This is a genomic window from Rothia halotolerans (assembly GCF_004136635.1).
GTDB classification, from domain to species: domain Bacteria; phylum Actinomycetota; class Actinomycetes; order Actinomycetales; family Micrococcaceae; genus Rothia; species Rothia halotolerans.
Genome location: NZ_NOIU01000002.1, coordinates 910,279 through 967,719 on the forward strand (window position 1 = coordinate 910,279; position 57,441 = coordinate 967,719).

Below are 57,441 nucleotides of genomic sequence, written 5' to 3' on the forward strand. Positions count from 1 at the left end.
GAAGTTGCGGGCCACGCGGGTGATCATCTCCTGGATGAGCACGGTCTTGCCCACGCCGGCGCCGCCGAACAGGCCGATCTTGCCGCCCGAGATGTACGGGGTCAGCAGGTCGATGACCTTGATGCCGGTCTCCAGCATCTGGGTCGAGCCCTCGAGCTGGGCGAAGTTCGGCGCCTTGCGGTGGATCGGCCAGAAGTCGCTGGCCTGGATCTCGGAGTCGTCGATGTCGAGCGAGTTGCCCAGCACGTTGAAGATGTGGCCCTTGACGCCGTCGCCCACCGGGACGGAGATCGAGGCGCCGGTGTCCTGCACCGGGGTGCCGCGCACCAGGCCGTCGGTCTGCTGGAGCGAGATGGCCCGGACCAGGTTGTCACCGAGGTGCAGCGCGGTCTCGAAGGTGATCTTCTGCGTCTTGTTGCCGAGGGTCAGCTCGGCGGTGAGCGCGTTGTAGATGTCGGGGATCTGGTTGGCCGGGAACTCGACGTCGACCACAGGGCCGATGACGCGGGCGATCCGCCCGACGCCGCCCTGAGCCGGCGCGGAGGCCGAGTCGGTGATGGTGGCAGTCATTTTCGCTTACCTCTTATGGAAAGTGAACGTACAGGTGGTTTAGGAGGCGAGGGAATCCGCGCCTGCGACGATCTCGCTGAGCTCCTGAGTGATCTCCGCCTGGCGGGCGGTGTTCATCAGGCGGGTGTACTTCTTGACCAGCTCGTCCGCGTTGTCGCCCGCGGACTTCATGGCGCGCTGGCGGGAGGCCAGCTCGCTCGCCGCCGCCTGGAGCAGGCAGGCGTAGATCCGGGTCGCGACGTACCGGGGCAGCAGCGCGTCCAGCACGTCCTCGGCACTCGGCTCGAACTCGAAGAGCGCCTCGTTCTCGTAGTCGGCGGACTCCAGCTCCGTGCCGGGCAGGATCTCCTCGCCCAGGTCGCGGGCCTCGACGACCTGCAGAGGGAGCATGCGCAGGATCTTGGGCTCCTGGGAGACCATCGAGAGGAACTCGGTGTAGACGACGTGCATGTCGTCCACCCCGCCCTCCTCGTAGGGGACCTCGAAGCGGCCGAGGAGCGCGTCGCGGATGCTGGTCGCGGTCTCCACATCCGGGTTGTCCGTGTTGCCGGTCCACAGCTGCTCGTAGGGCCGGTCCCGGAACTCGAAGTACTGCTGGGCCTTGCGGCCGACCAGGAAGAGCTCGACCTCGCGGCCCTCCCGGCGCAGCCGCTCGATCAGGCCCTCGGCCTTCTTGAGCACGTTGGCCGAGTAGGACCCAGCCAGGCCCCGGTCGCTGGTGACCACCAGGACGGCCGAGCGGCGGGACTCGCCGCCGCGGTTGATCAGCGGGTGGCTGATCGAGGTCTGCGAGGCCACCGCGGTGACCGCGCGGGTCAGCGCGTTGGCGTAGGGGCCAGCGGCGTTGGAGCGCTGGCGGGCGCGGTTGATGCGAGAGGTCGCGATCATCTCCATCGCCTTGAAGATCTTCTTCATCGACGACGTCGACTTGATCTTCTGGCGGTAGACCCTGATCTGGGCTCCCATAGAGCTTCCTTTCAGCCCGTCCGGTGCGCGGCCCCGCCTGGGGGCCGCGCGCCGTCAGGTCTTATCGCGTGACGATCTCTTCCTGGGCGACCTCGGACGCCTCGACGGGAGCGTGCTCCTCGCTGCCGGGGCGCACCTCGGCTCCGCCGGAGCGGAAGTCGCGCTTGACCTCGGCGACCGCCGACTTCAGCGCGTCCACCGTGGAGTCCTCGAGCTTGCCCGAGGCATCCAGGTCCGTCAGGACGCTGGTGTTGCGGCGCAGGTGGTCGATGAACTGCTGCTCGAAGTCGAGCACGTCCGAGACCTCGAGGTCGTCGAGGTGGCCGTTGGTGCCGGCCCAGATGGAGACGACCTGGTGCGCGACCGGGTACGGGGTGTACTGCGGTTGGCGCAGCAGCTCCGTGAGGCGGGCGCCGCGGGTCAGCTGCCGGCGGGAGGTCTCGTCCAAGTCGGACGCGAACATCGCGAAGGCCTGCATCGAGCGGTACTGGGCCAGCTCGAGCTTCAGGGTGCCGGAGACCTTCTTCATGGACTTCTGCTGGGCGGCGCCGCCCACGCGGGAGACCGAGACGCCGACGTCCACGGCGGGACGCTGGTTGGCGTTGAAGAGGTCCGACTGCAGGAAGATCTGGCCGTCGGTGATGGAGATGACGTTGGTCGGGATGAACGCCGAGACGTCGTTGGCCTTCGTCTCGATGATCGGCAGGCCGGTCATCGAGCCCGCGCCCAGCTCGTCGGAGAGCTTGGCGCAGCGCTCCAGCAGGCGGGAGTGCAGGTAGAAGACGTCGCCGGGGTACGCCTCGCGTCCCGGCGGGCGACGCAGCAGCAGCGACACGGCGCGGTAGGCCTCGGCCTGCTTCGACAGGTCGTCGAAGACGATCAGGACGTGCTTGCCGCCGTACATCCAGTGCTGGCCGATGGCCGAGCCGGCGTAGGGCGCCAGGTACTTGAAGCCCGCGGCGTCGGAGGCCGGGGAGGCCACGATCGTGGTGTACTCCAGCGCGCCGTTCTCCTCGAGGGTCTGACGCACCGAGGCGATGGTCGAGGCCTTCTGGCCGACCGCGACGTAGATGCAGCGGACCTGCTTGTTGACGTCGCCGGACTCCCAGTTCTCGCGCTGGTTCAGGATCGCGTCGATACCGAGCGCGGTCTTGCCCGTCTGGCGGTCGCCGATGACCAGCTGGCGCTGGCCGCGGCCGATCGGGATCATGGCGTCGATGGCCTTCATGCCGGTCTGCAGCGGCTCGTGCACGGACTTGCGCATCGTGACGCCGGGCGCCTGCAGCTCGAGGGCGCGGCGGCCCTCTGACTCGATCGGGCCCAGGTCGTCGATGGGCTGACCCAGCGGGTCGACCACGCGGCCCATGAAGGCGTCGCCGACCGGGACGGACAGGACCTCACCGGTGCGGTGGACCTCCTGCCCCTCCTCGATGCCGGTGAAGTCACCCAGGATGATGACGCCGATGTCGCGGGTGTCCAGGCTCTGCGCGAGGCCGAGGGTGCCGTCCTCGAAGCGCAGCAGCTCGTTCGCCATGACCGAGGGGAGCCCCTCGACCCGGGCGATGCCGTCGCCTGCCGTGCTGACGCGACCGACCTCGACGCGCTGGGTGTCCCCCGGCTCGTACGAAGCCGCGAACTCGTTCAGCGCATTGCGGACATCGTCGGCGTTGATGGTCAAATCGGCCATCTTGTGTCCCTGCTCTCCTATATTGTGGCTCCCGGATTGCTGGGAGCCGGATGTACGTGTGTGGGTGGATCGCACCGTGGATCCTCGCGGCCTCACGGGCCATCCAGCTGTATCTGACTGAATCGCCGTCGGTCGGGGCGTCCTTACGATGCGGTCATCGTGCGGCCGAGGTCCGAGATCCGGGCCAGGACCGATCCGTCGATCACCTCGTCGCCGACCTGGACCTTGATGCCCCCGATGATCTCGGGGTCAACGGTGAGGTCGAGGGCGAGGTCCTTGCCGTAGATGGACGAGAGGGTCCGCTGGAGCCTCTCCCGACGCTGCTCGTCGAGCGGGGCGCTGACGGTCACCTGGGCGATGGAGCGCTTCTGGAGCGCCGCGAGGACGCCGGCGAAACGCTCCGCCAGCATCGCCGGCAGCGCGCCCCGGGGGTGCTCCACCGCCTGGTTCACCAGCTCCTGGCCCTCCGGGGTCCGGAGCGCCACGACCTCGCTGACCAGCCGCTTCTTGGCCTGGGCCGTGGCCCGCTGGTCGGTCAGGGCGTTCTGCAGCCTCGCATCCGCCTCGACGACGCCGGTGAAGCGCAGGAGGTCCTCGATCACGGCGGTGACCGCCTCCTGACCGCCCCGGCGCTCGGCCGCGGCCGCGGAGGCCAGGACCGCGAGGTGCTCCAGGGCGTCGGCGAGGTCCCGCTCCCCCGACCAGCGCGAGCCGGCCGCGATGATCGCGAGCTCGCGGACCGCCGGGTACACCTTGCCCTCGAGGACGCTGGCGGCGATGCCACGCCGCTGCTCGGCCTCGCGGGAGGGGTCCGTCAGTCCGCGCCGCAGCGAGCCGTTCTGGTCCAGAAGGTTCGCGACGGCGAAGAGCTCGTTGCTCGTGGTGGTGCTGGCGTCGGCCGCGAACCGCTGCTCGAAGACCTGCGCCAGGGCATCCTGGGATTCAGTCGATACTCCTGCCATTACCTGCTAGCACCTGCATTCCGCTGCTGGGATGCTTCGAGGTCCGACAGGAAGCGGTCCACCACGCGCTGGGAGCGCTGATCGTCGTCGAGGGCCTCGCCGACGATCTTCCCCGCCAGCTCGGTCGCCAGGGTGCCGACCTCGGTGCGCAGGGAGACCAGGGCCGCCGAACGCTCGGCGTCGATGGTCTTCTGGGCGTTCTCCGTGATGCGAGCGGCCTCCGAGGAGGCGCGCTCCTTGAACTCGGCCAGGATCTTCTCACCCTCACCGCGGGCTTCCTCGCGGATCTTCTGGGCCTCGAGACGCGCCGACTCCAGCTGCTGGTTGTACTCGTCGCGAGCAGCAGCGGCTTCGGCCTGGGCCTTCTCCGCCTTCGCCAGTCCACCCTCGATGGCCTCCTTGCGATCCTGGTAGATCTTCTCGAAGGTCGGAGCGATGAACTTGATGACGACGTAGAGGAGGATCACGAACCCGAGAGCGGTGATCAGAATTTCCCAGCCGTTGGGGATGAGGGGACTAGCGCCCTCTTCCGCTGCCATCAGATGAGACATAAAGGAGATTCCTGTTCTCTAGTTCTGTCTGGGGTGCGCAGCCGGGAGGCTACTGAATGAAGGCGAGAACCAGACCCAGGATGGCGAGGGCCTCGACGACCGCGAAGCCCAGGAAGAGCATCGGCTGAAGGACGCGCTGGGACTCGGGCTGGCGGGCCACGGAGGTCATGTACGCGGCGAAGATGATGCCGACGCCGATGCCGCCGCCGATGGCTGCGAGACCGTAACCGATGGCGCTGAGCGAACCGGAGATATCCATGAAGGGTTTCCTTTCGTGTTGCCCTGTAGGGCGGTTGAGTGCCTGACGGCGTGTCTGGGGTCGTGGGCCCGTGCCGGGGACGGCGCCGGGACCCGTTCCAGGTTTCCCCGGAAAACTAGTGGGCCTCAGCCACGGCGCCCTGGAGGTACACCGCGAAGAGGAGAGTGAAGACGTAGGCCTGGATGACCTGGATCAGCAGCTCGAGGAAGAAGAGGAAAATGCCGAAGATGCCGGAGAAGATCGAGACGCCGTAGCCGATGCCGCCCATATCGGCGATGAGGAAGCCGGTGAGGCTCGCAGCGACCATGATGGCCAGGTGCCCGGCGAACATGGTGGCGAACAGACGCAGCGCGTGGGTGACCGGCCGCACGATCAGGTTGGAGAAGAACTCGATCGGGATCAGGATGATGTAGAAGAACCACGGGACGCCCGAGGGCATCGTCATCGACTTCATGAAGCCGCCGAGCCCCTTGCGCTTGATCCCCACGCCGACCCAGAAGACGTAGGCGAACGCGGCGAGGAAGTAGGCCGCGCCGACGTGGGAGAAGCTGGGCAGCTGCAGGACGGGGATGGAGCCCCAGAGGTTGTTCACCAGGATGAAGTAGAAGCAGGTGAACAGCACCGGGACGAACGGCTTGAACTCGTGGACGCCGATCAGGTCCTTGGCCAGCGAGTTGCGGATGAAGCCGTAGCCCATCTCGCCGGCGAACTGCCAGCGGCCCGGGACCATCGCACGACGCCGCGCGGCGAACAGGAAGAGCGCGGCGACCACGATCACCGACACCAGGACGAGGAGCATCTGCTTGCCGAAGGCGAAGCTGCCGATCTCGAAGAAGGGGGGGAGGTGCATGTCCTCGACCGTGGGCGGCGTGAAGGCCGCTACAACGAGCCCGGTTTCCAGCAAGGCAAGTCCTTTCCAAAGGATTGTGATGCGTCCGCGAGGCGGGCTGGGGCCCGGGCCTCGGTCAGGTTTTTACGTATCCGCGCGGGCGGGAGGACCTGCGAAGTGGTCAGTCGTCCCGTTGCCGCATGTGGAGATACACCAGGTAGAACCCGGCGAAGGCCCCTATGCCAGCACCGAGCCACACGATCCATCGCGTTCCCAGCAAACGATCCATCCCAAAGCCTATCAAACTCCAGAACACTAGGCCGATCGCGATGTACAGCAGTGTCATCAGGGCCCCGGCGAGCCCGCCCTGCTGGACCAGCTCCCCCGCGCTGCGGAGGTCGCCGCTGGTGGGCTGGGAGGCCTTGCGCGCGCGACGAGGACGCTCGCCGTCGCGGCTCTGGTGCGTCTTGGCTGCCATCGTCTAAGATCCCGTGGTCTCGGCGTCGGGCGGTGAGGGGCGGTCCGAGGGGACCCGGTCCCCGGCGGATGCGCCGCCCTCTCCAAAATACAGGATTCGCAGGCGGCTCACCGCCCACACCTCCGTGACGAGCATCACCACGACGCCGCCCACCGCCCCCGCCACGAGCCATCCCGCGTTCCCCGGGGCCGGCCCGGGGAGCAGCGCCAGCGCCACCGCGCACAGCACGACCTTGACCACGTAGCCGAGCATCAGGGCCGGTGCCGGATCCGCCCGGCGGCGGAACGGCGGCAGGGCCACGATCCCCCAGGAGATCAGCGTCGAGCCGAGGACCACCCCGGCCCCGAGCGCCGCCGTCCCCGCCGCTGAGGCCCCGCCGAGCGCCCAGCCCAGCAGCGCGACGAGCAGCAGCCACACGGCCAGGTTCCCGCTCGAGGCGAGGCTGATGTCCTGCAGGGGACGGCCCGAGCGGCGGTCCCGGCGCAGCCAGAAGGGCGCCCTCATGCCGCGGCTCCCCTCTTGGTCAGGGCCCCCACCAGCCGCGGGGAGGCCAGGTAGAGCACCACGATGCACAGCACCAGCGCCCCCATCCCCGCCACGCCGCCGCTCTCGAAGGGCAAGGAGAGCACGGAGACGACGGTGACGCCCAGCGTCGCGAGCGTGACGACGGCGGCGGACCCGAGGTGCCCCAGGCCGACGTCGGTCAGCCGCTGGTACACGTGCTGCCGGTGCGGCCGGTACCACGCCTCGCCGCGGTAGATCCGCTTCAGCAGCGTCGAGCCGGTGTCCGCGAGGTAGATGATGAGCGGCGAGAGCAGGTACTCGACGTAGACGTCCGAGAGGAAGGCCCCCACCGCGCAGCAGGCGATCGCCCCGCCGAGGAAGTAGGAGCCGGTGTCCCCCAGGAAGACCCGCCGCCCGGCGAGGTTCCAGGGCAGGAAGGCCAGGTACGCCGCCCCGATGGCCGCCCCGCAGACCGTCAGCCACGGGATGTCGGTGGCCCACCCCGCGTAGGTGTAGGCCCCGCCCACCACGAGCCCGTGCAGGCCCGAGATGCCGTTGAGGCCGTCCATGAAGTTCACGACGTTGATGTAGCCCGCGATCGCCACCGCCCCCACCGGGACCCACCACAGGGCGGTGCCGAGGAAGAGGGTCAGCAGGCCGGCGACGACGACGCCGATCCCCAGCTGGCACAGCGCGCGCCAGCGCACCGCCAGCCCGGAGTAGTCCTCGACCCAGCCCAGCGCGCCGGAGGCGAGCATGCCCAGCAGGACCGTCAGCAGGATCGAGCGGTCGACCGGGATCAGCGAGAGCGCGAAGGCCGCCGCCACGGCGATGACCGTCGCGGCCGCCGTCGCCAGCCCCATGCCGCGCACGGTCGGCCGGGTGTGCGAGGACCTCTCCCCCGGCACGTCCACGACGCCCAGCCGCCGCAGCAGCGGCAGGACCGCCGCCGGCAGGGCCAGCCCCAGCACGAGGGCGACGCCGGCCGGCAGCGCCGCCGTTATCGGCTCCACGAGGGGGCTCACGCCGCGCCCCCGCGGGCCTCGCCGGGCTCCTCGCCCGGGCGCTCGGGGGCGGCCTCGTCCAGCGGGGACACCACCGGCAGTTCGCGGCTCGGCGGCATCCCGCCGCGGGCCTTCCACTCCCGCCGGTCCAGGTGGTTCGGGTCCAGCTGGGGCGAGGGGGTGTGGGAGATCTGCGGATGGCCGCGGTGCGTGCCGCGCTCCCCCTCGCCGATCAGGTCCTCGTGGATCTTCTCCCCCGGCCGCAGCCCGGTGATCTCGATCTCGACGTCGCTGCGCCCGCTCATCCGGATCAGGTGCTGGGCGATGTCGTAGATCCGCACCGGCCGTCCCATGTCCAGGATGAGCACCTCCCCCGGGTCCCCGATCGCTCCCGCCTGGATCACCAGCTGGCAGGCCTCCGGGATGGTCATGAAGTAGCGGGTGGCCTCGGGATGGGTCACGGTCACCGGGCCGCCGCGCCGGATCTGCTCCGTGAACAGCGGGAGCATCGAGCCCCGGGAGCCGAAGACGTTGCCGAAGCGGACGGAGTTGTACCGCCCGGAGGCGTGGTGGCCCATCCAGGCGGTCATCTTCTCGGCCATCCGCTTGGAGTGGCCGAGCACCGTGGTGGGGTTGGCGGCCTTGTCGGTGGAGATGTTGACGAAGACCTCGACGTCGGCCTCCGCCGCCGCGCACAGCACGTTGCGCGTGCCCAGCACGTTGGTCTTCCACGCCTCGTCGGGGTACTGCTCCAGCAGGGAGACGTGCTTGAGGGCGGCGGCGTGGAAGACGACCTGGGGGCGTCGGCTGGCGAAGACCTCCCGCACGGCCTCCGGGTCGCGGATGTCGGCCAGGACGGTGTCCGGGCCGTCCAGCAGCCCCCGCCCGGTGATGGACAGCTGGGTGGCCTGCACGGCCGACTCGTCGCGGTCCAGCATGATCAGCTCGGCCGGCGCGAAGTGCTCGATCTGCCGGCACAGCTCGGAGCCGATGGACCCGCCCGCGCCGGTGACCAGCACGCGCTTGCCGGTGAGGTAGCGGGCGATGCCCTCGACGTTGATGTCCACGGCCCGGTAGCCCACGATGTCCTCGAGGCTGACGTCCCGCAGGTCCAGCGAGCCCCCCTGGGTGTTGCCGAACATGTCCTTGAGCGGGGGCGCCGTCAGGATCCGGACCTCCATCCCCTCGAGCTCGGCGTTGATGCGCTCGACCAGGGAGGGGTCGACGTCGGCCATCGCGATGATGACCACCTTGGCGTTGTTGCGCCGCACCACCTGCCGCAGGGAGGAGAGGTTCCCCGAGACCGGGACCGAGTTGATGCGCAGGTGCTTCTTGGCGGGATCGTCGTCGACCAGGGCCACCGGCAGGTACGGGGAGTGCTTGTCCTGCAGCATCTGGGCGATCAGGGTGTTGGCCAGGAAGCCGGCGCCGTAGATCACCGCGTGGGGCGCGTGCTCGCTCGGCTTGGACTTGGACTCGACGTACATGCGCTTGAGGTAGCGGGCCGCCGCCATGAACAGCAGCGCGAAGGGGAAGGCGATCAGCCCGATGGAGCGCGGCACGCGCAGGGTCACTCCCACGAACAGCAGCACGACCTGCACCACGAGGGTCACCGTCACCGTGACCAGCAGCAGCGCCTTGGCCTCGTCGAAGCTGCCGAAGCTGTACCGCCCGCGGTAGAGCGCGAACAGCCCGCCGATGACCAGCTGGGAGGCGATAGCGACCAGGCAGACGATCACCATGCCCGACAGGTGCACCAGGCCGAAGTCCATCTCGTAGCGGAGGAACAGGCTGAGCACCAGGGCCACGACCCAGGAGGAGGAGTCCAGGAACATCTGGGTCCAGAGCCAGGCCCGGGGGCGGGCGTAGCCGTTGGCGGCCGTCGCGGCCGCATTCGTCTCGCGGCTCATGCGCGCCCGTCCCCCTTGCGCTCCTCGGAGTGCAGGGCTCCGACCTCGGCGGGGCCGCCGGCGCCTCGTGAGCCCACGAAGCGGCGATAGGCCTCGACCCGGCCCGCGGTGGGCACCAGGCGGTACAGCCCGCGCACCATCACGTTGCGCGCCCAGCGGGAGCGGCTGAGGTAGCCGGTCTCGCGCAGGTGCCGCTGGAGGCTCAGCTCGCGGCGCAGCGCGCCCAGCCCCCCGCGCCGGCGCCAGGCGCCGCCGCCCGCCCGGTAGACCACCAGCGGCTCGGCGAGGTTGCCGACCCGCCGGCCGGCGCGCATCATCCGGATCCACAGGTCGTAGTCCTCGGCGCCGGGGATCTCCTGGTAGCCGCCGACGCCGCGCACCGCGTCCGCGCGGAAGACCACGCTCGGGTGGCAGATGGGGTTCCGGCCGAGGGCCACCTCCCGGATCCGGCTCGGCTCGGTCTCGACGCGGCGCACAGCCTGGACCGTCTCCAGCGCCTCGTCCGCCTCGTACATCGCGGAGCCCACGACGTCGAGGGCTCCCCCGGCCACCATCGGGACCTGGCGCTCGAAGCGGACGGGCAGGGAGACGTCGTCGGCGTCGGCGCGCGCGACCACGGGCAGGGTGCAGCGCTCGAGGCCGGCGTTGAGCGCGGCCGGCAGCCCGCGGTGGACGGGGAAGCGCAGCACGGTCAGCTCGAGCGAGCGCGTGCGCGCCTCGCGCTCCAGCGCGGCGATCTCCTCCTCGAGCTCGGGGCCCACCGGCCCGTCCAGGACCAGCACCGCCTCGGTGGGCGGCAGGGTCTGCTCCCACGTGCTCGAGGCGAAGGCGGCCCGCAGGTGCTCGGGACGGTCGCGGGAGTAGACGGGCATCAGCAGGCTGAAGGCGGGGCGCTCGGGGCGGGGGACGGCGTCGGGCCCGCCGGTCTCCCCGGGCACGGCGTGGGCGGAGAGGTCGTAGGAGCCCGCCAGGACCTCCTCGTTGGAGCGCGGCGGGCGCAGGGCCTCGCGCAGCCCGCGGGACAGGCCGCCGCGCAGCTCGGGGGTGAGGCCGTTGCGGCGCACGGTGCGCCACCACAGCCGGCCGGTCGCGCCGGCGTAGAGCAGCTTCTCCCACGGGGCCAGCGAGCGGCTGCGGGTGAAGACCCACAGCTTGTTGCGCACGTCGTAGTAGAACCGGGGGCCGGGTGCGGCGTCGGTGGTCCCGAAGGTCCTGGTGTGGTGCGCGACGACCGACTCCGGCGCCGCGAGCGCGTCCCGGTGGCGCGCGAGCCGGGTCGAGTACTCGAAGTCGTCGTTCCAGATGAAGTAGTCGGCCAGCGGCAGTCCCGCCCGACGCATCGCCGCCCCGTCCATCAGCAGCGAGACGAAGGAGCCGCTGCGGATGCTCCGGGCCCCCACTGCGGCGGCCATCCGGCGGCGCCGCGCACCCGCCCCGATCCGCTCGATCATGGAGTTCATCGGGTGCTCGCGGCCGTCGGTCCACACCACGCGGCTGGCCACGAAGGCGGGGCGCTCCGCCGGATCCTCGGCGTAGCCCTCCCAGGCGGCGAGGGAGGCCTGCAGCGTCCGCTCGAGCGGCTCGGTGTCGTCGTCCATGACCCACACCAGGTCCGCGCCGTGCACGTGCAGCGCCCGGTCGATGCCGGCCGTGAACCCGCCGGCGCCGCCGAGGTTCTCCGCCAGGCGCACGACGTCGAGCGGCAGCGGGTAGTCCAGCCCGCGGAGGAACTCCCCGGTGCCGTCCGTCGAGGCGTTGTCCACCAGGACGACGCTGTCCGGCGTCGACGCCCCCGCGGCGATGCCGGACAGGGTCTTCTCGAGCAGCCCGACCCGGTTGTAGGTGACCACGACGGCCACCACTCGGGGCCGCGGCTGCGCGCCGCGGTCACTGGCGCGGATGGATCGCACGTATTCCTCTCCCATCACGTCGACGCGCCCGCGCGGATGCACCCGGCGCGGGTCCTGCAACGGTATCGCGTGATCTCATCAGTAAGGTTGTAGGGAAGGGCGTCCCGACGACGCCCCACGAACGGCACAAGACAGTCTAACGCGGGGGCCCTGTGGATTCCCGGTGCGTCCGCGGAGGATCCGGTTCACGAAAGCGAGGAAGCATGAGCCAGCACACCTGGCGAGTCCTGGGGGCCACCGGCTTCACGGGCTCCGCCATCATGACTCGTCTGCAGCAGGAGGACATCAGCGCGGCCCCGGTCGCCGCACCGCGGCTGGCGACGTCGGCGGACTCCGCCGGCCAGGTCATCGCCGAGGCCCGCCGCCTCCAGTCCGTCATCGACTACCTCGCCGACTCCTTCGCCGGCGCGGAGGTCGTGGTCAACGCGGCGGGGCTCTCCGCGCCGGACCAGCAGGACCTCGGCTCCCTCATCGGCGCCAACGCGCTGCTGCCGGCCGTCGTCGCCGTCGCGGCCCAGCGCACCGGCGTCCAGCGCGTCATCCACCTGAGCTCCGCCGCGGTCCAGGGCTCCCGCCCGGTCCTCGACGCGAGCGAGGCCACCTCGCCGTTCTCCGCCTACTCCTTCTCCAAGGCGCTCGGCGAGGACTGCCTCCTGCGCCTGCGCGAGCTCATCACCGCGACCGCCGAGGCCGGCGCCGCACCGGGCTCCGCCGCGTCGTCCTTCCCCGCGGCCCCGAGCACCAACCCGGTCACGGTCCACCCCCATCACGCCGCACAGCTGTGCATCGTGCGGGCGACCTCGGTGCAGGGCTCGGGCCGGAACACCACGGCCCAGCTCGCGCGCGTCTCCTCCTCGTTCCTGGCCTCGGTCGCCGGGCGCGGGGACCGCCCGACGCCGGTGACCTCCGTGCATGCGCTGGCGGAGTTCGTGGTGCGGGTCGGTACGCTGGACGAGCAGCTGCCGCCGATCGTCCTGCAGCCCTGGGAGGGCGCGACCACGGCCTCCGTCATCCGCGACGCCGGCCGCCGCCAGCCGCGCCACCTGCCTGACCTGCTGGCCCGGGGCGTCGTGGCCTCCGGCTACGGCGTCTCCTCCGCGCTGAACGAGCGCTTCCACGGGGCGGTCCGCCGGCTGGAGCTCATGCTCTTCGGCCAGGGGCAGGACGACTCCTGGGTCGAGCAGCGCGGGCTGTTCCCGGAGCGGCGCGTGGGCTCGGTGCTCCGCCAGGCCCACCAGGCCGCCGGCGCCAAGGGCTGATCCGGGGCCGGGCGGGGGTCGGGCGGGCCGGCTCAGCGGGGAAGGCCGGGCGGCCGGGCGGACCGGCCCGGCCGAAGGCAGGGTGGAGGGAAAGCCCGCCCCGCCGGAAGGCGGGAGCGGAGGGCTCCCGCCCCGCTCAGTCCTCGGTCTCGGCCCGCCCCGGCTCCGGTTCCTCGGGCTCCCCTCCCGCGGCCTCCGCGGCCGAGGATCCGAAGACCAGCTGACGGGCCGCCTCGGTCCCCAGCGGCCGGGTCGGGGCCTCCTCGGCATGCGCCGGGCGCCGCGCCGGACGGTCCTCCTCGCGCTCCGGGCGGGAGCGCAGCTGATCCACGGCCGGGCGCGCCGAGCCCGCGGCGGTCCCGGCGACCCCCGCCGCGGCCCCGCCAGCGGCGGAGGCGGCGCCGCCCGCCACGAGGTCCTCATCGGTCTCCGCGGCACGCGGCGCCGAGCCCGCGGAGCGCTCGCGCTGGAGCTCCTCGCGGGTCACGACGTCGGGCGCCACCTCCCGCAGCCGCTCCACGCCGATCGCCCCCAGCCGCACGACGACGAGGCGGTCCCCCGTCGCGTCCACGATGGTCGAGGGCGCGACGTCGGCGCTCTCGGTCCCCTCGGCGCGCCCGGCCGGGCGGCGGCCGTCGTCGAGGATGGCCTCCACCCGCTCGCCGAGCTGCTCGAAGGCCTCCCCGGCGTCGGTCGCGGCGGCCCGGCCGGTGCGATTGGCGCTGGAGACGGCCAGCGGCCCGGTGCGGCGCAGCAGCTCCCGGGCCAGCTCGTCGTCGGGCACGCGCAGCGCCACGGTCCCGGCGGTCTCGCCGAGGTCCCAGTTCAGGGAGGGCTGGGCGTAGACGATGATGGTCAGCGCGCCCGGCCAGAACGTCTCGGCCAGCGCCCGGGCCTGCTCGCCCACCTCGTCCGCCAGGCCCGGCAGGACCGCGGGGTCGGCGATCAGCACCGGGGGCGGCATGCGGCGCGAGCGGCCCTTGGCCGCCAGCAGCTGCCGCACCCCGCCGCGGGAGAACGCGTCGGCGGCGATGCCGTAGACGGTGTCGGTCGGCATCACCACGGTGCGGCCCGCGGCCAGCGCCGCGGTGGCCGCCTCGAGGGCCGCCTCGCGCTCGTCGGGGGTGCTGACGGAATAGACGGTTGCGGTCACGGTTCGGCGTCCTTGGTCTCGTGCTGGTGGCGCCCGCCGGGTCGGCTGGACCTCGGGGCGCCGGGTTGCCGCCCTCCAGCGTATCCCTTCGTGGCCCGTTCCCGCCCGGTCAGGTCCAGGAGGGTCTCGACGCCGGCGAAGCCCTCGGCCTCGAAGAGCCCCGTCACGGCCTCGGCCTGCACCTCGGCGTGCTCCATGACCAGCAGGCCGCCGGAGACGAGCAGGCGGGCGGCGCGGTGCACGAAGGCGGCGGGGATCAGCAGCCCGTCCGGCGACCCGCCGTACAGGGCCGTCCCCGGGTCGTGCAGCGCGACCTCGGGGTCCCTGGGCACCATGTCCTCGGGGATGTAGGGCGGATTGGTCACGACAGCGTCCACCGCGCCCTCCAGCTCGGGCAGCGCCGCCGCGGCGTCGCCGGCCACGATCTCCGCGCTCGGCTCCCCCGCCCCGGCCCGGGCCGCGGCGTTGCGGCGGGCCCACGCGAGGGCGGCCTCGCTGAGCTCGACGCCGATCACCCGCGCGGCGGGGTTCTCCTGGGCGGCCGCCAGCGCCAGCGCGCCCGAGCCGGTCGCGAGGTCCACCACCGTGGGCCGGGGGCCGGGGCGGGTGGGGAGAAAGGCGTTGAGCTCGTCGACCAGCAGCTCCGTCTCGGGCCGGGGGACGAACACGCCGGGGCCGACGTCGAGCGTCAGGTTCCGGAAGTGCGCGCGGCCGGTGAGGTGCTGCAGGGGGATGCGCTCGGCGCGGGCCCGCACCAGCTCCGCGTAGCCGGCCGGCGTCGCCCAGGAGCCGGTGACCATGCGCGCGGCGAGCTCGCCGCGGCTCACCTCCTCGCCCATCACGCGGGAGAGCAGGTGCGCGGCGAGCAGCTCGGCGTCGGCCCTCGGGGTGGCGACGCCGGCCCGGGCCAGCAGCGCCGCAGCCTCCCGCACGGCCGCACCGAGATCCTCGGGGGCCCCGGCGGATCCCTCGGTCACCGGGTCAGGAGCCCTGGCCGAGGGCGGCCAGGCGGTGCTCCTCGTCCATCGAGATGGCGGACTGGATCACCGGCTCGAGCTCCCCGCCCATCACGTGGTCCAGGTTGTAGGCCTTGTACCCCGTCCGGTGGTCCGCGATCCGGTTCTCGGGGAAGTTGTACGTGCGGATGCGCTCCGAGCGGTCCATGGTCTTGACCTGGGACTTGCGGTGCTCGGCCGCCTCGGCGTCGAGCTGCTCCTGCTGGTGGGCCAGCAGGCGGGCGCGCAGCACGCGCATCGCGGCCTCGCGGTTCTGCAGCTGCGACTTCTCGTTCTGCATCGCGACGACGATGCCGGTGGGCAGGTGCGTGATGCGCACGGCGGAGTCGGTGGTGTTGACCGACTGGCCGCCCGGGCCGGAGGAGCGGTAGACGTCGATCTTCAGGTCGTTCTGGCTGATCGTGACCTCCTCGGGCTCGTCGACCTCGGGGAAGACGAGCACGCCCGCGGCGGAGGTGTGGATGCGCCCCTGGGACTCGGTCACGGGAACGCGCTGGACGCGGTGGACCCCGCCCTCGTACTTCAGGTGGGCCCATACGCCCTCGGCCGGGTCGTTGGAGGAGCCCTTGATCGCGACCTGGACGTCCTTGTACCCGCCCAGGTCGGAGTCGTTGGAGGAGATGATCTCGGTCTTCCAGCCCTTGGTCTCGGCGTAGCGGGTGTACATCCGCAGCAGGTCGCCGGCGAACAGGGCGGACTCGTCGCCGCCCTCCCCCGCCTTGACCTCGAGGATCACGTTCCGGCCGTCGTCGGGGTCGCGCGGGATCAGCAGGCGGCGCAGGTGCTCCTGCGCCTGCTCGAGCTGCCCCTCGAGCTCGGCGGCCTCGGCGGCGAACTCGGGGTCCTCCCCGGCCATCTCGCGGGCGGCCTCCAGGTCGTCCTCCAGCCCGCGGAGCCGGCGGTGCGCCTCCACGATCCTGTTGAGCTCGGAGTAGCGGCGTCCCAGCTTGCGGGCCTTGCCCGGGTCGGCGTGGACCGCCGGGTCGGCCAGCTGGTTCTGCAGCTCCGCGTGCTCGTCCAGCATGGACTGAATGGATTCGAACATTGATTCCTCGATCATTGGGTCAGTCGTTGCGGCCTCCAGTATCCCACGTGCCCGCGCAGGCCTCGGCGCGGGGCCTCCCGACGGCGCCGGGCGCGGCCCTCGGGAAATCCCGAGGGCCGCGCCCGGTCGCCGGCGGGGACTCGCGGACTAGTCGTCCGACTTGGCTCCCAGCGTGGTCTTCTGGACCTGCAGCAGGAACTGCACGTTAGTCGGGGTGTCCCTCAGCTTGGAGGTGAGCACCTCGAGCGCCTGCTGCTGGTCGAGGCCGGCGAGCACGCGGCGCAGGCGCCACATGATCTTGATCTCCTCGGGCGAGAGCAGGTTCTCCTCGCGGCGGGTGCTGGACTCCTTGACGTCCACCGCCGGGAAGATGCGCTTGTCCGCCAGGTTGCGGGACAGCCGCAGCTCCATGTTGCCGGTGCCCTTGAACTCCTCGAAGATGACCTCGTCCATCTTGGACCCGGTCTCCACCAGCGCGGTCGCGAGGATGGTCAGCGAGCCGCCCTCCTCGATGTTCCGCGCCGCGCCGAAGAAGCGCTTGGGCGGGTACAGGGCCGCGGAGTCGACGCCGCCGGTGAGGATGCGCCCGGAGGCGGGGGCGGAGAGGTTGTAGGCGCGGCCCAGGCGGGTCATGGAGTCCAGCAGCACGACGACGTCGTGCCCCAGCTCCACCAGGCGCTTGGCGCGCTCGATCGCGAGCTCGGCGACCGTGGTGTGATCGTCGGCCGGACGGTCGAAGGTCGAGGCGATGACCTCGCCCTTGACCGTGCGCTGCATGTCCGTGACCTCCTCGGGGCGCTCGTCGACCAGCACCATCATGAGGTGGACCTCGGGGTTGTTGGTCGTGATCGCGTTGGCGATCGACTGGAGCATGAGGGTCTTGCCCGCCTTCGGCGGGGAGACGATCAGGCCGCGCTGGCCCTTGCCGATGGGGGCGATCAGGTCCACCACGCGCGGGCCGATCTTCTTCTGCTCCGTCTCCAGGCGCAGACGCTCGGTCGGGTACAGCGGGGTGAGCTTGTTGAACTCGACGCGGTGGGACAGCTCATCGGTCTTCTGGCCGTTGACGCTGGTCAGCTGCACCAGGGCGTTGAACTTCTGGCGGGAGTTGCTCTGGTTCTCCCCCTCGCGCGGGGCGCGGATGGCGCCGACGACGGCGTCGCCCTTGCGCAGGCGGTGCTTCTTGACCTGGGCGAGCGAGACGTAGACGTCGTTGGGGCCGGGCAGGTAGCCGGAGGTGCGGACGAAGGCGTAGTTGTCCAGCACGTCCAGGATGCCGGCGACGGGCAGCAGGACGTCGTCCTCGGTCACCTCGGTGTCGTCGACCTCGGGGCCGCTGCTGCGCCCGCCGCGGCGGCGGTCGCGGCGGTCGTTGCGGTTGCGGTTCCGGCGGTTGCGGCCGCCGCGGCTGTCGTCGTCCGGGCCGTTGTTGCCGCGGTTGTCGTTGCCCCGGCCCTCGCCGCGGCTGTCGTTGCGGCCCTCGCCGCCCCGGTTGTCGTTGCCGCGCTCATTCTTCCGGCCGTTCCGGCCGCCGCGGTCGTTGCCGCCCTTGCCGTCCCGGTCGGCGTTCTTGGCATCGCGGTCGTTGCCGCCCTTGCCCTCGCGGTCGCCGCCCTTGCTCTCCTTGGCGCCCTCGGGCTGCTCCTTGGAGTCCTTCTGGCCGGAGTCCTTCTGCTCCTTGGGCTTGCCGCCGTTGCGGCCCCGGCGGGAGCCGCGCTCCTGCTGGGAGGGCTTCTCCTCGGAGGAGGCCTCCTCGGCGCCCTTGGCCTCGGCCTTCGGCTCCTCGGAGCCCTGGGCCGCCTCGGCGGCCGGAGCGGACTCGGGGGACGAGGCGGCCGAGGTCGCCCGGCGGCGGGAGCGGGTCTTCGGAGCGGGCTGCTCGCCCTCGCCGGAGGCCTTCTGCTGGCCGGAGCCGGCGTCCTTCTCGGCGGGAGCCTGGGCCTGCTGCGCGGCCTTGGCCTCGCGGTCGGCCACGGCCGAGCCGCGCTGGTGGGCGGCGATGGCCTCGACGAGCGCCGACTTGCGCATGCGGCGGGCGCCGGTGATCCCCAGCTGCGAGGCCAGGGCCTGCAGCTGCGCCAGCTTCAGGGCGCTCAGACCGCCCGGGGACTTCTGGCCGCCGGTCTTCTCCGACGCGGCGTCGCTCTGCTGTCCTGATGCCTCGGTCTTCTCACGAGGCTGTTCCGCCGGAGACGTCTCCGCACGGTCCGTACCCGTCAACAGGTCGGTAGTTTCGGTCACGAAGGATCCTTCCCCCTCGACATGGCTTGGCGAGATGCGCTGCAAGCCGAAATATTTGATGGTCTGCGCCCGCCGCCGGGACGAGGCTCGGCGGGGGTGCGATCACAGCATCTGAAGCATCCTGTGATGGAAAGCTGCGCATGGAACCCGGACGTCCTCGCCGTCCGTCCCCGATGCGACGGGAACGGGGCACACGGGGCCGCTGGACGAACGCGCCGTCCTCACCCGGGAGGATGAGGGGCGAGCACCGCAACGGCGCACCCCGGAGCATGGCGGGGGAATTCGGTTCCAAGACTGCATCCCCCAGAACGGGAGATCGATGATGCCCACCCCGGGAAGGTTCCTATGACGGAAGGATGCCGAGGCGGAGAGTCGGGGAACTTCAGGAAAGCTCGCCGGACCCCACTGACTCGACTATAACACCCTCGGAGTCCACGGTCAGCTCCTCGACCGCCCATGTGACGGTCCTCCCCTCGAAGCTGCTGGCCGCCTCGCCCTCGAAGGCCCTGATCTCCTCGGCTGCCAGCGCCGCCCGCTCGGGGCTCTCCGCCAGCACCAGGACCGTGGGACCGGCCCCGGAGATGATCGCCGGCAGGCCGCGGCCGCGCAGGCGCGCCAGCAGGCCGGCGCTGGGGGCCATGGCCCCGGCGCGGTACTGCTGGTGCAGCAGGTCGGCCGTCCCGGCGAAGAGCTCGCCCGGCTCGGCCGTGGCGGCGTGCACCAGCAGCGCGGCGCGCCCGGCGTTGGCCGCGGCGTCGCGATGCGGCACGGACTCGGGGATCAGCCCCCGAGCCAGACGCGTGGGCACCTCGTAGTCGGGGACCGCGACGACGGGGCGGACGTCCCGGTGCACGCTGACCGGCACCGAGCGGCAGCCCTCCTCCGCCGCATAGGAGATCACCAGGCCGCCGAGCAGCGAGGGGGCCACGTTGTCCGGGTGGCCCTCCATCTGGGAGCAGATCTGCAGCACCGCGTTCTCGGTGAGCTGAAGCTCCCGCGGCAGCAGCGCGTTCGCCGCGGTCACGCCCGCGACGATCGCCGAGGCCGAGGAGCCCATCCCGCGCGAGTGCGGGATCCGGTTCTCGGCCACCACATGCAGCCCCGGCAGCTCGTGGAGGCCGACCGCGCGCCAGGCGGTGCGCATGGCGCGGATCACCAGGTGATCGGCGCTGCGCGGTACCTCCTCGCTGCCCTCCCCGGACAGGTCGAAGCCGAGCCCCGACTCGACGCGGGTGACCGTGAGCCGGTCGTACCGCCCGAGCGCCAGGCCCAGGCAGTCGTAGCCCGGGCCCACGTTGCCGGAGGACGCCGGCACCGTGACTCGCACGGAGCGTCCCACCGGGATGATCTCCGGTCCGTGGAGCGCCTCAGGCATCCCGTCGACCAGGCTCCCCTCCCCCGCGGCCGCGCCGCCGTCCGCCGCGCCGCTCATCCGGCCGAGGTGAGGCCGAGGGCGTCGGCGACCGAGACGACGTCGAACTCGACCTTGGTAGGATCGATGTCGGCCCCGTCGGCGCCCTTGAGCGCCCACTGGGGGTCCTTGAGGCCGTGGCCGGTCACCGTGATGACGATGGTCGCGCCCTCGGGGGCCTCCCCCGCACGGTGCTTCTTGAGCAGGCCCGCGACGCCGGCCGCCGAGGCGGGCTCGACGAACACGCCCTCCCTGGCCGAGAGCCAGCGGTGCGCCTCGAGGATCTCCTCGTCGGTCACGGAGTCGATGAGCCCACCGGACTCGTCACGGGCGGCCTCCGCCTGCTGCCACGAGGCGGGGTTGCCGATGCGGATCGCGGTCGCGATGGTCTCGGGCTCGGTGACCGGGTGCCCCAGGACGATCGGGGCCGAGCCCGCCGCCTGGAAGCCCCACATCTTCGGGCGCTTGGTGGACACGGCCGGCAGCACGGAGCCGTCCTGGGCCGTGTACTCCTCCGAGTACTCCTTGTAGCCCTTCCAGTAGGCCGTGATGTTGCCGGCGTTGCCCACCGGCAGGAGGTGGTAGTCCGGCGCGTCGCCGAGGGTGTCGACGACCTCGAAGGAGCCGGTCTTCTGCCCCTCGATGCGGTTGGGGTTGACCGAGTTGACCAGGAAGACGGGGTAGTTCTCGGCGAGCTTCCGGGCCACCTCGAGGCAGTTGTCGAAGTTCCCGTTGACCTGCAGCAGCTCAGCGCCGTGGGCGATGGCCTGGGAGAGCTTGCCCATCGCGATCTTCCCCTCGGGCACCAGCACGGCGCAGGTGAGCCCGGCCTGGGTCGCGTAGGCGGCGGCCGAGGCCGAGGTGTTGCCGGTCGAGGCGCACACCACGGCCTTGGCCCCGGCCTCCTTGGCCGCGGTGATCGCCATGGTCATGCCGCGGTCCTTGAAGGAGCCGGTCGGGTTCATGCCCTCGAACTTGATGTAGACCGTGTTGCCGGTGTGCGCCGAGAGCTGGGGGGCGTGGATCAGCGGGGTGCCGCCCTCGCCGAGCGTCACCACCTCCGTCCGGTCCGTGACCGGCAGGCGGTCCCTGTACTCGTTGATGACGCCGCGCCATACGTGTGCCAATGCGTTCAGTCCTTAGGTCGTGCTGGGGGTCGAGGGGTCAGTTTTCGACGCGGATGATGGAGGTCACCCGGTCCACCGTCGGCAGCGCCGAGATCTCGGCGAGAGTGCCCTCCAGGCGCTCGTCGGTGGTCCGGTGCGTCACGATCCGGATGGTCGTCTCCGGCTCGCCCTCCGCGTGCTCGGGATGCTTGGTCTGGTGCATGGTCTGGATCGAGATGCCGTGGTCGGCGAAGACCTGGGCGATCCTGGCCAGCACGCCGAGCTTGTCCTTGACGTGCAGCCCCACGGTGTAGCGGGAGACCACGTGGGAGAGGGAGGTGGGCGGGAGCTCGCGGTGGGAGAAGTCGGGCACGGCCGGCCCGCCGAGCACCATCCGGCGGCTCAGCGTCACGAAGTCGCCCATCACCGCCGAGGCGGTGGGGGCCCCGCCCGCGCCGGGCCCGTAGAACATGAGCTCGCCGGCGTCGCGGGACTCCACGAAGACCGCGTTGTAGGCCTCCCGGACGCTGGCCAGGGGGTGCTTGCGGGAGATCAGGGTCGGGTGGACGCGGATGTTCACGCCCTCGCCGTCGAGCTCGCAGACCGCGAGGAGCTTGATGACGTAGCCGTCCGCCTTGGCCGCGGCGACGTCGTCGGCGGAGACGTCCCGGATGCCCTCGCAGTGCACGTCGTCGATCGAGAACTCGGAGTGGAAGGCCAGGGAGGCGACGATCGCGGCCTTGGCGGCGGCGTCGTGGCCCTCGACGTCGGCGGTCGGGTCCGCCTCCGCGTAGCCCAGGCGCTGCGCCTCGGCCAGGGCGTCGTCGAACTGCGCGCCCGTGGAGTCCATCGCGTCCAGGATGTAGTTGGTCGTGCCGTTCATGATGCCCAGCACGCGGATGATCCGGTCCCCGGCCAGCGAGTCGCGCAGCGGGCGCAGGATCGGGATCGCGCCGGCGACGGCGGCCTCGTAGGACAGCTGCACGCCCGAGGCGTTGGCCGCGCTCTGCAGCTCGGTGCCGTGCTTGGCCAGCAGCGCCTTGTTGCCGGTGACCACGGCCGCGCCGCCCGCCAGCGCCCGCAGGATCCGGGTGCGGGCGGGCTCGATGCCGCCGGTCAGCTCGATCACGACGTCGGCCGCGTCGATGAGCGCCTCGGCGTCGGTGGTGTACAGCGAGGGGTCCACCGAGGTCTCGCGCGGCGCCGAGGTGTCCCGGACGGCGATGCCGATGAGCTCCGGGCGGGCCCCGATCCGCGAGGCCAGCTCGTCGGCGTCGTCGGTGAGGATCCTCGCCACCTGCGAGCCCACGGTGCCGGCTCCGAGCAGGGCGACCTTGAACGAACGATCGGTCATGTAATCTCCTTGGTCCTCCCGCGGGCCCTCACAGGCCCGCGTCGCGGGCCAGCAGGTCGTCCTCCGTCTCGCCGCGCACGATGACCCGGGGGGCCTGGGCGGCGGACGTCGCGACGACGGCCGGCCTCGGAAGGTAGTTGTAGTTGCTCGCCAGCGACCAGCAGTAGGCGCCGGTCGCCGCGACCGCCAGGACGTCCCCGGCGCGCAGGTCGGCTGGCAGGTAGCAGTGGTGCACCACGATGTCCCCCGACTCGCAGTGCTTGCCGACCACGCGGCACAGCACCTGCTCCCCGGCGGGTGAGCGCCCGGCCAGGGTCACCGTGTACTGCGAACCGTACAGTACGGGACGGGCGTTGTCCGACATGCCCCCGTCCACGGAGACGTAGCGGCGGACCTGGGTCCGGCCGTGCTCGTCCTCCACCGCGACGTCCTTGATGGTGCCGACGGTGTACAGCGTCGCCCCCGCCGGCCCGGTGATGGCGCGCCCGGGCTCGATGGACAGGTGGGGGACCTCCATCCCCGCCTCGGCGCAGGCCGCCGCGATGGTCCCGGCCAGGGCCTCGGCGATCTCGGAGGCCGGCCGCGGCCGCTCCCCCGCGACGTAGCCGATCCCGTAGCCGCCGCCGAGGTCCACCTCGGGCAGGGGCGCCTCGGCGCGGCGGGAGAGCTCGGCCATGAACGCCAGCACCCGCCGGGCGGCGAGCTCGAAGCCCTCGGGGCCGAAGATCTGCGAGCCGATGTGGCAGTGCACGCCGCGCAGGTCCACGTGCGGCAGCGCCGCGGCGGCGAGCCCGGCGAGCATCGCGGCGGAGTCCGCCGCCGTCGGGGCGACCTCGACCCGCAGGGCCTCGCCCAGCTGCCCCTCGGCCAGGCGGGCGGTGCCCTCGGCGAGCGAGAGGCCGAACTTCTGGTCCTCGTGGGCGGTGGCGATGAAGTCGTGGGTCTCCGCGTGCACGCCCGGGGTCACCCGGATCATGACCGGCGCGCTCACGCCCAGCTCCCCGGCGACCCGGTCGATCAGCAGCAGCTCCGGCACCGAGTCCGCCACGATGCGCCCGACGCCGTGCTGAAGCGCCCGCCGGACCTCCGCCTCGGACTTGTTGTTCCCGTGCAGGGCGATCCGGGCCGGCGGCAACCCGGCCGCGAGCGCGAGCCGCAGCTCCCCGCCCGAGGCGGTGTCCAGGTTCAGTCCCTCCTCCTCGGCCCAGCGGACCACGGCCGAGCACAGGAAGGCCTTGCCGGCGTAGTAGACGGAGACCTCTGCCCCCTGCGCCGCGAAGGCCTCCCGGAAGGACTCCCTGAAGGCGCGCGCCCGGGAGCGGAAGGTGTCCTCGGAGTACGCGTACAGCGGCGTGCCGAACTCGCGGACGAGCTCGGAGACGCGGCGGCCGTCGATCGCGAGCTCGCCGTCCTCCTCGCGGCGGAACGAGTCGGTCCAGACGGCCGGGTCCAGTGCGGCCGGCTCGGCCGGGACGCTCAGCCACTCGGGGACCAGGGGTGCGGCGGTGGTGTCCATCTACATCCTCTCGGGGGCGTTCACGCCCAGCAGTCGCAGGCCGTTGGCGATCACCTGCGTCACGGCGTCGTTCAGGGCCAGTCGGGTGCGGTGGGTGTCGGTCACGGCCTCCTCGCCCTTGGGGGCGACGCGGCAGGAGTCGTACCAGCGGTGGTATGCGCCGGCGAGGGTCTCCAGGTAGCGGGCCACGCGGTGCGGCTCGCGGAACCCGGCGGCCTCGGAGACGACGCCGGTGAACTGGCCCAGGGCGGCGAGCAGCTCCTCGTCGGCGGGGCTGTCCAGCAGCTCGGCGGAGAAGCTCTCCGCGGAGCGCTCGACGCCGGCGTCGCGGGCGTTGCGGGCCACCGCGCAGGTGCGGGCGTGGGCGTACTGGACGTAGAAGACCGGGTTCTCGTTGGAGCGCCTGGTCAGCAGGTCCAGGTCGATGTCGATGTTGGAGTCCACCGAGAACCGGGTCAGCGAGTAGCGCGCGGCGTCGACGCCGACCGCCTCGACCAGGTCCTCCAGCGTCACCACGGTGCCGGCGCGCTTGGACATGCGCACGGGCTTCCCGTCCTTGACCAGGTTGACCATCTGGCCGATCATCACCTCCACGGCGTCGGCGTCCCCGCCGATGGCCGCCGCGGCCGCCTTGAGCCGGGCGATGTACCCGTGGTGGTCGGCGCCGAGCATGTAGATCGCGAGGTCGGCGCCGCGGCGCATCTTGTCCTCGATGTAGGCGATGTCCCCGGCGATGTAGGCGGCGTTGCCGTCGGACTTGATGACGACGCGGTCCTTGTCGTCCCCGTGGTCGGTCGAGCGCAGCCACCACGCGCCGTCGGCCTCGTAGAGGGCGCCGGTCTCCCGCAGATGGCCCAGCAGCCGCTCGACGGAGCCGGACTCGAAGAGCGAGTTCTCGTGGAAGTAGACGTCGAAGTCGACGCCGAACTCGTGCAGCGAGCGCTTGATCTCGGCGAACATGAGCTCGACGCCGTGCGAGCGGAAGACCTCCTGCGGGTCCTCGGCCTCCAGCGCGTCGGGGCGGTCGGCGAGCACCCGCTCGGCGATCTCGCGGATGTAGTCCCCGCCGTAGCCGTCCTCGGGGGCGGGCTCGTTCCGGGCGCTGGCCAGCAGCGAGCGGGCGAAGCGGTCGATCTGGGTGCCGTGGTCGTTGAAGTAGTACTCCCGGACGACCTCGGCCCCGCTCGCCTCGAGGATGCGCGCCAGCGAGTCGCCGACGGCGGCCCAACGGGTCCCGCCCAGGTGGATCGGCCCGGTGGGGTTGGCGGAGACGAACTCGAGGTTGATGCGGGTCCCTGCCAGCTGGGAGGAGCGGCCGAAGCCCTCGCCCTCGTCGAGGATCCGCTGGGCCAGGGAGCCGGCGGCGGCGGCGTCGAGCACGATGTTGAGGAAGCCCGGGCCGGCGATGTCCACCGAGGCCACGCCGTCGATCCCGGCGATCCTCTCGGCCAGCACCTGGGCGACCTCGCGGGGGTTCCTGCCCACGCGCTTGGACAGCTGCAGGGCGATGTTGGTCGCCCAGTCCCCGTGCTCGCGGTTCTTGGGTCGCTCGATCCTGACGGCTGGCGCGCTGGCGTCCTCGGCCAGGCTCAGCTCGCCCGCGTCGAAGGACGCGTCGAGGCACACGGATACGGCATCGGTAAGTTCTTCGGGAGTCACACGGATCAGTCTACAAGCAGGGGCGGCGAGCCCCCGTCGCGCGGGCCGATGTGTCCCAAGGTGCGAGAAGGTCTAGAATGGTGCTACGCTGATCGACGTTGCCCTCGTAGCTCAGTGGATAGAGCGCCTGCCTCCGGAGCAGGAAGTCGTAGGTTCGAATCCTATCGAGGGCACCACCGCAGAGCCCCGCCGACGCAGCAGCGTCGGCGGGGCTCTATTCGTTCCCGGCGGCCCCGCCCGGTCTCGCGTTGCTCCCGTGCACCGGCCGGCGCCGCCGATCCCCGCTCCCGCGCGACCCGCGCTGCTCACGAGGTGGCACCGGACCGAGAGCCGCCCCGCCCCCGCGCGGATCCCGCTCCCGGCGTAGGATGGGCCCAGTATGTCTGAGAACCTCGCCCCCGCCCGCACCATCTCCTATCCCGAGGCCCTGCCCGTCTCCGCGCGCCGCGAGGACATCATGGCCGCGATCTCGGAGCACCAGGTCGTGGTCGTCGCCGGCGAGACCGGATCGGGCAAGACCACCCAGATCCCCAAGATGTGCCTCGAGCTGGGCCTGGGCGATGCCGGGACGATCGGGCACACCCAGCCCCGCCGGCTCGCCGCCCGCTCGGTCGCCGAGCGCATCGCCGAGGAGCTGGGCGAGGACATCGGCCGGACCGTGGGCTACCAGGTCCGCTTCACCTCGCAGGTCAGCGAGCGCACCGAGGTCAAGCTCATGACCGACGGCATCCTGCTCGCCGAGATCCCCCACGACCCGCTGCTGAAGCGCTACTCCGCGATCATCATCGACGAGGCCCACGAGCGCTCCCTGAACATCGACTTCATCCTGGGCTACCTCAAGCGGATCCTGCCGCAGCGCCCGGATCTGAAGATCGTCATCACCTCCGCGACCATCGACCCCGAGCGCTTCGCCCGTCACTTCGCCCCCAGCTTCGATCCCGTGGCCGAGCGCCCCGAGGACGAGCCGATGCCCGACGACGCCGCCCCCGTCATCGAGGTCTCCGGCCGCACCTACCCCGTGGAGATCCGCTACCGCCCGCTCGCGGAGGCCGCGGACGGCTCCGACGAGGGCACCGACGACGGCCTCGAAGACGACGACCGCGACCCCATCGACGCCGTGTGCGACGCCGTCCTGGAGCTGAAGGGCGAGGCCCCCGGCGACATCCTGATCTTCTTCGCCGGCGAGCGCGAGATCCGCGACGCCGCGGACGCCCTGGAGGACCTGGCCCGGCGGGACCGCCGGCTCGCCGGGACCGAGATCCTGCCCCTGTTCGCGCGGCTGTCCATGGCCGAGCAGCACCGGGTCTTCCGGCCCTCCGGCAAGCCGCGCATCGTGCTGGCGACCAACGTCGCCGAGACCTCGCTGACCGTGCCGGGCATCAAGTACGTGATCGACCCGGGGACCGCCCGGATCTCGCGCTACTCGACCCGCACCAAGGTCCAGCGGCTGCCGATCGAGCGGATCTCGCAGGCCAGCGCCAACCAGCGCTCGGGCCGCTGCGGCCGCGTCTCGGACGGCATCGCGATCCGGCTCTACTCGGAGGAGGACTTCGAGTCCCGGCCCGAGTTCACCGACCCGGAGATCCTGCGCACCAACCTGGCGGCCGTGATCCTCCACACGATGAGCATCGGCGTCGTCGGCTCGCCGGCGGACATGGAGCGCTTCCCCTTCGTGGAGCCGCCCGCCAAGCGCGCGGTGACCGACGGCGTCGCGGTGCTGCGCGAGCTCGGCGCGCTGGCCGAGGAGCGCGGCGGCGCCGCGCGCGGTGACGCTTCCCCGCACCGGACGGGAGATGCAGCGGACGGCCGCTCCCCCGGCGGGTCCCGGCGCGGACGGCGTCGCGGGCGCGGGCGCGGCGGGAAGGGCCGCGGCGGGCGCCCCTCGCCGCTGACCGACGTCGGGCGCAAGCTCGCCGCGTTCCCGGTGGACCCGCGTCTGGGCCGCATGATCGTGGCCGCGCAGGAGCACGGCGTCGAGCGCGAGGTCATGGTGCTGGCGGCGGCGCTGACCATCCAGGACCCCCGCGAGCGCCCCGCCGACAAGCGTCCCCAGGCCGACGAGCACCACTCTCGCTTCAAGGACGAGAAGTCGGACTTCTCGAGCTATCTGCTGCTGTGGCAGTACCTGCAGGAGAAGCAGCGCGAGCTCTCCTCCTCGCAGTTCCGCAAGATGTGCCAGCGGGAGTTCATCAACTTCCTCCGGGTCCGCGAGTGGCAGGACCTCTACGAGCAGATCCGCGAGCTCGGCTCCCGGGCCGGCGTGCCGGTCTCGCGCGGGCGGCAGATCGAGCCGGGCAGGAACGAGGAGGCGGTGCACCGCAGCCTGCTCACCGGCCTGCTGAGCCACATCGGCATCCGCGACGAGCGCAGCCGCGAGTACCTGGGCGCGCGCGGCACCCGCTTCTCGATCTTCCCCGCCTCGGGGCTGTTCAAGAAGAACCCCGACTGGATCGTCGCCGCGGAGCTCGTGGAGACCTCCAAGCTGTGGGCCAGGGTCAACGCGGCGGTGGCGCCGGAGTGGATCGAGGAGGCCGCGGGGCATCTGCTCAAGCGCAGCTACTCGGAGCCGCACTGGTCCGCCAAGCGCGGCTCGGTCATGGCGTACGAGAAGGCGACGCTGTTCGGCGTCCCCGTCTTCACCGACCGCCTGGTCAACTACTGGCGGATCGACCCGGCGCTGTCCCGCGAGCTGTTCATCCGCCGTGCCCTGGTCGAGGGCGACTGGCGGACCCGCCACGGCTTCTTCCAGCGCAACCAGAAGCGCCTGGCCGAGATCGACCAGCTCGAGGCGCGGCTGCGACGTCGCGACCTGCGCGTGGACGACGACGCCCTCTACGCCTTCTACGACGCCCGGATCCCCGCCGAGGTGGTCTCGGAGCGGCACTTCGACCAGTGGTGGAAGAGGACCCGCCCGACCCAGGAGCACCTGCTCGACTTCTCCCCCGAGGCCCTGATCGACCAGGAGGCGGCCGACTACGACGAGTCCGCCTACCCGCGCACCTGGGTCGTGGACCCGGGCGGCTCCGAGCTGCGCCTGGACCTGACCTACCGGTTCGCCCCCGCGGCCCCCGGCTCCCAGAGCACCGCCGACGGCGTCTTCGCCCAGGTCCCCGTGGTCTTCCTGAACCAGCTGGAGCCCACCCCCTTCGAGTGGATGATCCCGGGGCTGCGGCGCGAGCTCGTCACGGCGCTCATCAAGTCGCTGCCCAAGTCCTCGCGCAAGCACTTCGTCCCGGCCCCCGACGTCGCCGCCCAGGCCCTCCAGCGCCTGGAGGAGGACTTCGACCCGGACTCCGACGAGCTGCTGCCCTCCCTCGAGCTCGCGCTGCGGCGCCTGAAGGGCGTCATCATCCCGCCGGGCTCCTGGAACTGGGACGCGGTCCCGGCCCATCTGAAGGTGACGTTCCAGGTCCGCGACCCCAGCAACCGCCTGCTCGGCGAGGGCAAGGACCTGACCGAGCTGCAGGAGCGCCTGCGCCCGCAGGTCCGGGCGGCGCTCGCGGCCTCGCTGGGAGCCTCCCCCGACGCGATGGACCGTCTCGCGGCCGCCGGGCGGACCGGGGGCGGGTCCGGCAAGCGGAAGGGCGGAGATGGCGCGCGGACCTCGGGGAAGCCCGGCGGCGAGCGCGCCGGGGCGGGGACGCCGGCGGACGCGCCCGCTGCCGGCGGCACTGCTGTGGGAGAGGCGGGATCCGCCTCGGCCGCCGGCGTCGTCGAGGTCTCCGGGCTGACCGCCTGGCCCGAGCGCGACCTGCCGACCAAGGTGACCCGCCGGGTGGCCGGCCAGCAGATCGAGGGCTTCCCCGCGCTGGTGGACGAGGGGTCCACCGTCGCGGTGCGCATCCTCGCCTCGGAGGCGGAGCGGGCCCGGGCCCAGCGGGGCGGCGTCGTGCGCCTGCTCGCGCTGCGGGTCCCCTCGCCGCAGAAGTACGTCTCGGAGCACCTGAACAACGCCGAGAAGATCGTCTTCACCCAGAATCCGCACGGCTCGGTGGAGTCGCTGATCGCCGACTGCACCGCGGCCGCCCTGGACAAGCTGACGCCCGCCGAGGCGCCGGTGCGCCGGGCTGACTTCGACGCGCTGTTCGACGCCGTGCGCGCCGAGCTCATCGACACCGTGTTCTCGGTGACCAGCCTGGTGGCGGAGATCCTGCAGGAGGCGACGGCGGTGCGGAAGATGCTGAAGTCCTCGGCCTCGCTCGCGGTGATCAACGCGTACAACGACATCAAGGCCCAGCTGGAGCAGCTGGTCTACCCGGGCTTCGTCGCGGCGACCGGGTACGACCGGCTCGTGCACCTGCCCCGCTACCTGAGGGCCGCCCGGATCCGGATGGAGAAGATCGGCGAGCGGGTCAACCGCGACCATCAGATGATGCTGGAGATCCAGGAGCTGGAGGACAAGGTCGACGCCGCCGCGGAGCAGCACGCGCGCGACGGCGTCGTGCCCCCGGGCATCGGCGACGCCGGGTGGATGATCGAGGAGCTGCGGGTCAGCTACTTCGCCCAGGAGCTCGGCACCGCCCGCACCGTCTCTCCCCAGCGCATCCGCAAGGCGCTCTCGGCCGCCGTCGCGGAGGCCGAGGCGAGGCGCTGACGAGCGAGCCCGCGGGTCCGCTGCGAGCCCGCGGGCGTGCCTGCCACCAGGCACGCCCGCGGATCGCTCCCGCGGAGCAGTCCTGCGGAGCGATTCTGCGAGGGAGGCCGGTGCAGACGGAAAGCCGGCACAGGCAGGGCGCGGGAGACCGTCGAGAAGGCGCTCGAAGCACATCGGACTGCCGCAACTGGGCGATTTCGGAGCTATCGCTCCGAAGAATCACAGCCCCTCTGCGGAGCCTCCGCCCGACCTCCCGGCACACCGCTTCATAGCGGCGTCCTAAAGAACCGAGTCACCGTGCCCCCCCCCAGGAGCCGACAGGGCGTGCGGAGGAGCCGACAGGGTATGCGCCGCCTCATCTTTTCGGAAGGAAACCTCCGAAAACAGCTAGCTCGCTGAAGGTATGCATCTGTCTCGGCGATTTTCCGCTCGGCCTCGGCGGCTGCCCGCACCGGCAGATGCGCCGACTCGTCCGGCTCCGGAGCCGGCCCGCAGAACGGCCCCGGAATGGTCTGGCTCAGGCTCCGGCTCCGGCCCGCGGGGCGGACCCGGAACAGTCCGGCCCTGGGCGCGCGACAGCCCAGCACCGGGCCCCAGTATCGGCCCTCTGCACCGGGCATCGGGCACCCGGAACGGGCCCGCCCCCCTACCCCTCGGTCCCCTCGGCCTCGCGGTGTCCCGCGTCGAGGAGGGCCTGGCGGATCGAGGCGGCCGCGCGGTCCATCCCAGCGGGGTCCGGGTCGCGGTCCACCTGGTCGAAGCTGAACTCCTCGATGGAGTCGGTGGGCCAGACGTGCAGGTGGGTGTGGGGCACCTCGAAGCCCTGGATCATCAGCCCCACCCGCCGAGGCTCGAAGGCCGCGTCGATGGCCTTGCCGATGGTCTGCGAGACGGCCATCAGGTGGCCCGTCAGGTCGGCGGGCAGGTCCACCCAGTGGTCGACCTCCTCGCGGGGCACCACCAGCACGTGGCCGGTGGTCAGCGGCTGGATCGAGAGGAACGCGACGGCGCGCTCGTCCTTCCAGACGAAGCGGCCGGGCAGCTCGCCCTCGATGATCTTGGTGAAGACGGTGGACATGGCGGTGGTTCTCCTCGCTGGTCGGTTCGCGGATGGGGTGAAGGGATCGCGGGGCAGGACGGCGCGGGCCCGAGCGCCTCGGGACCGCGCCGTGGACGCGGCGCGGATCCCGGGAGCCCGGGTCCCGTCAGAGTTCGACGGCGTCGCCGGCCGCGAGCGTCCGGTACTCGGTGCCGTAGCGGGAGCCGAAGCTGGTGAGGTGCTTCTCGATCACGTCCCGGCCGTTCTGCGCCAGCAGCGCGTCGTGGATCGGCAGGGCCCGCTCCGCGCGGACGGCGATGAGGAAGTCGATGACCTCCTGGACCTTGTTCCAGGGTGCGTGGATCGGCAGCAGCAGGGTCTGCACCCGGACCCCCTCGGGGACGATCAGGCAGTCCCCGGGGTGGTACAGCCCGCCGTCGACGACGTAGCCGAGGTTCTGCACCACCGGCACCTGGGGATGGATCAGGGCGTGCTGCCCGCCCACGGTCAGCACGTCGAAGGACCCGGCCCGCAGCCGCTGGCCGCCCTCGGCCGTGTGGACCCGCTCCGGGGCGGGGACCTCCTCCCGCAGGGCGGCCGCCACCGAGCCGGGCGCGCACACCCTCACCTCGGGGTGCTCGGCGAGGAACGTCCTGACGGGCTCCCGGTCCCAGTGGTCCGGGTGCTCGTGCGTGATCAGCAGATGGTCGGCCCCGGCCAGGGCCGCCTCGGCGTCGGAGAAGTTGCCGGGGTCCAGGACCAGGACCTCGCCGTCCTTCTCCAGCCGGATGCATGAGTGGCCGTGCTTCGTCAGTCGCATACCCCCACCCTAGACCCGGGCGGGCGGGGAATGTCGCCGCGGAGCGCGCGCCGGTAAGATCGAAGGTCAGGTTCATCCCACCATCGTTCAGCGAGGAAGGAACGCAGTGAGCACGGAGCAGACGAGCGAGGGCGCAGGACGCCGGGCCGGCGAGGTCCGCAACACCCGCCAGCGGCGCGCGGTCGAGGAGGCCCTCGCCTCCCTGGAGGACTTCCATTCGGCCCAGCAGCTGCACCGGATCATCAACGACGCCGGCCAGCGGGTCTCGCTCGCCACCGTCTACCGCGTCCTCCAGTCCCTGGAGGCCTCGGGCGAGGTCGACGCCCTCCAGGGCGCCGAGGGCCAGGCGCTCTACCGGCGCTGCGCCGCGGAGGAGCACCACCACCATCTGCTGTGCCGCAGCTGCGGGACGGCCGAGGACATCGAGGCCGACGCCGTCGAGCGCTGGGCCCGCGAGACGGGCGCCGCCTTCGGGTTCACCGAGATCCAGCACACCGTGGAGATCACCGGCCTGTGCGCGCGCTGCTCCCGGCTCCCACCCGAGGAGCGCGGGCCGCGGCTCGGCTGAAGCCTCCTCAGGCGGCCGGGCCGGTCCCTCCGCCCGCGGCCCCGGCGGGCGCCGCCTCAGCCGGGCGGCCGCTGCGGCCTGACTGGCTGAACCGCCGGCGCAGCGCGCCCACGGCCCGGCAGACCACGTAGATCGTGAAGGAGATCGTGGTGACGTACGGGCTGATCGGCAGCGAGCCCGCGAGCGCCAGCAGGATGCCGCCGACGATCGACAGCTCCGCGAAGAGCACCGAGAGCAACACCGCCCGCAGCGGCGAGGCCGTGATCCGCACGGCCGCCGCGGCCGGGGTGATGAGCAAGGCCATGACCAGCAGCGCCCCCACGATCTGCACCGAGAGCGCCACCGCGATGCCCATCAGCAGCATGAAGACCAGGGAGAGCGTCCGCAGCGGCACGCCCTTGGCCGCGGCGACGTCGGGATCCACGCTCGCGAAGGTCAGCGGGCGCCAGATGACCAGCAGCGCGCCGATCACCACGACGGCGCCCACCGCCATCTCGAGCATCTGCGCCCGGTCCACCGAGACGATCTGCCCGGTCAGCAGCCCGAACTTGTTGGCCGAGCGCCCCTCGTAGAGCGCCAGGAACAGGATGCCCAGTCCCAGGCCGAAGGGCATGAGCGTGCCGATCAGCGCGTTGTGCTGGCCCGCCCGGGCGCCCATGAGCCCGATGATCAGCGCCGCCGCGATCGACCCGGCCAGCGAGCCGGTCACGACGTCGAACCCGATCAGCAGCGCGAACGCGGCGCCGGCGAAGGAGAGCTCGGCGATGCCGTGCACGGCGAAGGCGCCGTCGCGCATCAGGATGAACGTGCCGATGACGCCGCCCACCAGCCCGAGGATCGCGCCGGCGAGCACCGACTGGCTCAGCAGGTGCAGCAGCTCCCCGTAGCGGTCGAAGACGAACACGCGGTCCCAGAAGCCGCTCAGGGCGAGGATCGGGGCGATCGTTGCCGGGGTCATATCAGGCGCCTCCTTCGACGTCGTGGGCGTGGCAGTCCTCGGCGGCGCCCTCGGAGGCGGTGCCCGCCCCCACGACGACGTAGCGCCCGTTGACCTGCACGACCTCGACCCGAGCGCCGTACAGCGCCGAGAGGGCGGGGGTGGTCATGACCTCCTCCACCGCACCGGCCCGGAACCTGCCGTTGGCGAGGTAGAGCACGCGGTCGACGTCGTCGATGATGGGGTTGATCTCGTGGGTCACGAAGACCACGGTCGCCCCGGACTCCCGGCGGTACTCCTCGATGAGCCGGCTGACCGCCTGCTGGTGGTTCATGTCCAGGGAGAGCAGCGCCTCGTCGCACAGCAGGATGCGCGGCCGGGAGGCCAGCGCCTGGGCCACCCGCAGCCGCTGCTGCTCGCCGCCCGAGAGCAGGCCCACCGGGACCGAGGCGTACTCGCTCGCGCCGACGCGCTCGAGCAGCTCGTCGACCCGCCGTCGCCTGGCCGCGGAGAAGAAGCCGGGCCCCCAGCGGTGCCCGTCGACGCCGAGGCCCACCAGGTCGCGGGCCCGCAGCGGGGCCTCTGCGGGAAAGGGGCGCTGCTGCGGGACGTAGCCGATCTCGGGGTTGCCGCGCCGGGCGGGCCGCCCCAGGATGCGCAGCGAGCCGCCGGAGAGGCCGATCATGCCGAGCATGGCCTTGAGGAGGGTCGACTTCCCGGAGCCGTTGGGTCCGAGGACGGCGAAGTACTCGCCCTGCTCGATCCGCAGGTCGAGGCTGCTCCAGAGGGTGCGCTCGCCGAAGGACAGCGAGGCGTCCTCGAGGCTGACGCTGGGCGTCTGCTGTGTGGTCACGGGGCGGTGGTGCTCCTCGGGTCGTCGATGGATGTGGGGGCGACGCACGACGGCCCGCCCCGCCCCAGGGTACTCCCCCGCGGGCGGGCCGGGCCGCGCCGGCCGGATCGCCTAGACGGCGTCGGCGACGTGCTCGATGTTCTCCTTCATCCAGCCGAGGTAGTCCTGGCCGTCCGGGATGGTCTCGGTGAAGGAGACGCTCGCGACGCCGTCGGACTCCGCGGCGTCCATGACCTGGCGGGTCTGGCCGGACTCGGTCTGCTCGTTGAAGGCCAGCAGGTCCACCTGGCCGGAGGAGAGCTGGTCCAGAACGTCCTGCAGGGTCGCGGCCGGGACGTCGTTGCCGTCCTCGATCGCCGCGACGAAGTCCTCCGGGGTCGCGTCCTCCATGCCCGTGGAGTCCAGCAGGTAGCCGGGCACGGGCTCGGTGGCGAGGTAGCTCTTGCCCTCCCCCTCGATGCCGGCAGCCTGGTCCTTCAGCTCGTCCAGCTGGCCGCTGTAGTCCTCGGCGTTCTGGCGGTACTGGTCGGCGCCGTCGGAGTCGAGGTCCCCGAGGTCGGAGGCCACCTGGTCGGTGACCTTCCCCATGACGTCCAGGTTGTACCAGACGTGCTCGTTGAACTCGCCGTGGTCGTGGTGGTGCTCGTGCCCCTCCTCGTCCTCGGCGTGCTCCTCCTCCGAGTGCTCGTGCTCCTCGGGCTGCAGGCCGGAGAGCTCGACGGCGTCGATCACGGTGGCGCCCGAGTCCTCGGCCATGTCCTCCATGAACTCGTCGTAGCCGCCCCCGTTGAGGACCACCAGGTCGGCGTCCTCGACCGTCAGGCGGTCCTGGGCGGTGGCCTCGTAGGAGTGGGGGTCCTGGCTGGTCGAGGAGATGATCGGGGTGACCTCGACGTCCTCCCCCGCGACCTGCTCGACGACGTCGGCGTAGACGTTGGTGGTGGTGACCACCTTCGGGCGGTCCTCGCTCCCGCCCGAGGCCTCGGCGTCCTCGCCCCCGCTCCCGCCCGAGCAGGCACTCAGGGCGAGGGCTCCGGCCGCGGTCACGGCCAGCAGGCTGGGAATTCGGGCAGATCGCATGGGGTGTCCTCCTGAAGGTGCCGCCGCGGCGGCTCGGCGAATGATTCTCATCCGATGGACCAGTGTACTCAGATGCGAATCGTTCACAATTAAGGAAGGGCTTATACTTCCTCGTCCCGCGATGGCACGGCCCTCCCTCAGGGCTCCTCGGTGTACGGCATCCCGCCGCGGCGCCACCCCATCGCCTGCGTCGAGTCCTTGACCTCCCCGATCAGCTCCTCCAGCACGTCCTCGAGGAACAGCGCCCCGATGGTCGCGCCGGAGCGCTCGACGACGCGGGCCACGTGCCCGTGCGTGCGCTGCATCGTGGCCAGGGCGTCCTCCACCGTCGCGTCCGGGCGCAGGTTGATCAGCGAGCGCACGCGGGTCAGCGGCGTCGGCTGCCGGTAGCGCTCGTCGGGGATCGAGAGGACGTCCTTGACGTGCAGGTAGCCCAGGTACGTCCCGTCCTCGGACTCGAGCACGAAGCGGGAGAACCCGGTGCGCCCCACCGCCTTCTCCAGCTCGTACGGCGAGCAGTCCGAGGGGAGCGTCACGAGCCGCTCGGTGGGGACCATGACGTCCCGGACCGACTTCTCGGAGAACTCCAGCGCCCCGGAGAGCATGCCGTCGGCGTCGGTGACCAGCCCCTCCGCCGTCGACTCCTCGAGGATGGTCTGCAGTTCCTCCACGGTGAAGGTCGAGGAGACCTCGTCCTTCGGCTCGACCCGCATGAGCCGCAGCGCGTGGTTGGCGATCCAGTTCATCATCGCGATGACCGGCCGCACCACGCGCGAGACCATGACCAGCGGCGGGGCGAGCCACAGCGCCGCCTTGTCCGCGACCGAGACGGAGATGTTCTTCGGCACCATCTCGCCGAAGATCACGTGCATGTAGGTGACCACCAGCAGGGCCAGCAGGAAGCCGGCGATGTCCGCGTTGGAGGAGCTCAGGCCGAGCGCCATCAGCGGCTCGGCGACGAGGTGGTGCACGGCGGGCTCTGCCACGTTGAGGATGACCAGCGAGCACACGGTGATGCCCAGCTGGCAGCACGCGAGCATGAGCGAGACGTGCTCCATCGCGTACAGGACGGTCCTGGCGCGCTTGTTCCTCGCCTCGGCGAGCGGCTCGATCTGCGAGCGGCGGGCGGACATGATGGCGAACTCGCTGCCGACGAAGAACGCGTTGCCGATCAGCAGGACCACGAACCAGCCCAGGGCTGCCCAGTCGCTCACGGGCGCTCACCCCCTTCCGCCGCGGCGGAGTCCCCCACGGCGCGGCTCGGCCCGAGGTCCTGCGTGAGCGCCTCGTCGGGGCCGTGCTCGGCGGGGGTGAAGAGGATGCGGTCCACGCGGCGGTGGTCCATCCGCTCGACCTCCAGGAAGCCGGTCTCGATCGCCACCCGGTCCCCGACCCGGGGGATCCGGCCCAGCCGGTCCATCATGAACCCTCCCATGGTCTCGAAGGCGGGGTCGTCGTCGATGTCCAGCGGGGTGACCCGCTCGGTCACCTCGTCCGGGCGCAGCAGGCCCGGGAAGTGCCAGCGCCCGTCGGCGGTCTCCAGGACGCCGGGGACCGCGCGGTCGTGCTCGTCGGCGACCTCGCCCACGATCTCCTCCACGAGGTCCTCCAGCGTCGCGATCCCCGCCGTGCCGCCGTACTCGTCCAGCACGACGGCGACCTGCAGGGCTCCGGCGCGCAGCTGGCGCAGCAGCGCGTCCAGGTGGATGGTCTCGGGCACCCGCAGGACCTCCTCCATCAGCGCGCCGGCCTCGACCAGGTCGCGCCGCTCGGGAGGCACCCCCACGGCCTTCTTCAGGTGCACGACGCCGCGCACGTCGTCCTGGTTCTCCTCGTACAGCGGGAAGCGGGAGTGGCCGGTGCGGCGCGCCTCGGCGATGACCTCCCCCACGCTGTCGGTGGTGGGCAGCATGGTCACCTGGCGCCGCGCCGTCATCACGTCCGAGGCCGTCCGCTCGGAGAAGACCAGCGTCCGGGAGACGAAGTTCGCGGTGCCGGCGTCGAGCGTGCCGAGGTCGGCGGAGCGGCGCACCATCGAGGACAGCTCCTCGGGCGAGCGGGCCCCGGAGAGCTCCTCCTTGGACTCCAGCCCGAGCAGGTGCAGGACCTTGTTGGCGGTGCCGTTCATGACCACCACGAAGGGCTTCATCACGGCGGTGAAGATCAGCTGCGGCCGGGCGAGCGCGCGGCCCAGCCGGTAGCCGACCGAGATGGCCAGGTTCTTGGGGATCAGCTCGCCCATGGACATCGACAGCAGCGTCGCGATGGCCATCGAGACGAGGAAGGTCAGCGGCCCTGTCACGGATGCGGGCAGGCCCAGGGAGGCGATGGTGCCCCCGAGCAGGCCCTGGATGCCGACGTCGAGCGTGTAGCCGGTCAGCAGCGTCGTGATGGTGATGCCGAGCTGGCAGCTGGAGAGCTGGGTGGAGAGCGAGCGCAGGCAGCGCAGCAGCGGCTCGGCCTTGGCGTCGCCCTCCTGGATCCGGCGGGAGACCGTCGCCTGGTCCAGGGAGACCAGCGAGAACTCCACCGCCACGAAGAAGCCGTTGCCGAGGATGAGGATGAGCCCGGCCAGGACGAGGAACCATTCCACCGGGTCAGTCACCCGCCCCGGGGACGGGCCGCCGGCCCGGGGCGCCGGGAGGGGGCGGCAGGGCCCCCGCCGGCGCGGCGGGTTGTGGAGGTTCGGTCTCGGCGCAGTTCAGGGGAACGTCCATATCTCTCATAGTCTAGCGAGTCGATCGGGCCGGTCCGGCTCATTCCCAGGACTGGGAGCGGGGCCGGCCCTCGTCGTAGCCCGCGGCGGACTGGATGCCCACGATCGCCCGGGCCCTGAAGGCCTCGAGCGAGCCGGCGCCCGCGTACGTCATCGACGAGCGCACGCCGGCCGTGATGTGGTCCAGGATGTCCTCCGCGCCGGGGCGGTGCGGGTCCAGGTACATCGACGAGGAGGAGATGCCCTCCTCGAACATGGTCTTGCGCGCCCGGTCGAAGGCCTCGTCCGCGCGGGTGCGGTGGTGCACGGCCCGGGCCGAGGCCATCCCGAAGCTCTCCTTGTAGGAGCGCCCCGCGGCGTCGGTCAGCAGCTCGCCGGGCGACTCGTAGGTCCCGGCGAGCCAGGAGCCCACCATGACCTGGCTCGCGCCGGCGGCCAGGGCGAGCGCGACGTCGCGCGGGTACTTGACCCCGCCGTCGGCCCAGACGCGCGCCCCGAGCCCGCGGGCGGCCTCGGCGCACTCGAGCACGGCGGAGAACTGCGGGCGGCCGACCGCCGTCATCATCCGGGTGGTGCACATCGCGCCGGGGCCGACGCCGACCTTGACGATGTCCGCCCCGGCGTCGATGAGGTCGCGCGTGCCGTCGGCGGTGACGACGTTGCCGGCCACCACCGGGACTCCGGGCGAGATAGAGCGGACCGCGCCCAGAGCCTCCATCATCTTGCGCTGGTGCCCGTGCGCGGTGTCGACCACCAGGACGTCCGCGCCGGCCCGCAGCAGCGCGGCCGCCTTGCCGGCGACGTCGCCGTTGATGCCCACCGCGGCGGCCACCCGCAGCCGGCCGCGCCCGTCCAGGGCCGGGCGGTAGATGGTGGAGCGGACGATCCCGGCCTTGGACAGCACGCCCGCGTACCGGCCCTGCCGGACCACCACCGCGAGGTCGACGCCGGCCCGCTCGCAGCGGTCGAAGATCCCGCGCAGCGCGCGGCCGCGCTCCTCGCCGCCCCAGTCGGCCTCGCCGCCGATCTCCGACTCCTCGACCGTCAGCGGCACCGGGGACATCACCGAGCCGACCTCGGCGTGGCGGTCCTCCGCCTGGGCCTCCTCGGGCCGGATCAGGCCGAGGGGCTCGCCGCCCTCCCCCACGACCACCGCCGCGCCGAAGCTGCGCTTGGTCATCAGGCTCAGGGCCTCGTGGACCGCAGCACCCGGGTCGAGCACGATCGCGGACTCGGCGATCGGGTGGCGCTCCTTGACCCACCCCAGGATCTCCTCCGCGAGCTCGCCCGGCACGTCCTGGGGCAGGACGGCGAGCCCGCCGCGGCGGGCCATGGTCTCGAGCATCCGGCGGCCGGTCACCGCGGTCATGTTGGCGGCCACGACCGGGACGGTCGAGCCGGTCCCGTCGTCGGCCGCGAGGTCCGCGTCGAAGCGCGAGGTGACCCGCGAGTGGGAGGGCACCAGGAAGACGTCGTTGTAGGTCAGGTCGGTCGAGGGGGTCGTGATGAAACGCACTCCGCCATGGTACCGCGACAGCCAGGGGGCGGGTCCATGCCCTCCCGGCCTCTCTCCCGTCAGGAGCACCGCCGGCCGAGGGTCCCGGGGCCCGACGACGCCCGCGGTTTCGCGCTTCCACCGCGCCGGAGTAGATTCAGTCCACGCGACCCTAATAGACTCGTGAGGAGTCACGCACCGCCCCGCACCGTCGCGGGGCTCAGGAACTCGTCGAGATCTGCGTCCGCCCCGGCGGCCCGCCGCGCTCGGCCCGGGATCCTGCGGGTGGGTGCGCGGGCTGACGAACTCAGCTGCAGCAAAGAATGAGCTAACGGAAGAGGCGTTAAGAAGTGCCAGATCAGCCACAGCACAAGGTCCCCGAGGAATTCGCCGGCAACGAGTGGCTCGTGGACGAGCTGTTCGAGCAGTACCAGCAGGATAAGAACTCGGTGGACGAGAAGTGGTGGCCCATTTTCGAATCGATGGCACGGGAGGAGAAGGCGGAGGCAGCATCGTCCGCCGCACCGGCGTCGAGCTCCGCCCCGAAGGCGAGCGCCGCCCCCGCTGAGAAGAAGCAGTCCCAGTCCGCCCCTGCTCCGAAGGCTGCCGCGAAGCCCGCTTCCGCTCCGAAGGCCGCCAGCGCTTCGTCGGGCACCTCCTCGTCCGCCGGCAAGGCGAAGCAGGAGACCGAGAAGAGCGACGACAAGGGCCAGCAGCAGAAGGCCTCGAAGCCGATCCCGGCCCAGCTCCCCGAGTCCAGCCGCGGCGAGGGCTCCGAGGACGCGAGCAAGGTCGTCTCCCTGCGCGGCCCGGCCAAGGCGATCGCGGCCAACATGGAGGAGTCGCTCACCGTCCCGACGGCTACCACCGTGCGCGCGGTGCCGGCCAAGGTCCTGATCGACAACCGCAGCATGATCAACGAGTACCTGCGGCGCTCGCGCGGCGGGAAGATCTCCTTCACCCACCTCATCGGCTACGCCGTGGTGCGCGCGCTCAAGGAGTTCCCCTCCCAGAACGTCGTCTACGGCGAGGACGCCAAGGGGCGCCCGGCCGCGGTCCACCCCCCGCACGTCAACTTCGGCCTGGCCATCGACATGCCCAAGCCGGACGGCTCCCGCAACCTCGTGGTGCCCAACATCAAGGGCGCCGAGACCATGAACTTCGCGGAGTTCTGGAACTCCTACGAGGACATGGTCAAGCGGGCCCGCGACAACTCGCTGACGGTCGAGGACTTCAAGGACACCACCGTCTCGCTGACCAACCCCGGCGGCATCGGCACCGTGCACTCGGTGCCCCGCCTGTCCAAGGGCCAGGCCTGCATCATCGGCGTCGGCGCCCTGGACTACCCCGCCGAGCGGCGCGGCACCTCGCCGAAGGTCCTCGCCCGCGAGGGCGTCTCCAAGATCCTGACGCTGACCTCCACCTACGACCACCGGGTCATCCAGGGTGCGGGCTCGGGCGAGTTCCTGAAGCTGGTGGACCAGTTCCTGCTCGGCGAGCACGGCTTCTACGACGAGATCTTCGAGGCCCTGCGCATCCCCTACGAGCCCATCCGCTGGGCCGTGGACAACCAGGTCAACCCCGAGACCGAGGTCAACAAGGTGGCCCGGATCCAGCAGCTCATCCACGCCTACCGCGTGCGCGGTCACCTGCTGGCCGAGACCAACCCGCTCGAGTACGTGATGCGCAAGCACCCGGACCTCGACATCCACACCTACGGCCTGACCCTGTGGGACCTGGACCGGGAGTGGCCCACCGGCGGCTTCGGCGACGCCTCCAAGCTCTCGCTGCGCAAGATCGTGGACCTGCTCCAGGACGCCTACTGCCGCACCCTGAGCGTCGAGTACATGCACATCGAGTCGCCGGAGGAGCGCGAGTGGTTCCAGAGCCAGCTCGAGCACGGCTACACCAAGCCCACCCGTGACGAGCAGATGCGCGTGCTGGGCAAGCTCAACGCCGCCGAGGCCTTCGAGACCTTCCTGCAGACCAAGTACATCGGCCAGAAGCGCTTCTCGCTCGAGGGCGGCGAGTCGCTGATCCCGCTGCTGGACTCGATCATCTCCGGCGCGGCGGACAACGGCCTGCCCGGCGTCGGCATCGGCATGGCCCACCGTGGCCGGCTCAACGTGCTGACCAACATCGCCGGCAAGTCCTACGCCCAGATCTTCCGCGAGTTCGAGGGCGAGCAGGATCCCCGCCTGGTCGGCGGCTCCGGCGACGTGAAGTACCACCTCGGCACCGAGGGCGTCTTCACCTCGGACAACGGCAACGAGACCCAGGTCTACCTGGCGGCGAACCCCTCGCACCTCGAGGCCGTGAACCCGGTCCTGGAGGGCATCGTCCGCGCCAAGCAGGACCTGCTGGACCAGGGCAGCCACGGCGAGACCGCCTACGGCGTGCTGCCGATCCTGATCCACGGCGACGCCGCCTTCGCCGGCCAGGGCATCGCCGCCGAGACCATGCAGATGTCGCAGCTGCGCGGGTACAAGGTGGGCGGGACGGTCCACATCGTCGTGAACAACCAGGTGGGCTTCACCACCACCCCCGGCGAGGGCCGCTCCTCCACCTACTCGACCGATGTCGCCCGCATGGTCCAGGCGCCGGTCTTCCACGTCAACTCGGACGACCCGGAGGCCGTGGTCCGCGTGGGCCGGCTGGCCTTCGAGTACCGCCGCCGGTTCAACAAGGACGTCGTGGTGGACCTGGTCTGCTACCGCCGCCGCGGGCACAACGAGGCGGACGACCCCTCGATGACCCAGCCGCAGATGTACCGCCTCATCGAGGCCAAGCGCTCCACGCGCAAGCTCTACACCGAGGCGCTGGTCGGGCGCGGGGACATGACCCGCGAGGAGGCCGACCGGGCGCTCAAGGACTACCAGGAGCGGCTCGAGCGGGTCTTCACCGAGACCCACGAGGCCCAGACCTCCCCCATCCCGCTGGTCACCGGCGACGCCGCCGCGGTCTCCAACATCGAGCGGCCCGCCGCCCAGCAGATCGAGGACTCGGTCTACATCCCGGAGACCACCGCGGTCAGCACCGAGGTGGTCCACCGCATCGGCGACGTCTACGCGGACGTCCCCGAGGGCTTCCAGGTCCACAAGAAGCTCGGCTCCCTGCTGAAGAAGCGCCAGCAGATGTCCCGCGAGGGCGGCATCGACTGGGGCTTCGGCGAGCTACTGTCCTTCGGCTCCCTGCTCATGGACGGCATCCAGGTCCGGATGGCCGGCCAGGACGTCCAGCGAGGGACCTTCGTCCAGCGCCACTCGGTGCTGCACGACGGCAACTCCAACGCCGAGTGGGTGCCGCTCCGTCACCTCTCGGACGACCAGGCGAAGTTCATGATCTACAACTCCCTGCTCTCCGAGTACGGGGCCATGGGCTTCGAGTACGGCTACTCGGTGGAGCGCCCCGACACCCTGGTGGTGTGGGAGGCCCAGTTCGGCGACTTCTTCAACGGGGCGCAGACGATCATCGACGAGTTCATCTCCTCCGCCGAGCAGAAGTGGGCCCAGCGCTCCTCGCTGGTGCTCATGCTCCCGCACGGCTACGAGGGCATGGGCCCGGACCACTCCTCGGCCCGTATGGAGCGCTTCCTGCAGATGTGCGGTGAGAACAACATGACCGTCGCCGTCCCCTCGACGCCGGCCAACCACTTCCACCTGCTGCGGCGTCAGGCCTACAGCCGGCCGCACAAGCCTCTGATCATCATGACCCCGAAGCAGCTGCTGCGCCTGAAGGCCGCGACCTCCTCGGTCGAGGACTTCACCCGGGGCGACTTCCAGAAGGTCATCCCGGACCAGGGCGGCCTGAAGGACCCCGAGGTCGAGAAGGTGGTGCTCGTCTCCGGGCGCCTCTACTACGACCTCGCCGCCCGCCGCGAGAAGCTGGGCTCGAAGGACACCGCGATCGTCCGCGTCGAGCAGCTCTACCCGCTGCCGCTCGCGGAGATCAAGGAGGAGCTGGCAAGCTACTCCGGCGCCGAGGTGGTCTGGGCGCAGGACGAGCCCGCCAACCAGGGCCAGTGGCCGTTCATGTTCGTGAACCTGCTGCCCCTGCTCGACGCCGACGTGCGCCTGGTCTGCCGCCCCGCCTCCGCCTCCCCCGCGACCGGCGCCGGCAAGCGCCACCAGGCCGAGCTCGAGCACCTCATCGCCCAGGTCTTCGAGTAGGAGCCGACCCTCGCGCGGGACGCGCGAGCCCGAGGGCCCCCGCACCGGTGATCCGACATCCGTCGTGTCGCGGCGGGGGCCCTCCGGCGTGAGAGCATGGTCTCTAACGTCTATGGTGGAGCACAGGAAGTCCCGCTCGAGCCCTCCTGACGGGGTGGTGCGGGCGGCCGAGGACAACAGAAAGAGTCTCGTGGAGCAACGGAATATTCGCATTGTGGCAGTCGGCGACGACCTGCTGGCAGGTCTCGGCGACCCCCGCGGCCTGGGCTGGTTCGGCCGGGTCATGGCCCGCACCCCGCGTCACGTGGCGCCCCTGGCCTCGTACAACCTGGCGGCCCCGGGCGAGACCAGCGAGACCCTCAACGAGCGGTGGTTCGAGGAGGCCGGCCGCCGGTTCGCCTCGGGCGCGGACAACCGGCTGGTGGTCGCGCCGTCGACCCTCGACATCGACACCGGGATCACCAACGCCCGGAGCCGGCTCAACCTGGCCAACATGGTGGACCTGGCCTCCCAGAACAACATCAAGGTGCTGGTGGTGGGCCCTCCCCCGACCCTCGACGCCGAGCGCAACCGCCGCATCGCGGACCTCTCCGCCGCCTACGCGGACGTGACCACGCGGCGTCGGCACGTCTACGTGGACACCTTCAACCCCCTGCAGCACCACGAGCAGTGGCGCCAGGACCTGGCGGCGAACGACGGCCGGCCGGGCCAGGCGGGCTACGGCCTCATCGCCTGGCTGGTGCTCCACCGCGGCTGGTACTCCTGGCTGCAGCTGCCCGAGCAGCACTAGGCGCCCGCGTCGGGGTGCGCCGCCCGCCGACGCTGTGGAAGAATGGTCGTTCGTGCCCGCGCGCCTCGTCTCACGAGGCGGGCAGGGGTCGTATCAGCAATGGACCGCGCCGCACCCGCGAGGGGCGAGCGCGGGTGGAAGGAGGCTCCCATGAGCAAGCGTGGACGTAAGCGCAAGGATCGCCGGAAGAACAACGCCAACCACGGCAAGCGCCCCAACTCCTAGGGTTCGGGCAGGTCGCGGCTTTCGGCCGCGCACGCGAACGGGGCCGGGACGAGTGTTCACTCGTCCCGGCCCCGTTCTGCCGTCTCCGGCCGGCTCCCCTCGCGGGCGGGTCCGCCCGGCAGGCACTGACCCGCGGATGCTAGCGGGGGGCGGTCCCCGCCCAGCTCTGGCGCAGCGCCTCCTCGGCGACGTCCTCGTGGCCGTGCGAGGCGGTCTCCGGGCTGGCCCGCAGGTCGTCGATGCGCTCGAGGATGGAGTGCTTCAGCGTCTCCGGCGCGGGCTCGCAGCAGGAGCGCTTGACCGCCGAGCGGATCAGGCATTCGAGGTCGTACTCGCGCGAGCAGGTCTCGCAGCCCTCCAGGTGAGCCCGGATGTCTTCGAGGTCTTCGGTCGAGAGGGCGCCGTCGAGGTACTCGTAGATGCGGCGCATCTGCTCGTCTCGGCATCCTCCCGAGTCCTGGCAATCGGACATGTTCCCTTCCTTTCTTCTCTTCTGGCGAGCGGCGCTCAGCGGGTTCCGACGCCCTTGGCGTCGCCCTTCTGCCGGTCCTTCGGGGTGAAGCCGAGCTCGGCGGCGTAGTCGCTGAGCCGCTCGCGCAGCAGCCTGCGCCCGCGGTGCAGCCGCGACATGACCGTCCCGATGGGGATGTCCAGGATCTCCGCGATCTCCTTGTAGGCGAAGCCCTCGACGTCGGAGTAGTACACGGCCATCCGGAAGTCCTCCGGGATGCTCTGCAGGGCCTGCTTGACGTCGGTGTCCGGCAGATGGTCCAGGGCCTCGGCCTCGGCGGACTTCAGCCCGCTCGAGGTGTGCGCCGAGGCCTGGGCCAGCTGCCAGTCCTCCACCGTGTCGGTGTTGGCCTGCTGCGGCTCGCGCTGCCGCTTGCGGTACAGGTTGATGTAGGTGTTGGTCAGGATGCGGTACAGCCAGGCCTTGAGGTTGGTGCCCGGCCGGTACTGATGGAAGGCCGAGAAGGCCTTGGTGTAAGCCTCCTGCACGAGATCCTGCGCGTCCAGCGGATTGCGCGCCATCCTGAGGGCGGCCGCATAGAGCTGGTCGATGTACTGCATCGCATCCCGCTCGAATCTCTGCTTCCGCTCTTCCTCGGACTCGTGAGACAGATCGACGGTGTTCACGGGTTCCTTCCGCCTCGACGTGGTGCTCTTCGCAGTCCATTCTAGGAGACCGGACGCCGTCGGCGCTCGGGGCACCGCGCGGGCCGGGGAACCCGTGGCCGGTGCGATCGCGATGCTCACGCTCCTCATCACCCCTCGTCTCGTGTCGGCTGCTGTCCTTTCCAACCGCCGTGCGCGGCCGAGTATTCCGAGGACCGTCCGCGTCTTCCCCGTTCGCACCCGACGAAAATCCGGCGAGCCCCCTCTGTGCATGCGCCCCATCACATAGGATTGGTGGAAGTTCCTGGGTTCGCACCGGGCCGGAGGCTCCGGCATCGGGCTCGGACCCTCGAGGAGGAGGAGACATGACCATCGTTCGCAAGTTCGCCCGCCCCCTGCTGGCGACGTCCTTCATCTACAACGGCGTCGTCCGGCTGCGGACCCCCGAGGGAGGCCGCTACCTCACCCCCGCTCTCGACGCCGCCGCGAAGGCCCGTCCCGAGCTCCGCGCCCTGAAGGGCAAGGAGCGGCTGATCGCCCAGGGGATCGCCGGCACCCAGATCGCCGCCGGCTCGCTCTTCGCGCTCGGCCGCTTCCCGCGGCTCTCCTCGGCGCTGCTGCTCGCCACCGGCGCCGTGAACACCTACATCGACTACCGCGCCGCGCCCGCCGGCTCCAAGGAGGAGAAGGAGCAGCGCATGGGCCAGGGGCTGAAGAACGCCTCCCTCGTCGGGGCCGTGGCCCTGACCACCGTGGACACGGCGGGGAACCCCTCGCTGGCCTGGCGGGCCAACAAGCTCGGCGCTCAGGTCCGCAAGAAGTCGAGCAAGCTCGGCGAGGACTTCAAGAAGAAGTCCGACGACGTCCTGCACCACTGAGCCGGCTCCCCCGCCGTCCCGAGCCGCTGAGCCCTCCCGGGCCCGGCGCCGGGGCGTGAGGGGCCCGCAGGATTCCCGCTCAGGGGCCGTCCCCAGGACGGCCCCTGAGCGCGTCTCCGGCCGCTCGCGCGCCTAGACTGGGGTGAGACACGTTCCCCCGACCCCTGGACCCGCCGATGACTGCCGTTCCCCCTCCCCCCGCCGACGCCGCCGAGGACCTCTGGCCCGCCCCGGTCCACGAGCCCTCCGTGCCCCTCGACGCCCGCGTGCGCGTGCCGGGGTCGAAGTCGCTGACCAACCGCCACCTGCTCCTCGCGGCGATCGCCGACGGCCCGAGCGTGCTCACCGGCGCGCTCGAGTCCCGCGACTCCCGCCTCATGATGGAGGCCCTGGGCCTGCTCGGCGCCTCCTTCGAGGCCGAGGGCGAGCGCCTGCGGGTCTCCCCCATCGCGCCGGGGCGCGGGGCGGCCTCCTCGGGCCCGCTGGAGATCCGCACCGGGCTGGCCGGCACCGTGATGCGCTTCCTGCCGCCGCTGGTCGCAGCACTCGGCGTCGAGGCGCGCTTCGACGGGGACCCGTCCGCGCGGCGTCGCCCCATGGGGCCGGTGATCGAGGCCGTGCGCCAGCTCGGCGCCGAGGTCGAGGACGAGGGCCGCGGCGCGCTGCCCTTCACCGTCCGCCCGGCGTCCTCCTCCGCGCCGGAGGCGGGGCCGGTGGAGGTCGGGATCGACGCGAGCGGCTCGAGCCAGTTCCTCTCCGCCGTCCTGCTCTCCGGCTGCCTGCTGCCCGGCGGCGTGCGGGTGACCCACCTCGGGGACTCGGTCCCCTCCCTGCCGCACGTGCGGATGACGCTGGAGGTCCTGGCCGAGTACGGCATCCGCGCCACCGAGGAGGGGGGGCGCTCCTGGACGGTGGCGGCGGGGGTCCCTCGCGCGCACGACGTCGTCGTCGAGCCGGACCTCTCCAACGCCGGCCCCTTCGTCGCCGCGGCCGTGGTGACCGGGGGCCGCGTGGCCGTCCCCGACTGGCCGGAGACCACCACGCAGGGCGGGGACCAGTGGCGGGAGATCCTGCCCCGCTTCGGCGCGGAGGTCCGTCGCGAGGGGACCGACCTGGTGGTCACCGGGGATCCGGAGACCGCGAGCGCCCTGCCCGGCATCGAGATCGACCTCTCCGAGGCCGGGGAGCTGGCTCCGACGGTCGCGGCCATCGCCGCGCTGGCCTCGGGCCCCTCGCGGCTGACCGGCATCGCGCACCTGCGCGGGCACGAGACGGACCGTCTCAAGGCGCTGGTCGCCGAGATCCGGCGGCTCGGCGGCGAGGCCGAGGAACTGCCCGACGGCATCGAGATCACCCGTCCGGTCAGCGCCGGGGGCGTGTTCCGCACCTACGAGGACCACCGGATGGCCACGGCAGCCGCGATCATCGGGCTGCGCGTGCCGGGCGTCGAGGTGGAAAACATCGCGACGACGGCCAAGACCCTCCCCGGCTTCCCCGAGATGTGGGCGCGCATGCTCACCGGGGGCGGCGCATGAGCGGAGGCCGCAGGACCTGGGACGAGTCGGACGTGAGGATCCGCGCCAACAAGCGCGGCTCCCGCCCGCGCACCAAGGAGCGCCCCGCGCACCAGGACGCCCTCGTCGGCCGCGTGGTGACCGTGGACCGCGGGAGGTACACGGTGGACCTGGGCAGCGCGGGGCCGGGGAGCCCGGTCCTGGCCGTGCGGGCCAAGGACCTCCGGCGCACCCCGGTGGTCACCGGCGACCTCGTGGGCGTCGTCGGCGACACCTCGGGGGCCGAGGGGACGCTGGCGCGCCTGATCCGCCTCGAGCAGCGCGCGACCGTGCTGCGCCGCAGCTCCGACGACACCGACCCGGTGGAGCGGGTCGTGGTGGCCAACGCGGACCAGCTGGTGATCGTGGTCGCCGCCGCGAACCCCACCCCCCGCACCGGCTTCATCGACCGCTCGGTCGTGGCGGCGCACGACGCCGGGATCGAGCCGCTGCTGTGCATCACCAAGACCGACCTCGCCGCTCCCGACCCGCTACTGGAGTACTACGCCCGCTCCGGGCTGCGCGTGCTCACCAGCTCCCCCGCCCGCGACGCCGCGGAGGTCACCCGGGTCGGCCAGCACGAGACCCTGGAGCTCGAGCCCGGCCTGCTCGCCGAGCTGCGCGAGGAGCTCGGCTCCCGCGTCTCCGTGATGCTCGGGCACTCGGGCGTGGGCAAGTCCACGCTGGTCAACGCGCTGACCGGCTCCGAACGCTCCACCGGCGGGGTGAACTCGGTCACCGGGCGGGGGCGGCACACCTCCTCCTCCGCGCTGGCCCTCAACCCTGACTGGGGGGACGAGACGACGTGGGTCATCGACACGCCGGGCATCCGTTCCTTCGGCCTCGCCCACGTGGCCCCCGCCTCGGTCGTGGCCGCCTACCCCGACCTCGCCCCGGGGGCGGAGACCTGTCCCAAGGGCTGCACCCACGCCCCCGACGCCGCGGGCTGCGGCATCGCCGCCCTGGTGGCCGCCGGGGAGGCCGGGCCCGCGGGTCCCGCCCGGCTGGAGTCGCTGCGCCGCCTGCTCGGCGTCGCCCCGGAGAGCGGCCTCCCCGAGGCCAAGGAGCTGGGCGCCAGCCCGGCGGGGCGCGAGTGGGATAGCCTGGAGCCATGAATCCGCGGAGCCAGTACAACGATGACCTTCGGCTCGCCCACGTCATCGCCGACGCAGTCGACAGCTACACCCTGGGCAGGTTCCAGGCCCAGGACTTCACGGTCGAGACCAAACCCGACCTCACGCCCGTGACCGACGCGGACCGCAACGCCGAGCAGCTCATCCGCTCGCACCTCTCCCGGGCCCGCACGCGCGACGCCGTGCTCGGCGAGGAGTTCGGCTCGGTCGGCGCCTCGAGCCGGCAGTGGGTGATCGACCCCATCGACGGGACCAAGAACTTCGTCCGCGGCGTCCCGGTCTGGGCCACCCTGATCGCGCTCATGGACCAGGGCGAGCCGGTGGTGGGCCTGGTCTCCGCTCCTGCCCTGCAGCGCCGCTGGTGGGCCGCGAAGGGCTCGGGGGCCTTCACCGGCCGCTCGCTGGTCCAGGCCCGCCGCCTCGGGGCCTCCGGCGTCGAGACCCTCTCCGACGCCTCCCTGTCCTTCTCCTCGCTCTCCGGATGGGCCCAGCGGGGCCTGCGGGAGAGCTTCATCGACCTGACCGATCAGGTGTGGCGGACCAGGGCCTACGGCGACTTCTGGTCCTACTGCATGGTCGCGGAGGGCAGCGTGGACATCGCCTGCGAGCCCGAGCTGGCGCTGCACGACATGGCGGCGCTGGTGCCCATCGTCACCGAGGCCGGCGGCCGCTTCACCTCGCTGGCCGGCGAGGACGGCCCGCACGGCGGCGACGCCCTGGCCACCAACGGCCTTCTGCACGACGCCGTCCTGGCCGGCCTGGGCACGGCCGTGCCGGCCGCCGAGCGGGGCGCCTGACCGGCTCCGCGCACGGCCCCTCCCCCGGCACGACGGCGCCCCGCCGGTTCCAGCTCGAGGCTGGTTCCGGCGGGGCGCCGTCGTCGTGCGGAGGCTTCGCGCGACTACTGGTTGGACAGGTAGTCGCTGACGCAGTCCTGGTAGGCCGAGGAGGACTGGTCGAAGTGGTTGCACTGCTGGTCCGCGTCGACGATGGTGGCGCCCAGTGCGATCCAGAAGATCAGGACGATGATCGAGATGATCGTGCCGAGCGCACCGGTGATGATGCCGATGATCGGCATCACCTTGCCCGCGCCGGGCGTCTTCTTGAGCTTCACGATGGCCACGATGCCCAGGATGATCGCCACGATCGCGGCGATGCCGGGGACCACGAGCCAGGACAGCACCAGGCCCACGATGCCGCAGATCAGCGAGGCGAGGCCCATGCCCCAGCCGGCCGGGCGGCCGGCGGGCTGGCCGCCGTACTGGTTCTGGTACCCCGCGGCCTGCTGCCCGCCCTGGTAGGAGGGAGCCGTCTGGTACCCGGAGTTCTGGGGGTTGTACTGGGGCGGGCCCTGGTCCGCCGGCGAGCCCTCGCGGGGGGCGCCGTAGGACGAGGCATTGGAGTCGTGCTGGCCGTATTCGGGCGTCCGGCCGTCGCCGGACGTGCTGCGGGGAGCGTTCTCGTCTCCGGGCTGGTGTGACATGGGGTCCGTCTCCTCGTCGATCGGTGGTCTTCAGGTGACTGACCGCCCGGAAGATACATTCGCGGGCGAGTGATCGGTCACCACTATTCAAGCACACGCAAAAATGCCCGGGCCGCAGGGGCCCGGGCATTTCGTGGAGCAATGGTGGAGATGCGGGGAATCGAACCCCGGTCCGATGCGGCTTTGCCAGGTCTTCTCCGGGCGCAGTTCGCGTTACGGTGTTTTCGGCTCCGGCGCTCGCGCGAACGCGTCGCCGCCGAACCTATCCGCATCAAAGTCCCCGATCCCCCTGCGGACGTGGGATCGAGCAGTGGCCATCTAAACTGATGTCAGGCACCGGGTCGATAGCGAACCCGGGCTGACAGACTGCTCAGGCTACTTACGCAGCGAGAGCGAAGTCAGTGCGCTTTTCAGATTTGGCACTTATATTTTTTGCAGAGAGCGTTTACGAGATGACTCTGCATTCTCGGCCCGCTTCACCTGTCGCAACCGGCATCGTCGAAACCGATCATCCCCATATGCGATTATCAATCAGCGGCAGATCCGCGGGACCCCGCGGTCCCCGATCTGCCCTTCCATTCTACGTGCCCCGCCTCCCTTTGTGAAGCGGCCGCCTCAGCCCAGGTTCCGGTAGCGCATGGCCCGCTGGGCCTCGCGCTTGTCCTGGGCCTCCTTGAGGGCCTGGCGCTTGTCGTACTCCCGCTTGCCCTGGGCCAGAGCGATCTCCACCTTGGCCTTGCCGTCCCGGAAGTACAGCTGGAGGGGCACGATCGTGTACCCGGTCTCCTTGCTCTTCTGCTCCAGCTTCCGCAGCTCCTGGCGGTGCAGCAGCAGCTTCCGACGGCGCCGGGCCGCGTGGTTGGTCCACGAGCCGTGGCCGTACTCCGCGATGTGGATGTTCTCCAGCCACAGCTCGCCGCGGCGGTCGAGGTGGCAGAACCCCTCGACGATCGACGCGCCGCCCTCGCGCAGGGATTTGACCTCGGTCCCCATCAGGGCGATCCCGGCCTCGTAGACGGTGATGAGGTTGTAGTCGTGACGGGCTCTGCGGTTGGTCGCGATGACCTTCCGCCCGTCGTCGTTCTTCTTCTGTGCCATAGTGCTCTCGTCGTTCTCCCGCGCCCGGCCGCACCGGGCGCGCGCTCGTCCTGAGGGCTATCCGGCGGCGTCGTTGCGCTGGCCGGCCCGCCAGCGGATGCCGGCGTCGATCAGCGCGTCGATCCCGCCGTCCAGCACCGCGCTGGTGTTGCCCTCCTCGTGGTGGGTGCGCAGGTCCTTGACCATCTGGTAGGGGTGCAGGACGTAGGAGCGCATCTGATCGCCCCAGGACGCCTTCACGTCGCCCGCCAGCTCCTTCTTCTTCGCGTTCTCCTCCTCCTGGCGCTGCAGCAGCAGCCGGGACTGGAGCACGCGCAGGGCGGCGGCCCTGTTCTGGATCTGCGACTTCTCGTTCTGCATCGACACGACGATCCCCGTGGGGACGTGCGTCATCCGCACCGCCGAGTCGGTGGTGTTGACCGACTGGCCGCCGGGGCCCGAGGAGCGGAAGACGTCCACCTTGATCTCGTTCTCCGGGATCTCGACGCTGTCGGTCTGCTCGATGAGCGGGATCACCTCGACCGCCGCGAAGGAGGTCTGGCGGCGGCCCTGGTTGTCGAAGGGCGAGATGCGCACCAGGCGGTGCGTGCCGGCCTCGACCGAGAGCCTGCCGAACGAGTAGGGCGCCTTGACCTCGAAGGTCGCGGACTTCAGCCCCGCCTCCTCGGCGTACGAGGTGTCCAGGACCTTGGTGGGGTAGCCGTTCTTCTCGGCCCAGCGCAGGTACATGCGCAGGAGCATCTCGGCGAAGTCGGCGGCGTCGACGCCGCCCGCTCCGGCGCGGATGGTCACGACCGCCTCCCGGGCGTCGTACTCGCCGCTGAGCAGCGTCACGATCTCGAGGTCGGCGAGCGCGCTGCGCACCGACTCGAGCTCGCCGGCCGCCTCGTCCAGCAACTCGGGCTCGTCCTCCTCCTGGGCCAGCTCGACCATCGTGCTCAGGTCCTCGATCCGACTGCCCAGCCGCTTGAGCCGGTCCAGATCGGCCTGCTGATGGGAGAGCCGGGAGGTCACGCGCTGGGCGGCGTCGGGGTCGTCCCAGAGGTCGGGCGCGGCCGCCTCCTCGGAGAGCTCCGCGATGGATGCCTGCAGCCCCTCGACGTCGCTCACCTGCTCGATGGACGCGAAGGTCCCCCGAAGTTCCTTGATCTCTGCTGAGAAGTCGATTGCGGCCATAGCTCCCCAGTCTATCCGATCGAGGCGCTCCGGCACGCGCCGGGGCCCGGAAGGGGACCGGATCAGCGGCGGGCGATCATCAGCGGCGCGCCCGGCGCTCCCGCTGGGCCCGCCAGTAGCTGCAGAAGGTGATCCGCTCGTCGTCGAACCCGGCCTCGCGGGCCATCCGGCGGGCGCCCAGCGCCAGCTCGTTGCCGCCCACCGCGTAGACGGAGTCGCTCCCGGTCCGCCCGACGGCGGCGGCCAGGGCGGCCTCCCAGCCCAGCCCCCGGTCCCGCGGGGCCCAGGTGACCGAGGCCGCGCCGGGCAGGGAGCGCTCGTCCGAGGCGGTGGGGACCTCCGCGATCACGTCCGCGGTCACGCCCTCCGGCAGGCCCGCCAGGATCGCCTCGAGGCCGGGCAGACCCGTCTCGTCGCACACCGCCAGGACCCGGCACGGGTCGCACAGCCGCGTGAAGATCGTGCCCTGCCCGAGCACCGCCGCGCGGTCCCCGGGGCTCGCGCCCGCGGCCCAGCGCGCGGCGATGCCCTCCAACGCGCCGGCGGCGTCGCGGTGCAGCACGAAGTCGACGTCGAACTCCCAGTCCGGGCCCTCGCCGCCGCGGATCGCGCGCACCGTGTAGTTGCGGATCACCGCGCGGCTCTCCTCGGGGAGCCGCTGCCAGCGCAGGTACCACCCGGCGGCCCCGCCCCAGGGCGGGAGCAGCTCGGCGTCGTGCGCTCCCCCGTGCGGGATGAACAGGCGGAACCACTGGTCCGCGCCCAGCACGGGGAAGGGCAGCTCGTCACCCGGGGACTCGGGGCCGAAGACCAGGCGGAGGAAGGAGCCGGAGACCTGCTCGACGCGGCGCACGACGACGCCGCGCACCCGGCACGACTCCTCGGCCCCGGGCTCCGGGGACGCGGTGCGCTCGGCTGCGGGGACGAGGGACATGGGAGGCTCCTTTCGGGATGATGCGCGGCGGGACGGACGGGACCGACTCGCCGCGCATGGGTGCGGGCCGCTCCCGCGAGAGGACGGCCCGCGCAGGAACGGGAGCGGGCGGACGCCGGCGGGACGGCGTCCGCCCGCGGGGTCAGGACTGCTCGGAGGAGGGCTGGTCCCCGCCGGAGCCGCCCGCCACATCCGCCAGCAGCGGGACGACCTCGTCGAGCGCGTAGTCGACCGAGAGGACGGAGTTCAGGGAGTAGGCGCTGCGGATGTCCTCCTGGTCGTCGCCGAACAGCAGCGTGCGCCCGTCCTTGACCACCGAGAGGTCCTGGTAGGCGGCCTGCTCCGTCACCGCCGACTCGGGGACGTAGATCGGGAAGGCCACCAGCACGTCGGAGTCGAGCACGTCGAGGTTCTCGGAGGAGATCGAGGCGGAGAAGCCGCTCGCCTCCAGCTCCTCGATGCGGGGGTTCTGCTCGAAGCCCAGCTTGGTCAGGAAGTCGACCCGCTCGGAGCCGGCGACATAGGCGCCCCAGCCCTCGGAGGTGTAGGCGGCCGCGGTGACGGTCTTGCCCTCGAACTCCGGGTGCTCCTCGGCGGCGTCGGAGAACTTCTGCTCGACGTCGTCCATCAGCTTCTGCCCCTCGTCGGCCTTGCCGAGGGCCTCGGCGATCATGCTGACCTGCTGGTCCATCGAGGTCAGGTAGTTGTCCCCGCCCTCGGGAACGCCGACGGTCGGGGCGATCTCGGACAGGCGGTCGTGCCGATCCTGCTCGCCGGAGCTCTTGACGTCCAGGATCAGGTCCGGCTCGAGGGCGGCGACCTGCTCGTAGGAGGGCTCCATGGTGTCGATGATCTCAGGGGACTCGTCGTACATGTCCTCGGCCCAGGGGCCGACGCCGTCGCCGCCGAAGGCCAGCCAGTCGGAGGCGCCGACCGGCTGCACGCCCAGCGCGAGCGCCGTCTCCGCATCGCCCCAGCCCAGGGCCACCACTCGCTCCGGGTTTTCGGGAACGTCGACGTCTCCGAATTTGGTGGAGACGCTGGCGCTCTCCCCCTCCTGGTCCTGGGAGTCCTCGCCCCCGGAGGAGCCGCACGCGGAGAGGACCAGCGCTGTGATCAGGGCGACGACGCCGAGGAGGAGACGGAGGGCCGGACGCGCGGCCTGGGCGGAGGAGATGGGTCTCATGACGACCTTCGTGTTCGAGGCCCCGACGGCCCGGGCCCGCAGGGCCTGGCCAGGGGCGTGACAAGTGCAAGGATTACGTTAGGATAGCGTAGCCTTATTCGCGGTCGGATATCCAGGGGGCCCACCACCAGCTGGACGGCCGGCCCCGCTCCCCGCAGACTCCCGAGGTCCCATGCCAGACACACCGCTCACCACGCCCGCCGGGGCCGACCGGGCTGCTCCGCCCGCTCCGGCCCGGCCCCCGCGCGCCGGCTCCCGACGCCGGGCGGCGGGGATCCTCGCGCTCGTCCTGGGGTTCGCGGCCCTGGTCCTCGCCTTCGCGCTCGCGCTGTCCGTGGGCTCCCGCCCGCTGCCCGCCGAGGAGGTCTGGCGTGCGCTGACCGGCGGCGCCGCCTCCTCCGACGCGAGGCTCGTGGTCCTCGAGCTCCGGCTGCCCCGCAGCACCATCGCCCTGGTCGCCGGCCTCGCGCTCGGCCTGGCCGGCGCCCTCGCCCAGTCCCTCACCCGCAATCCCCTCGCGGACACGGGGATCCTCGGCCTGAACTCCGGGGCGTCCTTCCTGATCGCGCTCTCGGTCATGGTCTTCGGCGTCTCCTCGCCCTTCTGGCGCCTGCCGTTCGCCTTCATCGGGACCCTCGGCGTCGCCGTCGGGATCTTCCTCATCGGCGGCACCGGGGCCACGCGGTCCTCGATCGCGCGGGTCACCCTGGCCGGGATGGCCATCGGGGCGGTGCTGTCCGGGATCGTGACGGCGCTGACCCTGATCAACCCCGCCGCCTACTCGGTGCTGCGGGCCTGGAACGCCGCCTCGCTCGAGGGCCGGACCTGGGGCGAGCTGCTGCCCGCCCTGCCCTTCGTCCTCATCGGCGCCGTGCTGGCCATGACCTTGGGCGCCTCCTTCAACTCGCTCTCGCTGGGCGAGGACCTGGCGCGCAGCCTCGGCGTCGACGTCGGCCGCGTCCGGGTGCTCGCGCTGGTCGCGGTGACCCTCCTGGCCGGCAGCGCGACGGCGATCGCCGGGCCCATCGTCTTCGTCGGCCTGATGATCCCCCACCTCGCCCGGGCCATCGTGGGCCCGGACGTGCGCTGGATCATGGCGCTGACCGCGGTGCTCTCCCCCGTGCTCGTGCTGGCCGCCGACGTGCTGGGCCGGGTCCTGCTCCCCAACGGGGAGGTCCCGGTGGGCCTGGTGACGGCGTTCCTCGGCGCCCCCGTGCTGATCGCCATCGCCCGGCGCCGTCACCTGGTGGCGGCCTCGTGAGCGCCCCCGCCGCCACCCGCCGGCCCCGCCGGGCGCAGGTCCCGGGCGGCTCGAGGGCCCGGCGCGTCGTCGGGCTCCTGGTCCTGCTGCTGGCGACGGCGGCGCTGGCCGTCTTCGCCCTCGGCCTGGGCGACTACCCCCTGAGCCCCGGCGAGGTGATCGGCGCGGCGCTGGACCCCGGGGCGGGCTTCAAGCGCACGATCGTGCTGGAGTGGCGCCTCCCCCGGGTCGCGCTGGCCCTGCTCATCGGGGCAGCGCTGGCGGTCTCGGGCGCGCTGTTCCAGTCGCTCACCGACAACCCTCTGGGCTCCCCCGACATCATCGGCTTCACCAGCGGCTCCTACACCGGCGCGATCCTCGCGCTGACGGTCCTGGGCGCCGGGCTCGACGGCGCGGCCCTCGGCGCCCTGCTCGGGGGCCTGGCCACCGCCGGGGTGGTGCTCGCGCTGACCTACCGGCGCGGGATCGAGGGGTTCCGGCTCATCATCGTCGGCATCGGCGTCACGGCCATGCTGACCGCGCTGAACCAGTGGCTGCTCCTGCGCGCCCAGGAGGAGGTCGCGATGAGCGCCTCGATCTGGGGCGCGGGCAGCCTGGCGAACTCCTCCCGGGAGGCCGCGCTGACGGCAGGCGTCGGCGTCGTGGTCCTGCTGGTCCTGGTGGCGGCGGTCAGCGCGCCGCTGCGGCAGCTCGAGCTCGGGGACGACCTCGCGCGCTCCCACGGCGTGCGGACCGGGGCCGTGCGGATCTCGGTGGTGCTGCTCGGCGTCGCGCTGGTCGCGCTCGCGGTCGCCACCAGCGGGCCGATCGCCTTCGTGGCGCTGACCGCCCCGCAGATCGCCGCCCGGCTGCTCCGCTCGCCGGGCCTGCCCCTGACGGGCTCGGCGCTGACCGGCGCCTTCCTGCTGCTCGGCGCTGACCTGCTGGCCCAGCACGCGGTGCCCGGC

General features: G+C 71.8%; 47 protein-coding genes, 1 tRNA gene, 1 other RNA gene and 1 pseudogene (2 of these 50 cut by a window edge). 13 read left to right on the forward strand and 37 right to left on the reverse strand.

Annotated features, from left to right (window positions below; genetic code table 11):
• The 12 genes from atpD to EWV39_RS14130 form a co-directional block, all read right to left on the reverse strand.
• Positions 1-570, reverse strand: partial view of a F0F1 ATP synthase subunit beta gene (atpD, locus tag EWV39_RS09240; RefSeq protein ID WP_129658852.1) — the start only. 891 nt of this gene lie to the left of the window's left edge; 570 of the gene's 1,461 nt are visible here — the first part of the coding sequence; the start codon lies at positions 568-570; its stop codon lies off the left edge, out of view.
• Positions 571-609: 39 nt separating this feature from the next.
• On the reverse strand, positions 610-1,536 hold the full coding sequence (locus tag EWV39_RS09245; RefSeq protein ID WP_129658854.1) for a F0F1 ATP synthase subunit gamma: 927 nt from the start codon (positions 1,534-1,536) through the stop codon (positions 610-612).
• A 61-nt stretch (positions 1,537-1,597) separates the two neighbouring features.
• Entirely contained in the window at positions 1,598-3,223 is a 1,626-nt protein-coding gene (gene atpA, locus EWV39_RS09250; RefSeq protein ID WP_129658856.1) for a F0F1 ATP synthase subunit alpha, read from the reverse strand.
• 143 nt (positions 3,224-3,366) lie between these two features.
• Positions 3,367-4,185 carry a F0F1 ATP synthase subunit delta gene (locus EWV39_RS09255; RefSeq protein ID WP_129658858.1) on the reverse strand — a complete coding sequence of 273 codons (819 nt, stop codon included), beginning with the start codon at positions 4,183-4,185 and terminating at the stop codon, positions 3,367-3,369.
• Entirely contained in the window at positions 4,185-4,724 is a 540-nt protein-coding gene (locus EWV39_RS09260) for a F0F1 ATP synthase subunit B (protein WP_238148204.1), read from the reverse strand. Before EWV39_RS09260 ends, EWV39_RS09255 begins: the two co-directional genes overlap by 1 nt.
• 61 nt (positions 4,725-4,785) lie before the next feature.
• On the reverse strand, positions 4,786-4,995 hold the full coding sequence (gene atpE, locus EWV39_RS09265; protein WP_129658862.1) for an ATP synthase F0 subunit C: 210 nt from the start codon (positions 4,993-4,995) through the stop codon (positions 4,786-4,788).
• 115 nt (positions 4,996-5,110) lie between these two features.
• Entirely contained in the window at positions 5,111-5,845 is a 735-nt protein-coding gene (gene atpB / locus EWV39_RS09270; protein WP_165313267.1) for a F0F1 ATP synthase subunit A, read from the reverse strand.
• A 160-nt stretch (positions 5,846-6,005) separates the two neighbouring features.
• On the reverse strand, positions 6,006-6,302 hold the full coding sequence (locus EWV39_RS09275) for a hypothetical protein (RefSeq protein ID WP_238148206.1): 297 nt from the start codon (positions 6,300-6,302) through the stop codon (positions 6,006-6,008).
• A gap of 3 nt (positions 6,303-6,305) precedes the next feature.
• The gene (locus tag EWV39_RS09280; RefSeq protein ID WP_129658866.1) at positions 6,306-6,806 is read right to left on the reverse strand and encodes a hypothetical protein; all 501 of its coding nucleotides are present in this window, start codon (positions 6,804-6,806) and stop codon (positions 6,306-6,308) included.
• Complete coding sequence (locus EWV39_RS09285) at positions 6,803-7,831, reverse strand: MraY family glycosyltransferase (RefSeq protein ID WP_238148208.1); 1,029 nt, start codon at positions 7,829-7,831, stop codon at positions 6,803-6,805. Before EWV39_RS09285 ends, EWV39_RS09280 begins: the two co-directional genes overlap by 4 nt.
• Positions 7,828-9,720 (reverse strand): polysaccharide biosynthesis protein, encoded by a 1,893-nt coding sequence (locus EWV39_RS09290; RefSeq protein WP_129658868.1) that lies wholly within the window; start codon positions 9,718-9,720, stop codon positions 7,828-7,830. The genes EWV39_RS09285 and EWV39_RS09290 overlap by 4 nt, the downstream gene beginning before the upstream one ends.
• Positions 9,717-11,630 carry a glycosyltransferase gene (locus tag EWV39_RS14130; protein WP_165313252.1) on the reverse strand — a complete coding sequence of 638 codons (1,914 nt, stop codon included), beginning with the start codon at positions 11,628-11,630 and terminating at the stop codon, positions 9,717-9,719. The genes EWV39_RS09290 and EWV39_RS14130 overlap by 4 nt, the downstream gene beginning before the upstream one ends.
• 203 nt (positions 11,631-11,833) lie before the next feature.
• On the opposite strand from EWV39_RS14130, the gene EWV39_RS09300 reads away from it, so the two are divergent.
• Complete coding sequence (locus tag EWV39_RS09300; protein WP_129658872.1) at positions 11,834-12,889, forward strand: NAD-dependent epimerase/dehydratase family protein; 1,056 nt, start codon at positions 11,834-11,836, stop codon at positions 12,887-12,889.
• 136 nt (positions 12,890-13,025) lie between these two features.
• Here the strand turns inward: EWV39_RS09300 and EWV39_RS09305 are convergent, their stop codons facing one another.
• The 9 genes from EWV39_RS09305 to argS all read right to left on the reverse strand — a co-directional run bounded on the left by EWV39_RS09305 (position 13,026) and on the right by argS (position 25,390).
• On the reverse strand, positions 13,026-14,042 hold the full coding sequence (locus EWV39_RS09305; protein ID WP_129658874.1) for an L-threonylcarbamoyladenylate synthase: 1,017 nt from the start codon (positions 14,040-14,042) through the stop codon (positions 13,026-13,028).
• Positions 14,039-15,019: a peptide chain release factor N(5)-glutamine methyltransferase gene (prmC, locus tag EWV39_RS09310; RefSeq protein WP_129658876.1), complete on the reverse strand. Its 981-nt coding sequence runs from the start codon at positions 15,017-15,019 to the stop codon at positions 14,039-14,041. The genes EWV39_RS09305 and prmC overlap by 4 nt, the downstream gene beginning before the upstream one ends.
• A 4-nt stretch (positions 15,020-15,023) precedes the next feature.
• Positions 15,024-16,103, reverse strand: a complete 1,080-nt coding sequence (gene prfA, locus EWV39_RS09315; protein ID WP_129658878.1) for a peptide chain release factor 1 — start codon at positions 16,101-16,103, stop codon at positions 15,024-15,026.
• A gap of 147 nt (positions 16,104-16,250) precedes the next feature.
• On the reverse strand, positions 16,251-18,344 hold the full coding sequence (gene rho, locus EWV39_RS09320; RefSeq protein WP_129658880.1) for a transcription termination factor Rho: 2,094 nt from the start codon (positions 18,342-18,344) through the stop codon (positions 16,251-16,253).
• A gap of 382 nt (positions 18,345-18,726) precedes the next feature.
• Complete coding sequence (gene thrB, locus EWV39_RS09325) at positions 18,727-19,719, reverse strand: homoserine kinase (protein ID WP_129658882.1); 993 nt, start codon at positions 19,717-19,719, stop codon at positions 18,727-18,729.
• Positions 19,720-19,772: 53 nt separating this feature from the next.
• On the reverse strand, positions 19,773-20,882 hold the full coding sequence (gene thrC, locus EWV39_RS09330; protein WP_129658884.1) for a threonine synthase: 1,110 nt from the start codon (positions 20,880-20,882) through the stop codon (positions 19,773-19,775).
• A gap of 37 nt (positions 20,883-20,919) precedes the next feature.
• Complete coding sequence (locus EWV39_RS09335) at positions 20,920-22,215, reverse strand: homoserine dehydrogenase (RefSeq protein WP_129658886.1); 1,296 nt, start codon at positions 22,213-22,215, stop codon at positions 20,920-20,922.
• Positions 22,216-22,243: 28 nt separating this feature from the next.
• Entirely contained in the window at positions 22,244-23,731 is a 1,488-nt protein-coding gene (locus EWV39_RS09340) for a diaminopimelate decarboxylase family protein (RefSeq protein ID WP_129658888.1), read from the reverse strand.
• Positions 23,732-25,390 (reverse strand): arginine--tRNA ligase, encoded by a 1,659-nt coding sequence (argS, locus tag EWV39_RS09345; RefSeq protein WP_129658890.1) that lies wholly within the window; start codon positions 25,388-25,390, stop codon positions 23,732-23,734.
• A 100-nt stretch (positions 25,391-25,490) separates the two neighbouring features.
• Between argS and EWV39_RS09350 the strand changes: the two genes are divergently transcribed.
• Positions 25,491-25,566, forward strand: a tRNA-Arg gene (locus tag EWV39_RS09350).
• Positions 25,567-25,769: 203 nt separating this feature from the next.
• The gene (gene hrpA / locus EWV39_RS09355) at positions 25,770-29,984 is read left to right on the forward strand and encodes an ATP-dependent RNA helicase HrpA (RefSeq protein ID WP_129658892.1); all 4,215 of its coding nucleotides are present in this window, start codon (positions 25,770-25,772) and stop codon (positions 29,982-29,984) included.
• Between the two features lie 646 nt (positions 29,985-30,630).
• Here the strand turns inward: hrpA and EWV39_RS09360 are convergent.
• Both EWV39_RS09360 and EWV39_RS09365 read right to left on the reverse strand, forming a co-directional pair.
• On the reverse strand, positions 30,631-31,062 hold the full coding sequence (locus tag EWV39_RS09360; RefSeq protein ID WP_129658894.1) for an HIT family protein: 432 nt from the start codon (positions 31,060-31,062) through the stop codon (positions 30,631-30,633).
• A gap of 127 nt (positions 31,063-31,189) precedes the next feature.
• Positions 31,190-31,843, reverse strand: a complete 654-nt coding sequence (locus tag EWV39_RS09365) for an MBL fold metallo-hydrolase (protein WP_129658896.1) — start codon at positions 31,841-31,843, stop codon at positions 31,190-31,192.
• A gap of 106 nt (positions 31,844-31,949) precedes the next feature.
• Between EWV39_RS09365 and EWV39_RS09370 the strand changes: the two genes are divergently transcribed.
• Entirely contained in the window at positions 31,950-32,411 is a 462-nt protein-coding gene (locus EWV39_RS09370; protein WP_129658898.1) for a Fur family transcriptional regulator, read from the forward strand.
• 7 nt (positions 32,412-32,418) lie between these two features.
• On the opposite strand, the gene EWV39_RS09375 is transcribed toward EWV39_RS09370, so the two are convergent.
• The 6 genes from EWV39_RS09375 to guaB1 all read right to left on the reverse strand — a co-directional run bounded on the left by EWV39_RS09375 (position 32,419) and on the right by guaB1 (position 39,513).
• Positions 32,419-33,369 (reverse strand): metal ABC transporter permease, encoded by a 951-nt coding sequence (locus tag EWV39_RS09375; protein ID WP_129658900.1) that lies wholly within the window; start codon positions 33,367-33,369, stop codon positions 32,419-32,421.
• Position 33,370: 1 nt separating this feature from the next.
• Positions 33,371-34,201, reverse strand: coding sequence for a metal ABC transporter ATP-binding protein (locus EWV39_RS09380; RefSeq protein ID WP_129658902.1), 831 nt, complete (start codon positions 34,199-34,201; stop codon positions 33,371-33,373).
• Between the two features lie 111 nt (positions 34,202-34,312).
• Positions 34,313-35,281: a metal ABC transporter solute-binding protein, Zn/Mn family gene (locus tag EWV39_RS09385; RefSeq protein ID WP_129658904.1), complete on the reverse strand. Its 969-nt coding sequence runs from the start codon at positions 35,279-35,281 to the stop codon at positions 34,313-34,315.
• Positions 35,282-35,418: 137 nt separating this feature from the next.
• Positions 35,419-36,495: a hemolysin family protein gene (locus EWV39_RS09390; protein WP_129658906.1), complete on the reverse strand. Its 1,077-nt coding sequence runs from the start codon at positions 36,493-36,495 to the stop codon at positions 35,419-35,421.
• Entirely contained in the window at positions 36,492-37,874 is a 1,383-nt protein-coding gene (locus EWV39_RS09395; protein WP_129658908.1) for a hemolysin family protein, read from the reverse strand. The genes EWV39_RS09390 and EWV39_RS09395 overlap by 4 nt, the downstream gene beginning before the upstream one ends.
• A 163-nt stretch (positions 37,875-38,037) precedes the next feature.
• Positions 38,038-39,513 carry a GMP reductase gene (gene guaB1, locus EWV39_RS09400; protein WP_129658910.1) on the reverse strand — a complete coding sequence of 492 codons (1,476 nt, stop codon included), beginning with the start codon at positions 39,511-39,513 and terminating at the stop codon, positions 38,038-38,040.
• Positions 39,514-39,842: 329 nt separating this feature from the next.
• Between guaB1 and EWV39_RS09405 the strand changes: the two genes are divergently transcribed.
• From EWV39_RS09405 to EWV39_RS14355, 3 genes are all read left to right on the forward strand, one after another.
• Positions 39,843-43,661 (forward strand): multifunctional oxoglutarate decarboxylase/oxoglutarate dehydrogenase thiamine pyrophosphate-binding subunit/dihydrolipoyllysine-residue succinyltransferase subunit, encoded by a 3,819-nt coding sequence (locus EWV39_RS09405; protein WP_129658912.1) that lies wholly within the window; start codon positions 39,843-39,845, stop codon positions 43,659-43,661.
• A 190-nt stretch (positions 43,662-43,851) separates the two neighbouring features.
• Entirely contained in the window at positions 43,852-44,451 is a 600-nt protein-coding gene (locus tag EWV39_RS09410) for a GDSL-type esterase/lipase family protein (protein WP_129658914.1), read from the forward strand.
• A gap of 150 nt (positions 44,452-44,601) precedes the next feature.
• On the forward strand, positions 44,602-44,676 hold the full coding sequence (locus tag EWV39_RS14355) for a 50S ribosomal protein bL37 (protein ID WP_396415568.1): 75 nt from the start codon (positions 44,602-44,604) through the stop codon (positions 44,674-44,676).
• Between the two features lie 226 nt (positions 44,677-44,902).
• Here EWV39_RS14355 and rsrA read toward each other — a convergent pair.
• Both rsrA and EWV39_RS09420 read right to left on the reverse strand, forming a co-directional pair.
• Positions 44,903-45,148: pseudogene (gene rsrA / locus EWV39_RS09415) on the reverse strand (mycothiol system anti-sigma-R factor); the annotation flags it as partial.
• A 35-nt stretch (positions 45,149-45,183) separates the two neighbouring features.
• Positions 45,184-45,942, reverse strand: a complete 759-nt coding sequence (locus tag EWV39_RS09420; protein WP_129658917.1) for a sigma-70 family RNA polymerase sigma factor — start codon at positions 45,940-45,942, stop codon at positions 45,184-45,186.
• Positions 45,943-46,157: 215 nt separating this feature from the next.
• Here EWV39_RS09420 and EWV39_RS09425 point away from each other — a divergent pair, with 215 nt between their 5' ends.
• The 4 genes from EWV39_RS09425 to hisN all read left to right on the forward strand — a co-directional run bounded on the left by EWV39_RS09425 (position 46,158) and on the right by hisN (position 50,153).
• Positions 46,158-46,670, forward strand: coding sequence for a DoxX family protein (locus EWV39_RS09425; RefSeq protein WP_129658919.1), 513 nt, complete (start codon positions 46,158-46,160; stop codon positions 46,668-46,670).
• A 176-nt stretch (positions 46,671-46,846) separates the two neighbouring features.
• Positions 46,847-48,205: a 3-phosphoshikimate 1-carboxyvinyltransferase gene (aroA, locus tag EWV39_RS09430; RefSeq protein WP_129658921.1), complete on the forward strand. Its 1,359-nt coding sequence runs from the start codon at positions 46,847-46,849 to the stop codon at positions 48,203-48,205.
• Entirely contained in the window at positions 48,202-49,338 is a 1,137-nt protein-coding gene (gene rsgA / locus EWV39_RS09435) for a ribosome small subunit-dependent GTPase A (RefSeq protein WP_129658923.1), read from the forward strand. The genes aroA and rsgA overlap by 4 nt, the downstream gene beginning before the upstream one ends.
• Positions 49,335-50,153, forward strand: coding sequence for a histidinol-phosphatase (hisN, locus tag EWV39_RS09440; RefSeq protein ID WP_129658925.1), 819 nt, complete (start codon positions 49,335-49,337; stop codon positions 50,151-50,153). The genes rsgA and hisN overlap by 4 nt, the downstream gene beginning before the upstream one ends.
• Before the next feature lie 104 nt (positions 50,154-50,257).
• On the opposite strand, the gene EWV39_RS09445 is transcribed toward hisN, so the two are convergent.
• The 6 genes from EWV39_RS09445 to EWV39_RS09470 form a co-directional block, all read right to left on the reverse strand.
• Positions 50,258-50,839 (reverse strand): DUF4190 domain-containing protein, encoded by a 582-nt coding sequence (locus EWV39_RS09445; protein ID WP_129658927.1) that lies wholly within the window; start codon positions 50,837-50,839, stop codon positions 50,258-50,260.
• Between the two features lie 142 nt (positions 50,840-50,981).
• Positions 50,982-51,355, reverse strand: a transfer-messenger RNA (tmRNA) gene (gene ssrA, locus EWV39_RS09450).
• A gap of 99 nt (positions 51,356-51,454) precedes the next feature.
• Positions 51,455-51,937: an SsrA-binding protein SmpB gene (smpB, locus tag EWV39_RS09455; RefSeq protein ID WP_129658929.1), complete on the reverse strand. Its 483-nt coding sequence runs from the start codon at positions 51,935-51,937 to the stop codon at positions 51,455-51,457.
• Between the two features lie 57 nt (positions 51,938-51,994).
• A complete protein-coding gene (gene prfB / locus EWV39_RS09460) occupies positions 51,995-53,113 on the reverse strand; it encodes a peptide chain release factor 2 (RefSeq protein ID WP_129658931.1) in 1,119 nt (372 codons plus the stop codon).
• A 79-nt stretch (positions 53,114-53,192) separates the two neighbouring features.
• Positions 53,193-54,047, reverse strand: a complete 855-nt coding sequence (locus tag EWV39_RS09465; protein ID WP_165313254.1) for a siderophore-interacting protein — start codon at positions 54,045-54,047, stop codon at positions 53,193-53,195.
• A gap of 142 nt (positions 54,048-54,189) precedes the next feature.
• Entirely contained in the window at positions 54,190-55,233 is a 1,044-nt protein-coding gene (locus tag EWV39_RS09470; protein WP_129658934.1) for an iron-siderophore ABC transporter substrate-binding protein, read from the reverse strand.
• Positions 55,234-55,405: 172 nt separating this feature from the next.
• On the opposite strand from EWV39_RS09470, the gene EWV39_RS09475 reads away from it, so the two are divergent.
• Both EWV39_RS09475 and EWV39_RS09480 read left to right on the forward strand, forming a co-directional pair.
• Positions 55,406-56,494 (forward strand): FecCD family ABC transporter permease, encoded by a 1,089-nt coding sequence (locus EWV39_RS09475; protein ID WP_129658936.1) that lies wholly within the window; start codon positions 55,406-55,408, stop codon positions 56,492-56,494.
• Positions 56,491-57,441: the 5' portion of a FecCD family ABC transporter permease gene (locus tag EWV39_RS09480; protein WP_129658938.1), read on the forward strand. The gene runs 87 nt beyond the window's last position; only the first 951 of its 1,038 coding nucleotides appear in the window; the start codon lies at positions 56,491-56,493; its stop codon lies beyond the right edge, outside the window. The genes EWV39_RS09475 and EWV39_RS09480 overlap by 4 nt, the downstream gene beginning before the upstream one ends.

Coding starts and splice junctions, on each gene's coding strand:
- EWV39_RS09375 (WP_129658900.1), bottom strand. CDS start 33,369: ATGACCCCGGCAACGATCGCCCCGATCCTCGCCCTGAGCGGCTTCTGG.
- EWV39_RS09385 (WP_129658904.1), bottom strand. CDS start 35,281: ATGCGATCTGCCCGAATTCCCAGCCTGCTGGCCGTGACCGCGGCCGGA.
- EWV39_RS09255 (WP_129658858.1), bottom strand. CDS start 4,185: ATGGCAGGAGTATCGACTGAATCCCAGGATGCCCTGGCGCAGGTCTTC.
- EWV39_RS09475 (WP_129658936.1), top strand. CDS start 55,406: ATGCCAGACACACCGCTCACCACGCCCGCCGGGGCCGACCGGGCTGCT.
- EWV39_RS09365 (WP_129658896.1), bottom strand. CDS start 31,843: ATGCGACTGACGAAGCACGGCCACTCATGCATCCGGCTGGAGAAGGAC.
- EWV39_RS09245 (WP_129658854.1), bottom strand. CDS start 1,536: ATGGGAGCCCAGATCAGGGTCTACCGCCAGAAGATCAAGTCGACGTCG.
- EWV39_RS09420 (WP_129658917.1), bottom strand. CDS start 45,942: ATGAGGAGCGTGAGCATCGCGATCGCACCGGCCACGGGTTCCCCGGCC.
- atpE (WP_129658862.1), bottom strand. CDS start 4,995: ATGGATATCTCCGGTTCGCTCAGCGCCATCGGTTACGGTCTCGCAGCC.
- EWV39_RS09360 (WP_129658894.1), bottom strand. CDS start 31,062: ATGTCCACCGTCTTCACCAAGATCATCGAGGGCGAGCTGCCCGGCCGC.
- EWV39_RS09425 (WP_129658919.1), top strand. CDS start 46,158: ATGACCATCGTTCGCAAGTTCGCCCGCCCCCTGCTGGCGACGTCCTTC.
- EWV39_RS09465 (WP_165313254.1), bottom strand. CDS start 54,047: ATGTCCCTCGTCCCCGCAGCCGAGCGCACCGCGTCCCCGGAGCCCGGG.
- EWV39_RS09300 (WP_129658872.1), top strand. CDS start 11,834: ATGAGCCAGCACACCTGGCGAGTCCTGGGGGCCACCGGCTTCACGGGC.
- thrB (WP_129658882.1), bottom strand. CDS start 19,719: ATGCCTGAGGCGCTCCACGGACCGGAGATCATCCCGGTGGGACGCTCC.
- EWV39_RS09335 (WP_129658886.1), bottom strand. CDS start 22,215: ATGACCGATCGTTCGTTCAAGGTCGCCCTGCTCGGAGCCGGCACCGTG.
- atpB (WP_165313267.1), bottom strand. CDS start 5,845: ATGCACCTCCCCCCCTTCTTCGAGATCGGCAGCTTCGCCTTCGGCAAG.
- hisN (WP_129658925.1), top strand. CDS start 49,335: ATGAATCCGCGGAGCCAGTACAACGATGACCTTCGGCTCGCCCACGTC.
- hrpA (WP_129658892.1), top strand. CDS start 25,770: ATGTCTGAGAACCTCGCCCCCGCCCGCACCATCTCCTATCCCGAGGCC.
- prfB (WP_129658931.1), bottom strand. CDS start 53,113: ATGGCCGCAATCGACTTCTCAGCAGAGATCAAGGAACTTCGGGGGACC.
- EWV39_RS09260 (WP_238148204.1), bottom strand. CDS start 4,724: ATGGCAGCGGAAGAGGGCGCTAGTCCCCTCATCCCCAACGGCTGGGAA.
- smpB (WP_129658929.1), bottom strand. CDS start 51,937: ATGGCACAGAAGAAGAACGACGACGGGCGGAAGGTCATCGCGACCAAC.
- EWV39_RS09275 (WP_238148206.1), bottom strand. CDS start 6,302: ATGGCAGCCAAGACGCACCAGAGCCGCGACGGCGAGCGTCCTCGTCGC.
- prfA (WP_129658878.1), bottom strand. CDS start 16,103: ATGTTCGAATCCATTCAGTCCATGCTGGACGAGCACGCGGAGCTGCAG.
- EWV39_RS09280 (WP_129658866.1), bottom strand. CDS start 6,806: ATGAGGGCGCCCTTCTGGCTGCGCCGGGACCGCCGCTCGGGCCGTCCC.
- EWV39_RS09470 (WP_129658934.1), bottom strand. CDS start 55,233: ATGAGACCCATCTCCTCCGCCCAGGCCGCGCGTCCGGCCCTCCGTCTC.
- EWV39_RS09290 (WP_129658868.1), bottom strand. CDS start 9,720: ATGAGCCGCGAGACGAATGCGGCCGCGACGGCCGCCAACGGCTACGCC.
- atpA (WP_129658856.1), bottom strand. CDS start 3,223: ATGGCCGATTTGACCATCAACGCCGACGATGTCCGCAATGCGCTGAAC.
- aroA (WP_129658921.1), top strand. CDS start 46,847: ATGACTGCCGTTCCCCCTCCCCCCGCCGACGCCGCCGAGGACCTCTGG.
- EWV39_RS09340 (WP_129658888.1), bottom strand. CDS start 23,731: ATGGACACCACCGCCGCACCCCTGGTCCCCGAGTGGCTGAGCGTCCCG.
- rsgA (WP_129658923.1), top strand. CDS start 48,202: ATGAGCGGAGGCCGCAGGACCTGGGACGAGTCGGACGTGAGGATCCGC.
- EWV39_RS09445 (WP_129658927.1), bottom strand. CDS start 50,839: ATGTCACACCAGCCCGGAGACGAGAACGCTCCCCGCAGCACGTCCGGC.